This is a genomic window from Thermocladium modestius (genome assembly GCF_055398215.1).
Genome location: NZ_AP043731.1, coordinates 1,749,851 through 1,807,521, shown reverse-complemented (window position 1 = coordinate 1,807,521; position 57,671 = coordinate 1,749,851). Strand labels below are relative to the sequence as shown.

Genomic DNA, 57,671 nt, shown 5'->3' with positions numbered 1-57,671 from the left:
AAGCAAAATGCGTTACCAAAAATTGGACACGCAATTAATCCCATCGCTCCCAAGGGATACGCCGTCTAAGTATCAAGAAAATCTGAATGTAAGGTGCTCCTCAGGGAAATGATTTGAATCCGCCGATCATGAGCAATGCCGACAATAGTACTGCCATTATTATTGATTCCAAAAGTAACGCGATGCCGATTCTCCTCACTCTATCTCGCAATCCGCGGCGATCCACCTTCCCCTCCCTGAGGGAGTAGATGGCCCTAATAGTTGGCTCCACGAGAGCCAGGTAAAGACCGGTGCCCAGGGATGCGTAGGCCAGCGGCGGAAGCACTGATAACCACCATATGGACGCGGCCCACGGCTTGATGGTTCTAAAGGGAAGCTTTCCCTCCACGTATATCGCCGAGAACACGTGGTATGCCAGCCATATGGATGCGGCATTTATGACGGCCAGGGAAGGCTTTCCCCCCATCATGGCTAGCCAAGGCAGGTAAGCCGATGCGAGCAGCGCGGTCCCGGCAACGTTGGCCACGGCCCCCCTCCCTCTTCCATGAAATGCCTCCCATAAAAACACGGCCAGGGGAATCACGGATAGGGCCAGCCATGGCTGGGGCGCGACGTATAGGACGTAGAGGTACGGCGCGACGTTGATTAGGAATAATGCGTAATCGGACTTCCTCGGCCTAGACACCAATCTAAGGTGAACCCTCACCAGGCTGGCCACATTGGCGGCGACCAAGAGGGTCACCAGGACGACCCTAACTGGGTTCAAGCCGCCCAACTCAACGGCGGTGGACAACGCCAACGCGTAGGTTATCATGATTGCGGAGAACGCCCCGCTGTCCACGTGAGGTGAGCGGGACTTCGATTGAATCGGTTGCTTTGACTGCATGATTCTGCTCACGGCCTGGCCTAAATCGGCGTTTCCCTAGGTACTGTGCACGTGAGGAAATTCAATCTAGGTAACTTGAGCTATAGCTTACCCATTAGCCTGAGCAGCCTTACCTCGTCGTCGGTGCGCTGTGTTTCCTCCACGAATAGTTGAAGCAAGCGGCCCAGCCGTTTCTTCTCTGATGGGGGGACGGTTCTCCAAGCGGGGCATGCCTTATCCACCACGGCCCCCTCCTCGTCATCGTAGTTGAGGGGATAGAGCCTGCAGCCAATTGGCCTGCTCTCATATATCCTGCAACGCTTGGAGTCGGGATCGTAGAAGACGCAGTGCCCATCCACGTTCCTCAGCCTCCACACGCCATCCGACCCCCTTGCCGCGAATTGATCCAATCCATACCCAAGCCCAACGATTCTCTCCATGTCATCCGTCAACAGCTCCATGCTGGTTCCCAAGCAGCACTCCCCGCACATGGTGCACTCGAACTTGACCTCCGCCTCGGCTGGGTTCCTCACTACCCGTATCATTGCCTTCCCTGGCCGTACCTCTTCAGGATGTAGTTATAGGCCGAGTAGGCGGCCAACGCGCCTTGACCGGCCGCCACCGTTATTTGCCTGAAGTCCAGCGGGGTTATGTTAACGGCATCGCCGGCGGCGTAAATGCCGGGCTCGCTTGTCTCCATCAAGTTATTCACAACGACGTACCCGCGCTCATCGGTCTTCAACCCGATTCCCCTGAACAACTCCACGGGGGGCTCGGCCCCTATCTCCACGAATATGCCGTCTATGGAGAGGCCGTACTCCTGCCCCGTATCTGTTCTTTGCAGGACGGCGGAGCGCAGGAGCTTGTCTCCCCTCAATTCCTTCACCACCGTGTTCCACAGTATCTCTATCTTGGGGTTTCGCCTCAGCATGTCCTGGTAAGTGGGCTCGGCCCTCAGCTTATCGCGTCTATGTATTATGTAGACCTTCTTGGCGTACTCCGTCAATAGGAGCGATGCGCTGGCGGCGGCGTCCCCGCCCCCCACCACGGCCACCACCTTGTCCTTGAAGAGCGGGGCATCGCACGGTGCGCAGTAGGACACGCCCTTCCCATCGAACTCCTTCTCCCCCTTCACATTCAGCTTCCTTCTCCTCTCCCCCACCGCCAGTATCACGGTCCTGCTCCTTAAGTCATCGCCGGATGACGTTGTAACAACGAAGGAATCCCCATCCCTCCTCACCGCCACCACGGAGTCCAGGAGAAACGGCACTCCGTAGCTCTTCACGTGTTGCTCGAACTTGCTGACCAGGTCGGGCCCCATTATCCTCTCATAGCCTAGGTAGTTCTCAACCCACCCGGCCTTCCCCACCTGGCCCCCCACGTCCTCGCTTATCACGGCGGTAGAGAGCTTATAGCGGGCAGCGTATAAAGCGGCATTTAGGCCTGCTGGTCCCCCGCCTACTATTATTACGTCCAGCAGCTTGGATTTAAGCTCATCAACCACATCTCCCGCAAGCTCTAGACTGCCGAGGGATAATGACATGGCCTTAACGAGAAAAAAACTCTATATAAACCTTTTTGGGGCGATTAATTCATTGACGAAGGGAGAGGCAAGCCTCCCTCCAGTAAGTCGGATCTGGGCAGGGGAGGGGGGTGATCTATGATCTCATAGATGAATTTTTATATAAATTAGTATTTATTAGGGCCGTGATCATTAATACGTATGGCCGAGAAGGTAGTCAGGGTAGACACGATTTACACTCCCTATCAATCAATTCATGATGTATCCATCATCATCCATCGTGGAGTAATAGCGGAGGTGCGCGATGCCGGAGGGATGCCCAGCGACGTGGATTTGAGGGGTTTATCCATTGCGCCTGGATACATTGATACCCACATACATGGCTGTTGCGGGTTCGATGTGACTAGGTCCGCGAGCGTGAAGGAGTTGAATGAGATATCAGTCAACTTGGCTAGGTTCGGGGTGACCTCATTCGTGCCCACCCTAGTCTCCGCGCGGCATGAGAACATACTTAGAGTTCTTGGCCTGATAATCAGTGGCCGAAGGGAGCTGCGGGGCGCCAAGGCTGTGGGAATTGGATTGGAGGGCCCGTACATAAACCCGGAGCGGCGAGGTGCCCAGAATCCAGAGGTCATACGCGTTCCCAACTTGGACGAGCTCAAGCAGTACTTGGCCTTGGCGGGCGACATGCCTCTTCTCGTGCATGTTGCTCCTGAGTTGAAAGGTGCGATGGAGTTGATACAGTACGCTGTCTCGCAGGGCGTCGTCGTCAGCGTGGGCCACACCAACGCGGATTATGAAACCACGACTAGGGCCGTAGCCCTTGGAGCAAGCCGGGCCACTCATCTTTTCGACGCCATGAAGGGGATACATCACAGGGACCCGGGCACTGTCATGGCGTTGATGGATAACGAGAACGTGTACCTGGAGCTAATAGTGGACTTAATCCACTTGAGGCCAGAGGCAGTGCTATTCGCTGTGAGGTACGCTGGTTCTCATAGGATTGTCTTGGTCACAGATGCGATAGCCGCCGCTGGACTCGGCGATGGGGAGTACGAATTGGGAGGGTTGAGGGTGACGGTTGCCAATGGCAGGGCCACCTTACCGGATGGAACGCTTGCCGGCAGCACGTTAACGCTGGATAGGGCTGTGCGGAACATGATCTCTTTGGGAATCAAGCCCACCACGGCGATTAGCATGGCAACCGCGGTACCAGCCCTCTCGCTTGGGCTTCGGGAAGTGGGATGCTTGAGACCGGGCTGTGCGGCTGATTTCGTGGCGCTGGATGATAAGTACAGGGTGGTCCGCTCATTCATAAATGGGGAGAACGTGTATTCCGCCACGTAGTTAATTTATTGATTATTGCCTTTTCTTTAAAAGGGCAGGTAAAATCTCCTCCTTGTCGTTTACATCATCCTCACCGTTATCTAGATCCCCATATCGAGGAGTTCCCCTTAATTTTCATCTTCCTCGGTTTGAACAAGTCATCTAACTGTGCCTTTAGTTTGGATGGAATAACATATTAATGTAAAATAGAGCTAAGGGGATATTAATGAACATATTTATTGAAATGAAAATTGATCAATGCTAATCTCTCCTGGCGATGGAATCCATTAATGTGTCCACGCTGGAAAGAACGGCCATTAATGCGTTCACCACTTGCTCTATGTCATCAATGCATGCCACGGATCTAGGTGAGTGAATGTACCTGGCGGGGGTCGATATGACAAGGGTCGGCACTCCGGTTCCATGAATGTGAACTGCCCCAGCATCGGTCCCGCCGTAGGGGTTTACCTGCACTTGATACTTGACCCTGCGTGCCTCCAACGCCTCCAGCGACTTGGATAGGAGCACTGGGTTCGTTATCATTGATCTATCCATTGCCCTCACGGCTGCTCCCCCGCACAGCGCAGTTATCCATTGCTCCTCGGGATTGCCCGGCACGTCGGCAGCCGTAGTCGTCTCCACCACTATCGCCAAGTCGGGATTCACCCTATTCACCACGGCCTGTATTCCCCTCAACCCCACCTCCTCCTGCGTGTTCCAAGCGAAGAAGAGGGATGCGTTTGAGTCGCGTGTCCGCCTCATGGCCTCGATCAACGCGTAGGCCCCCACCCTATCGTCAAGCGCCTTCCCCATTACTGCGTTTCCGAGCGCAACGAGTGATGCGGAGAAGGTTCCCGGCGTTCCCGGCATTACTCCAGCCCTGGCAGCATCCTCCCTGGAGGAGAAGCCAGCATCCACGTACAACTCCTCGAACTTGCTGGGCGGCCTGTCCCTCCTGAGGTGGGGAGGATCTACTCCCACCACTCCCCTCACCAACTCTCCCTCCTTATTCCTAAGCATTACTTCCTGGCCCAGCATAGTCCAAGCATCGAGCCCGCCAAGCGGGGCTATGCGCAGGAAGCCCCTTTGATCCACGTGCGTCACCATGAATCCCACCTCATCCATGTGGGCACTGATCAAGACCCGGGGCCCCGATTCACCGACTTGCCCGATTAAGTTACCCATGGCATCGATGATGCTTCCATTTATGTTGGCCGATATTATTTTTCTAACTCGATCCTCGAAGCCGGAGGGACCGAACTCGTCCGATAATGCTTTGAGTAGGCCTAGATCCATGCCTAGGGCCTAACTATGCAGTTTAAAACAGTCCCCGGCATTAAAAGGCAGGATACAGCGTTAAGGAAATTCGACCGCTCGTTCTTCATGGGTCCAATAATGCATTGCCGTTTCATGCAGGGATGAATTTTAATCAATTGCGCGAAATGCATCCAGTGCAATTCACGTTGGTAGGTAGAGCAAGTGATCCCTTGATGGAGATGCATAGATTAGAAGTGATTTTAGGCATGTAGAGATTACCTATATTACCTGGGCTTCGCTATGCATGGAGCAGGGATGCCAGCAGATCCATATTGGGAGTCTTCCTTTCTATGTAAAACCTCTCGTAATCCGCATTGAAGAATCGATCGATATAGCTCTCGTTAAGATATCTCAGCTGTGATTCGTGTTTCTCCATGCATTTGAATTTTATATCCTTGAAATCAGTCACCCTTACATAAATTGCTTTTTTGCGGAGCGTCTTCCATTTTATGTACTTCAACATGATGCCGACATCAATGGATGGTCTGGGCTCCCAATTCAGGTAGGATAACTGGCCCGGATTTAGCCTTGATTTGCCGATGGCAGCGACAATTATCTTTCCAGCAGCCCAGTGATCCGGGTGGATATCCAGCGTTGAGGGATAAAAAACTATATCCGGGGAGATCCGCTTTAGAACTGGCATTATGGTTTTCACTCCATCATAGATGAACTTGCTGAGCGCGCCGTCTGGGTAATTGAAGAAATATGCATTGCTTTGATCGATGCCGAGAACCGTTAACCCTTTCAAGGCTTCATCCTTCCTAATGTGCGCCAGTTCATCGCCCCTCTCCGCCGGGTTTGGGGATCCAAGCCGTCCATCGGTTAGGTAAAAAACATATATATCGTTATGCCTTGATAACATGGTCAACGTGCCGCCGGCGTTATCGCATTCATCATCCGGATGCGGAGAAACGTACAGTATCTTCATGTTCTTTCGCTGGCGTATTTATACGTGAAGCTCCATAATGCAGCGCTTCCTATGTAGTGATCCAGGAACGGCTTATCCGGTTGTCCATCGTCTCCATGTATTATGGAAGGATGGTTCCACGCCAGACCAAGCCTCACCAAGTTATCCCATTCCTTCTTCGCTATGTTGAGCCACTCCGTCTTTCCCATAGAATATGCCAATGCAGATAGACTGAAGACCAGCCTTGGCCATGATGACGTCAGCTGACTATCTATGTCGACTGGCCCTCCATCCTCCCTAGCCATGTTGGGTGTGCAGTACGTTGAGGAATTACCATTTACTTCCCGTATCGTATCCAGGGCAAGGCTTATCTTGCTTCGTTCTACTATATCCTCCATTCCTAATATAAACGCCCACCACTCCCCGAATATCTGGGCGGCAAATGATGCATTATGATGTTGAGGCTTTCCAGTCCAAGCGATGAATTTTCTCCCATCGAATAGGCGACGAAATGAATCCCTTGCCCTAACCAGTAACGCCGATAACTCCTCCGTAGTTTTATCATCGTTTAGTATCTTCGATACGTCGATCAGGGCTAGAGCTGCCGCAATGAAAAGAGACGAAGTATAGCTTGAATTGCCTTCCATGGGGACACAATCATATCCTGTATCGCATGATCCATCTAATTCAGGCAATCCATCTCCATCCCTATCTTGGCTTGAGATCCACTGCATTGCCTTCAACATATATGGGTACATTTCCTTCAAGAAATCCAAGTCCTTGGTTCTAAGGTAATATCTATATATTAATAAAATGAATGTTGTGTTTGTATCCTTCCACTCCGGGGGCGCAGTTGTTCCATCCGAGGGCGCATCCAGCGAGAACGTTCCAAGATCATGCGGTATATACCCGTTCTCCCTCATGTTGGCGGCCAGCATTTTAAGAAATGATTTCTCCAGCTCCGGGAACATCAATACTACCGGCAATGAACCGGCCTCGTAGGTGACCCCACCTATAGTGCCTAGCATGGGCCCCACCTCCGGCGCTTCATAGAGGGAGAATCTTCCTTTTTCATCCAACCATGTGCTAGAGGAGAGAATATACGTGCTATTTATCACTGCATCCCTTAACCACTCCGGAAGGCTTGGATCTATGAGGTTTTCCTGCCAGTTCAAGGTCTTTCTTCTAAATTCGTCGAAGTTATCCATGAAGTAATCCGCCACCTCCATGGAGCTCGAAAAGTAATTCGAGTAGTAATGCCTATACGGATAATAAACCCAAGGTCTGTTGAAGAACCACGAGAAGACGAATTTAACGTCATCCCCTCCCTCATACCTGCTCAACACCATGCCCGCCGGGGAATAATAGGATCCCCTGGATTCACCTGAATCCGCCCTTAATTCCCTTCCCTCAATTATCGCCATCCACGGCCTTTCATCCTCTATAACCCTATGCAGGTTTAACGCCTTTTCAAGCTTTCTATCCACTTGGAAGTTATACTGGGCCACTATGTTGCTGGGCGATTCTGCTATCAGGGTTATCTCTCCATTGTAGGGATCGTATTCGTTACTCTTGGCGTTCTTGGCTCTTATCCCATTTCTTACCTGCTCGTTGTATCTGCCTATCTTGCTTATGCCGCATATGTTAGAAAAGGAAATGCCAACTATCCCGCCTCGGCTTCCGCTAACCCGTATGGAAATACCAATCGCGGGCAGCGACGAATTAACTACGTCGGAGGGTATTATTGGAGAAAAAGCCTCCATCATAGCATTAACGGTGCCCCCTCTAATTCTCACAAACGGATATCTGCCCTCGAATATCAACTTGGTGGAAAATTTATTCAAATTAATGAAATTCAATTCATCCTGCAAGAAAAACGGATCCGCATCGTCTGGCTTTATGAATATGTGGAAACCCTGCATCTCCTTTATTGGAAATGACCAATTATTTGCTATGGTTATATTCACCATCTTTCCCTTATTGTTTATCTCCACCTTTCCCGCCCCTATTCCGCCCAGGGGAACCCCATTTGCAATCGGGTCATCGGATTTGTAAGTTACCATTTAAAATCAATAATATCTCCGCTTTATTTAGATTAAGCTATTTTCCCTTTGGAGGATTATACCTTTATATATATTGAAAAATGCTTTAAATCGACTCAGATTAATGCGTTCAATGAATATACATATATACGAAGATGGAAATACCTATAGAGTATTGGCTGGGGAACCCATCATTCCAGTTACCTTTGAGTTCGACGGCCGCGAATCCAGCAAGAAAATCAATGACTTGGGGCTGGGCATCTCGAGCAGTGATGGCAAGGTAGTAATAGAGAAGGGGCTGGGGCTCAGAGAGCACGTGCTCGGCCTGGGGGAGAAAGCGGTGGAATTAGATAGGAAGAGGAAGAGGTACGTGATGTGGAACCTCGACTGCGGGGTCTACCAGCGCTTCCAGGACCCGCTTTACGTTAACATACCATTCCTTATAACAGTCGAGGCGGGAAGGGCTAGGGGATACTTCATCAATTCCGCGTCGAAGTTGGTAATAGACGTTGGTTTTGAGGATTATGGAAAGATAAAGATATACGTGCCCGATAATGGAGTGGAGCTATTCGTGTTCGATGGACCAACGATAGAGAACGTAATGGAGCAGTACTCCAAATTGACGGGATTGCCGTTCCTGCCGCCGGAATGGGCGTTCGGTTATATGATATCCAGGTACACCTATTATCCGCAGGACAAAATAATAGAATTATTAGACCTATTAGCTAGCGATGGATTTAGGGTCACAGCCGTATTCCTCGACATAGACTTCATGGACTCATTCAAGATATTCACGTGGCATAAGGAGCGGTTCAGCGATCCAGCCAAGTTAATAAACGAGCTTCACTCCCGCGGCGTTAAGTTAATAACCATAGTTGATCACAGCGTTAAGGCGGACCAGAACTATAGCGTGTTCATCGATGGATTGGGAAAATACTGCGAAACCAAGGATGGAGGACTATTCGTGGGCAGGATGTGGCCCGGCAGCTCTGTGTACCCTGACTTCTTCGATGAGAATGCCAGGAGGTGGTGGAGCGATTTGATAGGGAAATGGGTTTCGCAGGGAGTGGATGGAATATGGCTGGACATGAATGAACCCACGGACTTCACCAAGGTAAGCGAGGTCAGGAATACATTGGGCGAGTCTCCGTTTGAGTTGAAGGACGATCGTTATTGGACGGCCTTCCCCGATGATGTGATGCATAGAGTCGGAAATCAACGGATCAGCCACTCCTTGGTTAGGAATGCATACCCCTTTTATCAAGCAATGGCCACGTTTGAGGGCTTGAGGAAAGCGAACGTGGAGCCATTCATATTAAGTAGATCCGGATACGCTGGGATACAGCGGTACGCCTTCGTGTGGACCGCTGACGGTACGCCTTCATGGGATCAATTAAGGCTTCAGTTGCAATTGGTGTTGGGGTTATCGATTTCAGGGGTTCCACTAGTCGGCATTGATATAGGCGGGTTCCAGGGGAGGGGTAGGCCCTTCATCGATAACTCCATGGAGCTATTGATGAGGTATTACCAGGCAGCGCTTTTCTTTCCGCTCTATAGGACCCACAAGGCGACTGACGGCATAGATACGGAGCCAATATACCTGCCTAGGTACTACAAGGACAAGGTGAGGGAAGCCATTAATTTGAGGTATAAATTCATGCCTTACCTATACGATACTGCGGTTGAGGCACATGAATTGGGCCACCCGATTATTAGGCCGCTCTTCTATGAATTTCCGAGCGATGAGGATACATATAGGATAGAGGATGAATATATGGTTGGAAAACACGTGCTCTTCGCGCCGATAGTTTATCCGCAGGAAAATAGGAGATTGGTGTTTCTGCCTGGGAATGAGAAGTGGGTGGATTACTGGACAAATAAGGTCGTGTCGGGAACAGTGGAATCGAGCAATGACTTGCCCATATACATAAGGTCCAACTCCATAGTGCCCCTCTCCGGCGGCGACTTCATAATTAATGGAAGCGGGGAGGTGAGGCACAAGGATGCCATAATAAAAAGTGATCCCAATGGGTTGTTTTTCTCCAAGCCATACAAAGTAGGGAAAATAACTTTCATTGGTTCTGCGGAACGCGTGTATGTAGATGGGAAGGAAACGGGCTTCGCCAGTAGCGGGGATGCTATAATAATAGATATAAACGGCGTGGTTAATGAGGTGAGGATGGAGTGATATTTCCGAAGAATCAAGGGGTGCCAATAGGCTCTTTGGGTTCAGGTAAGATAGATTTCTTCTCGGACCTAACTATAGATAACATAACAATAATGAATAATTGGTCCAATCCATTAAGGCATATAAGGGGTTTTCACTTAGTGGACCTGGCAACGAATACGTTTCTACAAGGTAACCCTGCCAGGGATTATAAGATAAAGACTAGGAATAAAACCCCCGGCTCGATAATGGCAGATGCATTGTTCCCGGAAGCCCGCTATAAGATCACCAGTCCTAATTTCGAGGTTAGGATTTATTCTCCATTCGTGCCAAGGGACTTGAAGAATTCATCGTTGCCGGCCATAATATTTGATATAAGGGGTAGGGGTGTGATCGCTTTATCGTTTCCCAATATAGTTGGGACCAGGAGGTGGGGACGCACTAATTATAGAGTGGAGGGGCGGGTTAATGGGGTTTTAATGACTAACCTACGGGCCTCTCAATCCGATCCCAGATATGGAGAGATCTTCATTGGTTGCAGCGGTTGCAAAAGTAAAATAGACTATGAATATTGGGTCCCAGATAGAGCGGAGGAAAGCATGGTAGAGGATGCATCGGTATTTGATGGATCCAGCATAGAGGATGGGGGGGAATACGAGTATCACATAAAGCAGTTCGCTAGGGAGGAGTTGGGGGGAATCGTTTGGAAAGAGATAGATGGGGAAGAATCGTTCTATTTAACATGGTTCTTCAACGGAAGGCCGCATCATTATCCATATGGCCACTACTACGAGAATTGGTTCAGCGATGCAATAGATGTCGCCGAATACGTTGACTCGGAGAAACCGCACGTGGAGTTACCCGATAATGGGAATTGGTTGAACGATGCGTATAGGAACAGCCTCTACGTATTGACGAGTAGTTGGCTCACCAAGGATGGCAGGCTCGCCATATATGAGGACCCCGAGATATCGTTGTTGATGAATACCATCGGCTCAATGACTTGGGACTCCATTTCATTCCCATTGCTGGAGTACTTCCCTGAATTAACCAAGAAAATGGACGAATACTTCTCATTATTTCTTAACAAAGGAGAGATTCCCCACGATATAGGGGAGGAAAGCATTGAGGACCCCATTTATGGCGCATCATACCCATACTCATGGAATGATCTAGGACCTACATGGATTCTCATGATTTACAGGGACTATAGGTATACCGATGATGTGGACCTGCTTAGGCGGAATTACCAAAAGATGAAAATGGTAATAGATTGGTTGTTGAGCAAGGATGAGGATGGAGACGGCATACCGGACTCGCGGGGCGGGTTCGATAACTCATATGACGGTACATATATGTATGGCGCATCATCATATATAGGATCGCTCTTTGCATGCGCATTGAGAGCATTCATCGATTCATCGCGCAGGCTTGGCATTGATGCAAGCATGTATGAGAGGCGCTTGGAGAAGACCAGGTCAACCCTTGAGTCATTATGGAATGGTCGGTACTTCATCTCATGGAAGAGCGACAAGGAACGACGGGATACTTGCTTGACATCCCAACTAATAGGGGAGCTTTGGTGCGATTTACTGGGGCTCGATAATGTTGTGGATAAATCAAGGATAAGGATGGCATTGAGAAGCATCTACGAACTAAACGGCAATGCATCTAAGTATTGTCTAGTCAACTCCGTTAACCCTGATGGAACCATTGATATGACCACGGATCAAATGAAATCATGCTGGCCACGGGTATCCTTTGCAGTGGCGGCCCACATGATATTGGAGGGCTTGGTTGATGAGGGCTTGAGCGTGGCCAAGAAGGAGTGGCAGACGATATCCGAGAGGTATCCATGGAATCAACCATCCAAGATAGATGCATTTAACGGTTCTCATTTCGGCCTGCCCTACTATATAGGAAGCGCGTCGATTTATTTAGTGATGCATGCCTTGAACTTAGTTAATAAAACGAAATGATCATATAATCGCTTTATCTTTTATACAAAGAATACATGATAGTTCTTATCTATGGTGAGGGCAATTCATTAAAATTCATCAATCAGCCAGAGACCCCACTAGGGCGGGATATTTTACTGGGCAAATATTAATTAGCTATTCTACTTAGTCCGTCTTATGGGAATTAATGGCAAGCAAATCGTGATAACCGGTGGAGCTAATGGAATAGGAGCGGAGACCGCCAAGTTATTCTCATCAATGGGCGCAAAGGTCTTAATATTGGACAAGGATGATGCGGCTGCAATAGGTCTCACCCGGAGATACGGCATTGATTTCATGCACGTCGATCTAGCCGATTCAAACCAGGTACAAAAAATATCAACCGATATAGAGAAAATGGATGTCGATGTATTGATAAATAACGCGTCCAGGAATTCCAGGTTCAGCGTGATAGATACGGAACTAGACGAGTGGAATTACATGATAGCCCTGAACCTCACGGCGCCATTCTTGTTATCAAAGGCAGCGGCCAAGAGCATGATAAGGAGGGGGACTAGGGGCAAAATAATAAACATAAGCGCGATCCAGGCAATAATGCCCCTAGAGTCCTCCTTTCCCTATGCAACAGTTAAAGGTGGATTAATATCAATGACTAAGAGCATGGCGGTGGACTTGGGCAGATACGGCATTCAAGTCATCACAGTGTTGCCGGGCCCCATATATACTGAGGGCGAGCCGCCCCAGGACTTAGATAGACGAGCGGCCACGGCGTTGGGCAGAATGGGTAGAGCAATAGAGGTAGCCAAATTACTGGCATTTCTATCGTCAGATGATAATACATTCATGACCGGCAATATCATAGTAATCGACGGCGGTCGCCTCATAATGAGGAGACAAGATCCAACCGAGATCTCGCAAGGAATTATATGAATGCATAAAAAGCCAAATAAAAATAGTATTGTTATTCGCTTGATCAATTCAATTAATCAATTCAAATACGACCGGCGGCAGGTCCTCTCTATTGAGTGATGCAAAGGTGCCCCTGGTCCTCTCAGCTATTCTATCCACAATTTCCATGTCCTCCTCCACCACCTCGCCTATTACGTTGAACCGCTGATCAGGCGGGGCATCATCTTTGAATACCCATACTTGTATGTAATCCGGGTTTTTGTTTATCACGGTAACCGATCCCCTTACACGCCTTACAATGTTCCTGGGCGTGATGTTGTTTGAGCCTCCGGCCGTTAACCCGACCGTAGTCTCCTTGACTCTAACATCATGGAAATCCCTATTAAATACCTTCGCCTCCTCCTCGGTTAATCCAGGATAAGCCTTTACCCTTATCTTGGTGTGCTTCTTGGCCTCGGCCACTTTCTTCATATCATCCAGCGGAGGCAATGGGTCCCCGATCAAAACCCTATCTATTACCCGCGTATTGAAAATTATGTTCGCTGATACCCCTATATCCAAGTATCTTAGATGTTCCACCGTGGTCCTCTCGCCGTTCTTGACGGATACGAAAATAGCAACGGGCATGCCTCTATCATGAAATGCCTTGGATTTCTTAATCGCATCGTCGAGGGCTATCCCAGTGTGCTGCCATGGATAAAAATCATGGCTTGCCAATAGATTTTCTGTGTTTTTGATCATCTTAAGCAAGTCATCCAAGTCATCTATTGGAAAAACGCTTGCGTTCAGCTCAACCTTCAACCCCAAGTCGTTATTAGCCATGGCTGCCAATTGCTCCAGGTTGAAGCCATAATCTGCCCGCACGCCTTGTACCCCGATTTTCTTGAAGATAGATAGATCAGTCGGGCTTGCGTCCAGGTTTCTCAGGACTACCGGGTTTATGTCCACGAAATAGTAATATCCAAGCTCATTGGCGGTGGCCGCCAATGCCTTAACCTCATTCACGGAGTCCTTATCTATTCCGGACCAAAGCTCAGTGAAGCCCAACTCGCTTGCCTCCTTTAATATGTGCTTGAACTCATCTATTTTATCTTTGCGCCATGGTTGAGCTATAAGGCCTACTTGTTTTTTCATTAATTGACCCTTTTTATCCAAGTATTAAAAACATTTATATAAATAGATCTCGATGCAGCAATAGTCATTCACGTGCCATTAAGGATCATTTTTAATTACATGTCTAAAAAGTAAATAGATTATTACATCAAGTATTTTGCGCAAGTATTTTAAGAAGAAAGAGGAGAATAGGCCAATGGGCGGGATCTTTGGCCTCATTTCGAGCACTAGGCCTGTTGCACCGATAATAAGGGCTGGACTGGAGAGGTTGGTTCATAGGGGAATTGATGGAACTGGGATAGTTACGCTGGATAATAATGAATTCATAGTTAGGAAAGACGCAGTTCGCGTCGATCAATTAATGGATAAGTCAAGCATAGATGATATGCCAGGCTACATAGGTCTGGGTCACGTTAGGTCGGCCACACATGGAAGGCCCGTTTACGAGAACACCCATCCCTTCATAGATTGCACGGGTAATTTGGCATTGGTGATGGATGGCGTAATCTCCAATTATTACGAGCTTAGAAAAGAGCTTGAGGATACCCACAGCTTTTCATCGAGGACGGACGCGGAGTTGATTGTTCACTTAATAGAGAACGAATTGAACGCTGGTAAGGACATGATAGGCGCATTACAGTCATTACAATCAATATCGGGTTATTACACTATTTCGTTAATAAATAGAACTGAAAAGAAAATATACGCATTAAGCATGGGAAACCCACTCATAATAGCCATCAACGACACTGAGAAATTCATTTCATCAGAGGAACAAGCGCTACCAATGGATCAATTGCAACTGTATTCCCTATCCACTGGCCAAATAGCGGTGCTAGGCATGGATGAACTGCAATTCGTGAATGCCTCCAATTTAAGCAAGGTCGAACTAAAGCCGCATAAGGCAATCATCACTAACACGGAGCTCAATAAAGGATCATTCAGGCACTTCATGTTGAAGGAGATATACGATATACCGGAGTCGCTGGCCAGGGCAGTGAATGCATTGCAGGAGGAGTATTTGAACGATGCTTGGTTATTGATCAGCAAGGCCCACAATATAATGCTGTTGGGGTCAGGCACGTCCTATCACTCAGCCCTCATAGGTAAGTATTACTTAAGTACATTGGCTAGGCTTCATTCGGAGAGCGTCCCCGCGGGCGAGTTCCTCTACGAGGAAATAAACGACGTGGAACCAGGGACCTTGATAATAGCCATAAGTCAGTCCGGGGAATCCGCGGACATAATACGATCCATCAGGGCAGCCAAGAGAAGGGGCGCGGTGATACTTGGCATAGTTAATAGGCTGGGATCGACATTGATGAGGGAATCAAACGTATACCTTCCAATAGGCGCTGGCCCAGAGATAGCCGTGCCGGCCACCAAGTCATTCACTGCATCATTGGCTGTGCTTCTTCAGATGGCAGCAATGTCGAGGGAGGAATTGGATTGGGCCAGATCAGAATTGAAGAAAGCCAGCGAGATCATCTCAACTCAGCTAAATGATAATGTAGATAAGATAAAGAATATAGCGAAGGATGTGGCCGGTTTCTCCGACATGTACGTAATATCAGGAGGACCAATAGGATTGCCGCTTGCCATGGAGGCTGCGCTAAAATTCAAGGAAGCAGCTCAAATACACTCTGAATCCATGAGCTTCAGGGAGTTCAAGCATGGACCTATGACTCTGATATCGGGCAAGTTCCCCGTTCTTGCCATAATGCCGGGGGGCGAGGTGGATGAGGATATGGGCCCCGTGCTCAGCGAGGTGTGGCATCGCGGTGGGTACGTGATAACTATTTCCCAGTCAAACAAGGTTAGAGGGACGAGCGATCATTTAATATTGGTAAAGCAAAACGTGAATAAGCTATTGATACCCATAATTTACTCGCCCGTAATACAACTAATAGCGTATAGATTGGGCGTTGCACGGGACATCGACGTGGATAATCCAAGGAACTTAGCCAAAGTAGTGACGGCGTGAGCCTGGAATCAACCATACTTTTCCATGTATTTATTGATTAATTTGGAAAGCCTTGGACTTGGCGATCGAATTGCGGCGGCGGCTCCTATAATTCCCGCGTCATCGCCATACTTAGCAAAATCTATGCGATATTCATGCACTGTAACAAATGAATTGATGTATTTGTTTATGCCCCTAATGAATGCGTCCCTATTATTCAGAGCAACGGAGCCCCCCAGCACGATCAATTGAGGATCGAATAGATTTATTATGGATGCCAGTCCCGCTGTATTAATCTTCATTATATAATCTATGAAATCACTGGCAATTGCGTCGCCATTGGCGGCCAAACCGAATATATCCTCGGCACTTATCTTGGATTCATCCATTGAGATGAGCAATCGATTGGCTGATTGATCAGCTTTCCGAGACGATACGTACTCCCTGAATATCTTGGGCATATTGGTTCCCGATGCAAATGCTTCCCAATGACCCAATCCGCCGCAGCTACACCTTGCCTTTGAATTAAAGTCTACTATAATGCATCCCGCCTCATGTGCATTACCATTCCGTCCCATCAATATGTCGCCGTCTATTATTATTCCAGCGCCTATTCCTGTGCCTATGCTTATATAGGCAAGGTCTTGCACGTCATCCTTCCTAGCTAGATATTCGCCGTATGCGGCTGCCGATGCATCGTTTAATACAACAACCGGTAGATGAAGGCTCCTTATCAAGGGCTCTGCCAGCTTTATTCTATGAATGGGCATGTTCGATGAGAACGAAACATCGCCGCTCTCTAGGTCCAACAAGCCAGCCGCTCCTATGCCTACTCCCCCCAAATTGCCGGCGTCTATTTTATTAATTGAGTCCAGAATTATATTTGCAACATCGTATTCATTTCGTATTTGTGGCTTGAAGAGCTTTTGCTTGGCGATCAGTTCTTGATTCTCATCAATGATGCCTATTCTGATGTTGGTGGCCCCTATATCTATTCCAATGTAATTCATCGCTTGCAATCCATTGGCCTGCCGGAAATACTTTGCTCCGTATATTCGGCGTAATATTATATATCAACTATATTGATCAATATATAAACCGCAGCTTATATATGATAGCTTTATTAATCTCATGTAGCGGCGATCCTAGATGGATCTGAGAATAGCGAAGGCAAGGGTGTTTTTTGACGATGGGTCAATCTGCTCCGCCGACGTATCAAGCGATGGGTCAATTAATTCATGCATTCAAGGCAGAATAATTAGAAGGGAATTAGGAGAAGCATATGCCTTTGAGATTAATGCATCCACAGTTGGAAATGTAATGCTGAGCTCAACGCCATTATTGTTGGAAATAAGCGGCGTGGAAATGGATGATGCCTTATCCCTAACATCGTCTGGGCAAGTAACTAGTCTGCTTGGAAAGCCCTACGGCTATTATAATAATTTATATATAGATAGAAAACCAACAACCCCGCAACCCCCAAGCGAGCCTGAATACCCAGCCCCTAAATCCACCGATTCGGGCAGCATTGATTGCTGGAGTTACCCAGTTATATTGAGGTCGCCAATGGATATATATCCATACACTCTGTTCCTATTGGTGAGAAAGAACGGCAAATACTCATCGTTGCTTGCGTTATCAAATGGCAATATAGCCAGCTCTATATTCGGGGGTCCCGCTGTGCAGCTCTACACGGGGAGGAAAGGTAATCATGTTAACGGAGTTTTTCTCTTGTCATCAATGGATCAGAGCGATCCATACGATGCAATAAATAAGGTAGTTGATTCATTATTTGAAGTGACTCCATCGAAGCATAGAAAAAAGAAGGCAGTTCCTTCCTTCATGGAAGGGCTTGGATGGTGTTCATGGAATGCATTGCTGGGAGTGGATCTAAGCCATGAAAGGGTAACCACAATTGTGGGCGACTTGATAAGACGAGGGGTTCCCATCTCATGGGTGCTAATAGATGATGGGTGGCAATTCTTAGTTAATGGCGAAATGGACAAGATTGACCCGCATCCAGATAAATTTCCACACGGCTTTGGTCAGTTGATCAGTGAGTTGAAATCAATCGGTGTGAAGCGTGTGGGCCTATGGTTCACGATAAATATGTATTGGAGGGGCCTCACGGATGGTTTCCTGAAGGAATTAGGCGCTCCTGCGGTGAAGTCAAGCGATGGGCACTGGGTTCCAAGTCCAAAGCTGGAGGAATCGCTGGAGTTATTTCAAAAATTCATAGGCCGTATTAAGGCGAGTGGGTTTGAGTTCATTAAGGTAGACAATCAATGCAGTCTGCGCAACACGTATAGGGATATATCCAGCATTGGAGATGCCGCTAGAAATGTAGAGCTGGGGCTTCAAGTGGCGTCTGCCATGCATGGAATGGACATACTTAACTGCATGTCTATGTTGCCTGAGAATTATAGCAATTATTTGGTCAGCAATTCCCTCAGGGTGTCTCAGGATTATGTTCCAATGTGGATTGGTGATGCTAGGTTACATATAATCTGGAGCTTTTACAATTCAATTGTATATAGCAAGGTGGGTTACCCCGATTTCGATATGTGGGTGACGTATGATCCATGGGCAAAGATAAGCGCGGTGGCCAGGGTATTCAGCGGCGGCCCAATATATATAACGGATAGGGATCCAAATAGATCGAGTATTGAATTGTTGAGCATGATGGTTATGCCGAGCGGAGAGGTGGTCAGAGTGGATGAGCCGGCCCTTCCAACAAGGGATGTTCTATTCAAGGATCCATATAATGAGGAGGTGCTGCTTAAGGTCTCATCTACTGTTAATGGTGTTCCCGTGATGGCGGTGATGAATTTGAATAAAAATGGAATTGAAATAGAGGACGAGATAGATCTATCCAGCATGGGCATGCCCAGCAATGGCGGAATTATTTACTATACAGTGTTCGGCGGGAAGTACGGGGTTGCAGATAACGGTAAATTTAACATTAAGTTGAAAAACCTGGATGCTGAGATAATAGTGCTCCCCAAGATGAGAAATGGAGCTGCCGTAGTGGGAATTGACGGCTATCTATTGCCCCCCTATCCGTTGACTGTACATGACTGTGGCAATTATTGCCTGACCTCGAAGGCAAGCGGTTCACTATTGGTAATAGATAGCCACCTCAAACTTAGGAGGCATTATGTGAAGAGCGGAGAACCCATCCGCGTCGAGGACTTGGTTAACAGTTCAATTCAATAATAGAGTGATTATTTCATGAGGTCCATAATCGAACACTACCTTATCGCCTGATATATCGATGGGTTTCCCGACATCATTCATTTCCAATATATCAACGGCCCTAGCGGAGCGGGGATTGAACCACAGCTTCACCCACCCCCTTCCCCTGCTATTCCTCACATTATATAGCCTGACCACGACATTGCCCCCCTCCTCTGATGCCTTAATGGACTCCACTATTAATTCGCTATTGCTCACTTCCACGAACGACCTCCTCCCAGCTCTTCCCTTGATTATTTTGAGGGGGGAATTCAATTCGTATGCCGCCCTGAATACTCCCGAGCTAAACCAATCGCCTGGGTGGGGGTAGATGGAGTACGTGAAGGTATTATACTCCATGTCAGTCAATGGGTCTGGGTACAGGGGTGACTTCGCCAGCGATAAACCTACCTTGGACTCCCTGACCGTCGCGCCGTACTTACTATCATTTAGCACGGCAACTCCATAATCGTCCTGAGAAACATCCAGCCACTTCTGCATGGGCACCTCAAACATGGCCCTATTCCACGTGGTGTTAGTCGTGGTTTCCCTCCGCAACACACCATACGGTATCTCGAACGTCGCGGCATCCGTGTTTAGGTTGAAGTCGAACCACGACTTAAGCAATAGCTCCCTGTCCACCAGCCTAAGCGTTGTCTTAAAGTCAATCCTTCGCTTGCCGGCGTACATGCAGATTGATTGCTTCATTACGGAGTTTCCAAAATTCATATCAAAATCAACGCAAGCCCTAAGCGGGCCATCCTCGCTTATCCCTCCATTGCTTCCATGTATTTCCATGTAGGTCTCCTCAAATGATGGCTCTATGTTCCAAGCATCGGCCCATCCAGGTATGTTCTCGTATGCAATTATTCTATTACTGGCGTTCCGAAGCGACTCCACGCCGTTCTCCTTATCGAACAACGACTCAAGCATGCCTTTATCATTTATCACTGCCCTCAGATACCTGTTTTCCAGCACAAAGCGATCCCCCATCCTATGCGCAGCGACTCCCCCGCCTGGATCGAGGGGCACGCACTCGGCATATCCCATGGACGGCGCCCTCAACCTAACCAGGTAACCCTCCATCACCTTCTGCGAGCCGGGCAGCTCCTCCTCGACCACGGCATAGTCCTCCCTATCCCATGAAAGCGAATTAAATGCAATGCAGCCGGCCCCATCGCCCGCTATTTTCATAATGGCGCTCCTAGCCATGGCCTCCGCGTCCTTTATCACCTTCTCGATCTCCGGATACACCTCCCTATATACATCGTTTATGGCGGAGCCCGGCAGCACATCGTGGAACTCGTTCTTCATGATTGTCATCCACAGACTCTTTATCGTTTCCCCATCATAGGACTCGGCCAACGTCGACCAAATCTCCGCATCCCTCAAGGAAAACTCGGCCCTGCGGTGTAGGTACTTCATCTTGGAGTGGGACGTATAGACCCCCCTGTGATTCTCCAAGTACAGCTCTCCTCTCCACCTATTGACTGGGCTTGCATGCTTAATGGCTTCAGTGATCCCGCCCAGGCTGACCCGCGGCAGGAGCGGGGCTTCGTCGACTGCCTTGGCCCTGATAAGCATCTCATCAGTCGGTCCTCCCCCTCCATCCCCGTACCCGAAGGCGTAGAGCATTGGTTTATCCTTGTCCCTCCACTCCCTCCATTGCTGCAGCAATTCATTGACGTTGAACGTGGAGCCGTATCCTCCCCCTCCATTTCCGAACGCTATGGATGGTATCGACGATCCATCTATGCCGACCCACTCAAACAGGGAGTACGGGAACTTATTCGTGTCGTTCCAAAACACCTTATGGGTCGCGAATAATTTAATTCCGGCAAGCCTCATCAATTGAGGCAATTGAGCCGAGAAACCGAACGTGTCGGGCAACCACAGCACTTCGGCGATTTTTCCGAATGTTTCCAGGAAGTACCGCTGGGAGTACAATAGCTGGCGGACAATTGACTCCCCAGAGGTTATGTTAGCATCGAACTCGATCCATCCAGCTCCTAATTCCCACCTGCCCTCCTCCACCAGTCTCTTCACCTCATTGAAGAGAGCTGGATAATAGTCGTGTAACCACTTATAATACATGGCGGAGCTCTGTATGAAGTGAAAGTCGTGCTCCTTCATCAACTTCACTACGGTGGAGAACGTCCTAGCTATTTTCCGCTTCGTCTCGTCGAAGCTCCAAAGCCATGCAGCATCTATGTGGGCATGCCCCACGCCCACAACCTGTCCCCGCTTGCCTATTTCCTCTCGCAGCGACTTGAGTCCATTCCTCAAGTAATTTAGCGCCTCCTCGAACCTTCCTTCATCTATCTTGGTCTGTAGGTCGTACCCATCTATGAAGCTGGTTAAGTGCTGGGGGAATTTCTTGTTGAGGCCCGCTGCCACCAATAATTGATCCCGAGTAATGCCTTGGAATCTACTTATGCTGAGGGCATTGCCCAGTAAGTTTAGGATTCTCTCCTTTATATACGCATCATCCACGCCGTTGGCCAGCTCCAGTAGTACGTTTCCGTAGCTCCACAGCTCACGGGCCGTCCTATTAACATGAATCAACACTGGGGTTCCTGGGTCTATTTTCACGCGCTCGCCGAATGCTTGATATGGTTGAAACTCGGCCGTTATCTCGTTGTTGCCCGGCGGCAATGGTATTTCATTATGGTATCCATCCAGTGCAAAGTACGGCCGTCCATTTAGCCTTACCAATGCAGATCCCGAATACCCAATGACGGCCAGTTCATCTTGATCGCCGGATGTGATTGATATAGTGTATGTATTAGCCTGGCTTGATTCATTCCATTTAAGGTATTTAATGCTTGACAAGGAATTGGCGAATATGAATGCCAGCCTACTGCTTAATTCATTTACGTCACGCATGAAGGCCCTACGTATATTTGGTTTTTAAATGATATTATAAATTTCCCATGTCGTAGAATAAATATCTGCAATTATATTTTTAGCATGCCCTATGAAGTAGCTAAACGGCTTGATATCGTCAATGGACCTCATCTTCTTAGAGCTGGAAATGGGTCTAAATTGTGGAATAGTTATCTTAAGGATGCACAAGTCAGGAGTATTTGGGAAGAAATCCTGCCCATTGGCTTTTTAGATCAATATTCATTGTTAGTAATGTAATTTGGAGTTCAATTTTAGCATTATATAAATAGGACAAGATTTTTATATTTCAATGAAATTAAATATTACATGAAGGTTCCATATTTGGCCAGAAGAATAGGAATAGCAATATCAACAATACTCTTTGCATTGGTGATAAGTTACTTGCTTTTCGAATTATCCCCCCTATCTCCCGTCAATTACATAATGCAATCGTTTGGATTGATGCCGACATCTGGGGTTGGAATAGGTGGAAGCAGGGCTGCGTCCACGGTGATACCGTCGTCCCTATCCACGCAGGAGTATAAGGAGTTACTAATGTATGTTAACTCGATAATGCCTCATGGCAATCCATTGATAGAGGTATTCATGTATATTGATAATATGTTCCACGGAAACATGGGGATATCGATTCTCTATTCCGAGCCAGTCACCAAGCTGATAGCGGAGAGACTCCCGTGGACCCTCTTCATCGTGGTTACGGCAAACATATTGAGCTTTTTGATAGGTATATATCTAGGACAACTCATGGCGTATAATAGGGGTAAGCCCATTGATCAAATAGTGACTCAATTCATCACGGTCAAACGATCAATACCGATATATGTGTATGCTGCCATTTTCTTGCTGTTCTTGGGCTTTTACCTGCATTGGTTCCCAGTGGCCGGAGCTTACTCCGCCGGCGTTGTGATCGGGTTTAACCTGCCATTCATAGCGAGCGTGTTATATCATGCATTCCTGCCCATTTTCACGTTAACGTTTGCGACATTTGGGCATTGGGCATTATCTATGCGGGGAAACACCATATCTCAATTGGGCGAGGACTATGTCTCATATGCAGAAATGAGGGGATTGCCCAGCGGTTGGATAGCGCATAATTATGTTGGACGCAATTCGCTCCTGCCATTATATACATCCATTATTATAGCGCTCGGTTTTTCTTTTGGAGGCACCGTGTTTGTAGAGACCACGTTCTCGTATCCAGGCATTGGGGAGCTTTACACCACGGCTTTGTCGAATAATGATTGGCCATTGGCAATGGGCATACTAATAATAATAGTATTTGCGATAGTTATTGGGATGATAATTGCTGACTTAACGTATTCACTGCTTGATCCCAGGGTGAGGCATTGAATGGAGGTGCGACTTGGGACTAGGAATAGAATTAAATCGTTGATAGATGCATATAAGTCCTTCACCAAGAATAAATCCGCCGCGTTTGGATTATGGGTTACCATTTTTTACATACTGCTCGCTACAGTGATTCAGTTTGTGCTTCCGTTGATAACGCTTAGGGAGTCTCCCATCAACGTGCTCAGGCCTCCCAGGCTTTGGCCTCCGGCTTACTGGTTTGGAACCGATTACGTGGGGCAAAGCACGTTGGCCGATATAATAGGGGGCGCTCCATTTATATTGGAGACCAGCTTCTTGGCGGGCATCTACACCACGGTGATAGGATTGATAGTTGGATTGGTATCAGGTTATATTGGGGGAATAGCTGATAACATAATAATGTGGATAAACGATACTTTGCTAACGCTTCCCAGTCTCTTGTTGGTGATAATGATAGCCACAATGATAAAGACTACAAATCCACTCGTCCTGGCGGGGGTCCTCAGCATAACGGGTTGGACTGGATTGGCTAGGGCGGTCAGATCCCAAGTCCTCTCAATAAAGCAATTGCCGTACATAGAGGTGTCTAAGGTCCTTGGCTTGGGTTGGAGCTACATAATGTTCAAGGAAGTGATGCCCCAGCTGATACCGTTTGTATGGATCAATCTAATATTAAATGTGGAGGGTGCGATATATGCCACGGTTGGATTATTCTATCTTGGATTAATGCCATATACATCCAATAATTGGGGATTCATGATAAGCAATGCGCTATCCCTTGGTGCGGCGTATGGGACCAATGCGATATGGTACTTCATATTTCCGACGCTATTCGTTACGTTATTTATGGTAGGACTGATAGAGTTAGCATATGGAATAGATGAGGTGGTTAATCCAAGGCTGAGAAAGGTGTGATCCACGTTGCTTCGCGTCAGGATAAGTCCATCAATATCTAGGGTTGCCTATACTTTATCGGTCATTTTCTTAGTGCTAGCGTTATTGGTCCTTCCATTTGACATAGGAAATAGTTCTTCCCTCTATATGGATCTATTGGTCATAGCTATGTTATCTGTATTTATAATATATATAATAATGGATGCACGTAGATCATAGTTCGTTAGTTATATTGAGTAAGGCTTATTAATACAAATCATTGCTTATAGGAGCTAAGATTATGTCAATTATGGATGTGAAAGATCTAGAAGTGGAGTATGTAATGCCCAATAATATAAAGGTCAAAGCATTAAAGGGAGTAACGCTCAGCGTGAGCAAGGGAGATGTAATCGGAATAGTGGGGGAAAGCGGGTCGGGCAAAACCACGCTTGCAATGGCCATGATGAGGATGATAAAGCCCCCATCCATTGTTAAGGGATCCATAATAATGGACGACGATATAATGAAAATGCCCCTCTCGGAATTCAACAAGAGGTATAGGTGGGTGAAGCTATCCATGGTACCACAGGCCAGCCAGAACGTATTGAATCCCACGATGAGGATAGCGGATCACTTCATAGATACCGCTAAGGCCCACGGCATAGCAGATAAGGGCGAGGTTATCAAGAAGGCGGAGGAATTATTATCGCTCATGCGGTTGGATCCGCATAGAACGTTAAGGCTCTACCCCCATCAACTGAGTGGGGGAATGAAGCAAAGGATAATGATAGCGTTGGCGATCTTGTTGGACCCGGAGATAGTGATTATGGACGAGCCAACCTCCGCATTGGATGTGGTCACTCAGTCCAGCATATTGGATACTATAAAGGAGCTCAATAGGAAGCTAGGATTGACTGTGTTATTTATAACCCATGACATAACGGTGGTGCCAAGAGTAGCAAATAAAATAGCAGTTATGTATGATGGAAATATAGTTGAATATGGGCCGATGACCGATGTGATTCATGAACCAAAACATCCATATACGATGTCGTTGATATCGTCGACGCCAACCATGAATACGAAGCTCAGCGATATAGTGGAATTACATGAAATAGCTCAGATAGGGGAGAACATAACTGGGTGTAGTTTCTGGCCTCGCTGTCCTCATCGCATGGACAGGTGCAAATACGAGGTTCCAAACTACGTGATGGTAAATAATACCTCGGTGAGGTGTCACTTGTATGAGCGAACTAATTAAGCTGGAAAACGTTGGCGTTTATTTCTCCGAACGAAAGGGATTATTCGGGAGCAGGATAATAAAGGCGCTGGATTCCGTTAACCTGGAAATACGGCAGGGGGAGGCCGTAGCAATAGTTGGGGAGAGCGGCGCCGGGAAGACAACGCTTGGAAGGGTTATATTAGGGCTTCAGAGACCGACCACCGGCAGGGTTTTATTCAAGGGAACAGATGTGTATAGAATAAAGCATAGGTATTGGGAGTTCAGGAGAAGCGTTCAATGGGTTCCACAGGATCCGTATTCCTCGCTGGATCCATCGCTTACCATAAAGGATCAATTGATGTCGCCCATACGAAGGTGGTTCAACGATGCCAAGATAGAAAAGGCGAATCAATTGCTCAACATGGTTGGACTGACTCCACCCAGTGAATACTTGAACAAATACCCCCATCAGCTGAGCGGGGGTCAGCGCCAGAGAGTTTCCATAGCGAGGGCATTAGCCCCCGACCCACTTCTAATAGTTGCAGATGAACCGGCTACCATGATTGACTCCACGTTGAGATTAATGATAATAAATGTTTTGACGAGGTTAGTAAGGCAACTAAATGTTAGCGTTGCATTCATTACCCACGATATGGCGCTTGCCCGTCTATTTCTGCTCAAGGTAGGCTCAGGGCGAGTCGTAGTTATGTATAGAGGAAACATAGTGGAGGATGGGCCTATAGACGACGTTATACAGCATCCCAGATCGGAGTACACGGTGAAGTTGATAAACGCAGCACCAAAGATATTATGACCATCCATTAGTGAATAAACCTATATATTATCTTCTTATGGAATATTTATATAAAAACTTAAATAGCCCTTCTGTAATCTATTCCGATGCGCATCCACAAAAGTATTCACATAAATGGCAATGAAATGCGTGCCTCTATAATCGCCGCGGCAATAATAGCTATGGGGTTGATGCTTCTGGCTCAATTAGCGATGGCTCAAGCAAATGGATTGCCTCCAATGTCTCCATCCAATACATTATACACAGCTATAATAACCACAGTTCCATTGACTGGGAATTCCTCATTTAATCCAAACGTATTTGCCAATACGTGGTCCCATCAGTATGGCTTGAATTATGCATATCTAACTTTATATAATGCGAGCAGTGGAACATGGATACCTGACCTGGCCCAGAATTGGACCATGCAATACATAACAAACGGCTCATTGGCTGGATGGGCTAAAATAACCATAAATCTAAGGAAGAGCGGCTGGAGTAATGGCCAGCCCTTTACTTGTTATGACATATATGCTCAAAATATAATTCAAGCTCTCTTCTACGATGCATTGGGAAATGTGACCATAGTCAATAATTACACGTGCATTCTATGGATTCCGCCGGACGCAACCGTCCTAAATAATGCCACGTCATTGAACTATAACGTCATGACCTACTACTACCCAAGCGATGGAGGATTGGGAATGTTCATCAATTATCAATTATGGAAGCCACTAGTAGATAACTTGACTAAGTACTGGAACATACTCTATGCGGCTAACTTCGGATACGGCACCAGCCAGGAGCAGAGCAATGGCAGCTCATTCATAAAGGTCGAGTTCGCCAAGTTCAAGAGCTACATACCTCAATTCACGTTCCCGCCTCCACAGAACGGCCCGTTTTACGTGTTTGACATAACTCCATCCGAGATAATACTTGCTAAGAATCCATACTACTGGGACGCAAATAATATACACGTGGATTACGTAGTGATATATCAATACTCATCTACCTCACAACTATACCCGGCGCTCGAGACTGGACAGTTATCCTTCTATTCCGGCAACCTGCCACCAAGCATAGCATCCAAGGTGGAGCAGAATCCAAACATGCACTTCGCATTAACCGCGGGCGCGCCGGGCGATACTCTATACTTCAACTTCTTATGGCCATACATAAACGATACCGCGGTGAGGCAGGCATTGATATATGCAATAAACTTCACCGAGGCAGTAGACATAGCGGGTCCACCATATGGCCCGCCCACTCCATATAATGCAATAGTGTACCCAACGGTTAATCCCCACTCCTATCAGAGAATGATAGAGTATTGGCAGGCACAGGGGTATCCATTGATTTACTACACGTACAACACGACGAAGGCTGCACAATTGCTTGAATCCGCGGGCTTCACTGAGAAGAGCGGGCAGTGGTACACGCCATCAGGTACTCCGTTTACGTTGACTATATTGATAAACAGCGGTGCCGCCTCCAATCCTCAATTAATGGCCATGCTTACGAACATAGAGTCTCAATTGAATTCGTTCGGGATATCCACCTCCATAAACATATTGCCGTCCAGCGAATTCCCAACCGCATGGCACACCGAGGAACATGATTATGCATTGGGCTACAATTACGGCCCACCCGGCTTCTCCATAATAATACCGGACCTCTTCCCCGTCAACGGTTACTTCGAGGGAGATCCAATAAACGTCACTCACTGGAACGGGGCGGTCACCCTGCCTAACGGAACCGTTAGGTTCCTATTCAGTCAACCCGGCATATGCCCTCCATCTGCGGTCACTGTTCCCCAGATACTGGACTGTGTCTATACGTGGGGCTGGGAGGCCAATCACGATCCATGGTTCATAAGCTTAGACACGCCGTATGACCAGATATGGTACAACACGAAGTACTTCAGCTTCCCGCCCAGCAATAGCTGGGTCTGGACAGAGTCACCTGGGATAGAGATAAGCGGCCCAACATATTGGTCCCTGTTGACCAGCGTCCAGCCCGTTACTGTAACTACTACCACTACGCCTCCTCCAACCACCACAACATCACCGGCAACGGTTACCGTCACTGCAACTACTACAGCTACTACAACTGCAACCACCACTGCAACTACAACCGTGCCGACCACAACTACGGTGCCGCCTCCAACCACCACCAGCACTACTACGATAGCCGTCATAATAATAGTTGTAATAGTGATAATAGCGGCAGTGGTCGCATTGTTGATGCGTCGTAGGTGAGTGAAATAGGCTAATTTATCGCTTAAAAATCAGCTTTTTTATTTCCATTCTAGCTTTATCATCATTGTTAAATATATATGTTAGGTTCGGGTTTTTGCTGCCGCACGTGATCACATCATTACCTACTATGGATAGCTGTACCCACTTTAGGGGAGGAACATGACTAGGCATCATGCGTAGCACTTCCTCTTGTATTTTCTTCATTATGGTAAGTCTCGTTACCGCGGATAATTGACCGCCTATTCTGGCCATGTATCGTCCAGGATTGTATAACGGTATGTACATGTGCTCCAGCGAAGTAAGCCGTGTCTCGTTTTTCTCGTTTCTTATCAATTCATCCAGTTTCACCTCGGCGAACAATCGTTTCACCTCATCGTAGGGCAATACAGCCTCGCGCGGCTCATCAACTAGACAATCCTCTTGAAAAGGCATCACTAGCCAGATCCTGTTTATGGGGTTCACTAAGCCCATTAAGTGGGCCTCTATCCACAGCTTCTTTCCCACCCTGTAAAGCGGAAGCATATGCGTTCATTAAGTTGTGGGTTAAATTACTTTGGAATATATCAATAGGTATCAACTTACATGAAATAAATAGTATAATTCTTAAATAGCAATAGGGGTTTTCCCAGTATGAGAATATCCAGCGCTAAATCCTCCTCCGGGGTAGTGTTGGGAGGATTGGGCACGGGCTCCATAGAGTTGTGGCCCGATGGAACTTTTAGGGAATGGCTTATATTCAATAACAAGCGGTGGACAATGCATGGACAGAACGAGTTCTACGTGTCGGATGCGGATCTGGCCTTTGCATTAAGGGTCGGCGGCGACGATATAGAGGACCCCCCAGTGCGGCTTCTTAGAACTGGCTTCTGGATAGAGAATGACCAGGATTTAACATATGGAGGATGCGGGCCTCATGCCATACTGGATCCATATCACATGCCTTGGCTTAGGCCTGTTAACTCCATAGATTACGATGGAAGGCCCCCCATGGCGATTCTTCGATTTAACGATTCGTCATTCGATAGATATGGCCTGGAGGTGTCGATGGAGGCATTCAGTCCATTCGTGGTGGGCGATGTTGTCAGGTCATCTATTCCAAGCATTATATTGAGGTTCAGGTTCAGGAATAAAGGCAGCAAGGAGTTATCACTGTCTTTAATGGGCATTATGCGCAATCCCCATAATATAAATGATCAAACAATGACCAGGAATAGGGCGATATCCAGCCCACGTTACTCTGGAGTAGCCATGAATGGGGTCAATTTGCCGACCAGCCATGGAATGCATGGAGGAGAATTGGGGCTGGTCTACGTGGATGGCGTGGACTCCGGCGCCTCTTTCGAACTAGATAGAAAAGATAGGGAAAGCCTGGTGTTGAGCCTAAGATCCATATTCGTGGATTTCAGGGGAGATGGATTGATAAATGGCTCGATTGATGCCGAGGCGACGGGCTATGATTTATATTCAATGCTTACAAGGCTAATTAGGTTAAAGCCCGGCGAGGAGAAAACGCTGGTGGCAATAATTGCCTGGTTCTATCCTAATCACATAGATCACGGGCAACGCGTTGGCCACTACTATGAGAACATGTTCAGTAACTTATCGGATGTTTTGGATTACGTCGCTGCAAACCATGATTCGCTATATGCGGATGTGCGGAAATTCGTCGATAATATATACAATATAAACTATGATGAATGGATAATAGATCTTGCGATGTCCCAGCTAACCACGTTTGCAAAATCATCTTGGTTCACAAAGAACGGCTTTTTCGGAATATGGGAGGGAGGACCCGGTTGCTGCGGCATCTCTACCTTGGACGTGGCGCTGTGGGGTTCGGTTGGGGTCAATTTATTGTTTCCCGACTTGGCTAAGCGAATCGTGATTGAATTCTCAAGACACATATTGACTCCCGAGGAATCTCCCCAATATGAGCTGTTCACGTTGGCGTTCCCAAGCAACATGAATATGTACAGGGAGGCCCTGCGCAGCGATCCATCTATACAGCATGATCGGGACAAGTTAATGAGTGTGATTAGATCAATAGCTGAAAAGGGAGTAGATCCAAGCGGTAGGGTTCCTCACGCATTTAGGGGCTCGAGCGAGATTGACTCCTATGATAGAAACGATTTGATGCCGGAATACATATTGTTGTCATTGCTCAGCTATCGTTGGACCGGGGATCGCGATTACCTGAGGAGCATATGGCCCAGCATAGGCATAGTAATGAATGCAATGCTTAGGCAGCATGATGATGCCAAAACGGGGCTTCCCTATCATACATTGCCCTCGGGATATGAGGGTTACTCTCAAGTGGCTGGAATGATTGGACGCAATCAACGGGAGGCGGACTTGTTGAGGCAATTGATGAGCGGGCCCATGTACTTCCCCACCACCGTGAATACATTCGACGCGATGAGCCTCTTCGGAATTGCATTGTTTACGTCGGATCTTTGGCTGGCAGCATTGCGGGCCATCAGGGAAATTGGGACCGAGGCTGGAGATGAATCGCTGAGCAAAACGGTAGATGAAATATACGATAGGGCAGTTTCGAACATGGTCAAGCTGCTTTGGAATGGCAAGTACTTCGATCTATGGCGTGACCCCGTCACTGGGTTACGGGATGAGGCATGCATGACTGCAGGATTGACCGGCGAGTGGTACCTGAATCAATTGCTTGGGATCGGCTACAGCATAGATAGGGATAAGGTGATATCCATGCTCCGTGCAATTTATGAGTATAATTACAAGGAGAATGAAGGATTATTGAATGCGACCTATCCTGGGAAGCCCAGGCCGTCGTTGAGCGGCGATATGAAGTACTTCAACGGACTTGGAATACCATACAGGATAAGCAGCCAAATGGATACTCCATGGACCGGCGTGGAAATACAGGTTGCGGAGCACATGATGTGGGAGGGCATGATTAAGGAGGGCCTGGAAATATTGAGGAACGTCCATGAAAGATATCTTCACTACGGCATTTATTGGAACCACATAGAGTGTGATGGTCATTACTTCAGGCCATTAGTATCGATGGATATACCAAATGCATTGGCTGGATTCAGGTATGTGGGTTCGCTTGGATTGGTGCTAATCAAGCCGCGGCTCCAGGACCTGAAAGGACCAGTATTAGCGCCTGGCTTCGTGGGATCATTAATATCAAGTGGGAGATCCATATCCATTAGCGGCGTGTTAGGGTCGTTGAGAATAAATGCCGTGAATGTCTTTAATGCGAAGGTAACCTCCATTTCAATCAACGGAAAGCCGGTTAAGTTTAGTTATGGCAAAGATGAAGCCATATTGCTCGATGAACCCATCACGTTGGGAAGCGGCGACTCCATTACCATGGAGTTGTAATGATAAATATTTATTTATATTTTGAGCCTAGATAGAGCTATTTGAAGCATATTATTTGTTTCAACGAATATAGATAAAGCTTATTAATGGGTTTAACCAACTGATTCAAAGATATGGGAAATGAATAATAGGTTCTTGCTGGCATCGTGGTTGTTTGGCTTTGGGAATAGCATTTCCTCCCCCTTGATAGCGTTGTTCATCTACGTTTCATCTACTATCTACTATTCATTGATATTCTTGGTTCTGAATTCATTTTTCATATTGGTAGGCTATTTAATGGTGGGCTTCATTTCCAGCAGAATAAAGGAGTCCATGATTTATTACAGGATAGGCATCTCCCTATATGTACTATTCTACCTTCTCCTGGCCATATTGAACAAGTCGGCATTCGAGTTCGTGTACGAATTGGCGGCGGTTTACGGAATCGCGCAGGGATTCTACTGGGCTGGTTGGGACATAATATTCTTCAACACGGATAACAAGCTTAAATTCTTCAACAGATCGGCGTATTTGGGAGTTATATCTTCAATAGCCTCGCCAGCGATTTATGGAGCGATCCTCTCGCTGCTTCGCGGATATGGATATGTGGTCCTCTTCATGGCATCTACTGCAATATTGACATCAATTCTCTTCGTGGTTAAGAACGTGCCTTTCACCAGCGAGAAATTCGACATGAATAAGGCAATAAAAATGCACGTGGTGGATAAATCGTACGGTTTATCGACCATCGCCTTATCCCTTATAGCTGGGGCTAATTATATACTGGGAAATATAAATTCAATAATATTGTATAAGTACGCCCAGGGCGATTACACCACGTTCAGCATAATCAATTATTCATTATCCATAGTCTCCATGCTATCGGTGTATATAGTAAGGGATAAATTGGTGAAGAAGCTGAATCCCGTGAGGCTACCAATGCTGGCGGCTCTGGCCTTGGCCATCTCGATTCCATTTATGTGGGTCTCGCCGTTGATATACCTATATTCATTCTCGCTGACCTCGCCATTGATCTATCCAATAATAGATGTATTCACGTGGAATTACATGAAGCGGGACAAGATGATTTATTACCTAGTCAATAGGCAGATATTCCTAAACACAACTAGGATATTATCATCCTTGACGGAACTCTACTTGATGAGCATAATGGTTGGTTCCACCGTGGTTCTGCCAATACTTCCGTTGATATTGATGGGGGTTTTCCTATTCATAAGGCTTAAGCCCAGGAAGGAGAAGATAACTGAATAATCAACCAAAAGGAGAATGATATATCTAGCGCTGGATCTCGATTCAACAATGGGTCGCTGAAATAGTTTCCGACGTATGGCATTGATTATCGTAAAAATTGTGTATCGGAAGGGATACAAATCGATATAAATTGCCGCCGATCTAATAACGCATGACGAGTGAAATACCTGTTTACAACCCGGCTACAGAGGAAATAATAGCTAGGGTTCCCATGATGAGCCGCGAGACCATTAGGGAGATAATAGGTAGAACGTATGACGCGAGCAGCGAAGTGATGGCCATTCCTGCATATAAGAGATCCAAGCTTCTCAAGGAAGTGGCCAGGGCATTGAGGGATCAATCTGATGAGCTGGCTAGATTGCTCACGGCCGAGATCGGTCGACCCATACGAAGCACCAAGTTAATAATAGAGAGGACGGCCAGCATCTATGAATTAGCCGCCCAAGAGATAAGCCACGTCTTCAGCGGCGAGTTCGTGCCGCTCGATCTATACGATTACCCCCCGGGCAATGAGAATAGGATCGCATTCGTGGTCAGGGAGCCAGTCGGCCTAGTGGGAGCGATCACGCCGTTTAACTTCCCACCGGACAGCATGGCGCACAAGGTGGCTCCAGCCCTCGCCGCTGGGAACTCAGTAGTAATAAAGCCGAGCTCGTATGCCCCGCTTACCATAACTAGGATAGTTAACATAATAAAGCAAACAGGATTTCCGCAGGATGCCATAAACGTGGTGACGGGCGATGCGAAGGAAATAGGAGATGAATTCGTGGATAACCCCAAGGTATCCCTAATAACCTTCACGGGATCCAGCTCCGTCGGCTTAAGCCTAGCTGGGCGGGCGGTTGCTCAAGGAAAGAAGGTAATAATGGAGTTGGGAGGCAGCGATGCAATGATAGTCCTCGAAGATGCGGATCTAAGCAGGGCCGCTCAAGCAGCAATAATAGGTAGGTTCGACTATGCTGGTCAATTCTGCAACGCAACTAAGAGGTTACTTGTAAGGGATGAGGTGTTTGATAAGTTCGTTGGCATGCTAGCCGATATGGCGTTTAACTTACGCGTTGGGGATCCATTAAGGGAAGACGTTGATCTCGGCCCCCTCATATCCAGGGATGCAGTGAAATTGATGGATTTATTCGTGAAGGATGCATTGGATAAGGGAGGCAAGGTACTATTTAGGTACAAGGAAGTGCCCAGCAAGGGTTTCTATTATCCTCCCACCATAATTGAGGCCACGCGTGATGCAAGGGTGCTTCGCGAGGAAGTATTTGGCCCCGTCCTCCCCGTGGTTAGGATAAAGGACGACGAGGACGCGGTTAGGGTAGCGAACTCGGTGGAGTATGGGCTTGATGCGTCCATATTCACCAGGGATTTTGCACGGGCCTATAGGTTGGCCTCTAAGATAAAGGCCGGGTCCGTGTTCATAAACGACACCACCAGGCTTAGGTTCGATAACCTGCCCTTCGGTGGATATAAGAAGTCAGGTATTGGAAGGGAGAGCGTCAGGGATACTATGAGGGAGATGACTGAGACTAAGGTTATAATTCAATCATTGATCAATCATTAATTTTGCCAGTGACGTTGATGATCATGGAATACATGGAATTCGTCATGCATTAATTGGAGTTGGCACCTAATTGTGCGTATTCGGAAAAGTATAAATAATTTTATAACTTTTCCAGGCGAATATGAAGATAACCAAAATAGATACCTTCTTGGTATCTGCGGTGTGGCGTAACTTTGTAATAGTCAGGCTTGAGACCGACGAGGGCGTGGTGGGGTATGGTGAGGGAACCATGGGTGACTTCGAGAAGACGATTGCTGCCGCCGTCAATGATTTCGCTCCATTTCTTATAGGCAGGGAAATCGAGATAAACAAAATAACCAACTTCCTTAACAGGAACTTCTTCTGGCGTCACGGCCCAATACTATCCACCGCAATAAGCGCAATAGAGCAGGCAATGTGGGACGCCGTTGGTAAGTCCCTTAAGAAGCCCGTCTACGAATTGCTGGGCGGGCGATCCATTGACAGGCTGAGGGTGTATGCGAATGGCTTCATATCCGGCGCCCAGGAGCCCGAGAAATTCGCCGAGGCGGCCGTTGATGTGGTCAAGCAGGGCTTCACAGCATTGAAGTTCGACCCATTCGGAGCAGCCGGTCCTACCATATCATCGGAGGATTTCAAAGCAGCCATTAAGAGAATAGAGGCGGTGAGGAATGCGGTTGGCGATAACGTCGATATAATGATAGAAGCCCACGGCCGGTTCAACGTTAGGACTGCCATAAATATAGCACACGCAATAGAGGAATTCAACCCATTCTGGCTTGAGGAGCCTGTGCCCGAGGAGAACATAATATCCATGAGGGAAGTAAAGCAAGCGTCAAGGGTGCCCATAGCCACTGGGGAGAGGCTTACCTCGGTTGGTCGCTTCTGGGACCTGCTCTCCAGCAATGCCGCTGATATAATTCAACCAGATGTTTGCCACGTGGGTGGGATAAGGGCGTTCAGCCACGTGGCTGCAATGGCAGATGTGAATAACGTGGCGGTGGCCCCCCATAATCCAAATGGACCCATAGCCACGGCTGCCTCCATCAATGCCTTATCAACAGTGCCGAATGCCCTAATATTGGAGTATTGGTTGGACGCGCAAACGGTTAGGCGTAGCCTAGTCAAGGAATACTTCGATATCAGCGATGGGTATCTCCACCCAAGCAGTAAGCCCGGCCTCGGCATAGAGGTTAACGAGGAGGCGTTGACCAAGTATCAATATAAGAAGATGCACTTGGAGTACTTCAGCAGCGATTACAAGTACTACGGTGATACCGCGTGAAGATAGTGAGGTTGCTGCCGGGAGCCGGCATTAGGAGCAGCATAGGTACTATGGGGGCGGCAGCGGTTACCTTGATCCAGGATGATATAAACGTATTGGTCGATACGGGCCACTTCGGCAGCAGGGATAAATTGATGGCTAGGTTGAGCGGTAATGGATTAACGACCAGGGACATAGATGCTGTGGTTCTAACTCATCTGAATTGGGATCATTGCCTAAACGTGGATCTATTTCACGACTCAAAGATAATTATCAGCCCAGCCGAGCTGGAGAAGGGCTCGCTCTCTGGCTCCATGGATGGCTTGACTCCTAAGTTCAAGGATTTACTGAAAGGCATGGATTTACTGCTGGTCAGCGATAATCAACGCATATCGGCCAACGCCAGCATAATTTACACGCCTGGCCACACGCCTGGCCACATTTCAGTGGTGGTGGGGGTGGATCGAGTAGTAATAGCTGGCGACGCTGTCCCGAATCTCCGCGCGTACAGGAGGGGAATGCCTGATTTGATCTTCTTCGACGCGGCCACGGCTAAGTCCAGCATTGAGCGGATAAAGTCATTGAAGCCCAGCTACATAATACCGGGCCACGATAGCCCATTCAACGATAATGGATATGTGGAGCGGGATGATATAGATATAATACTTAGAAAGGAAAACGAGGAGAACTTGGTCGTAATAATTAGAAATACGGAGGCGGATAAACCGCTCGTTCTAGGAAGTGAGCCTGGAACGCCCAAATAAACCTTCTATATATCTATATAGCCTATTTCTCGGATCCCCGCCATTGTGCGCGCCCGACCGGGCTCACACATTACAGGGAACGAGCGGGACAAGGGGGATCGCTCTCCCGGGCCACTGTATTGCGTTACGCCCAGCGCTCTATCCTTGCAGTTGATCCTAAGAGAGCAAGTGATCGCCCCCTCCCTCATTCCCGACGCGATTAGAAGCAGGCATTGCAAGCTATGCGTCCCTACTGTTCTCCTAATCCCGATGCTGCCGGGCTGGGATTAATGAGGGGGGCGTCCTCAAATGACGAGCATGCCCAGGCCACGGGCATAGGATTTGACGGCCCTAGTCATTCTTATCCCGGCCAGCACGCCAATCACCTTCTTACCCTTAAACTCCTTCTCCGCCAAACCCAGTTTGCTGAGCAAGTAATCCACGTCCTGCCTCCTGTGCCGTACCTTCACCTCCACCGCATACACAGTCCTTGACCCTATTATTAATAGGTCGAATTCCTTGTCGTCAATAGCGGCGTTGTACCTGATATCCACCACGGACTCCCCGGCGGAGCTCATGATGGATTCTAACCTCCTCAAAGCCTTATCCTGGAAAACGGCCTCGGTGAGCGACCCAAGAAGGGATCGAGTCTCCGATCCCTGCCTCTTCAGGAACGACACATCTGCCTTAAGCGACTTTATCTCTTCCGTGTTAGCCCTCATGGTCTCCCTCAGCTCGCCCACGGCCGCGCGTAGCCCATTGATCTCTTCTCGCATCTTGATCATTTGTTCTTGCATTGCCTTTATTTCCTCTTGCATCTTGATCATTTGTTCTTGCATTGCCTTTATTTCCTCTTGCATTTTAGCCATTTGTTCTTGCATCTTAATCATTATGCCGGAGTGCGTGTCCAGTCTCTTAAGAATTTCATGTACGCCTATCATGCCCATCACCGCGAATCTGAAATCATCATCGGTCTCCAACAATTCCAGGAACTTCTTCTTTAAATCATCCATCTATGTTGATATTGCATTCCTTGTTTAAATAGCTTTGCATTAATGGGAGGATGAAGCTGATAAAAAAGAGGACAAACCTCGCCTCTTTGAGGCGGGAAGAAAGTTTTTAAGCTTCGTCGGCACATCTTTCTTTATGACGTCCTCCCCTGGTCAATCTTCAGAGGATGGGGAGCGGGGGCCGATTACCCCCGCAATACCGGGGAAGGGCGTCCACGAAGTCAAACCTTGAGACCTCGGGGAACCCTCGCCCTTTAGGGCGGGGAGGAGGTCAGTTTATCGAGTTGACAGGGAAGCTCAAGGACGGGCCAGGGATTACATCTAGCCATCCCAGCTTCGAGACTTGCCCATTCCCATCATATTATTCAACTCAATAGTAGCCTTCCATATCTAGGTAGAGCTTGACAACCGCCGCGCTTCCACAAAAGGATTTCAAGCTTTATCGATATTTAATAAAAACGGCTGTAAGCATATTACCCAGCATGGCTGATGCATCTCCCTCGCCTTGCCCACCGCATCTGCAAACACTGTGGTGGCCACGCCGTGATTCAATGCGCCTCTCCGTAATTAACGGGGAAGGCAGTCTCGGGAAACAGTCGCTCCCGAAAGGATGGGTGATTCAACAGTATATACGATTTACTTTCTAATGGGAAATTAAATAATTATAATTGAGCTGCGTGTCCAATTTTTGGTAACGCATATATAAATATTGCGTTGAGCCACCGATGCAGAAGCGCCTTTAAAATAGGACAAATCGCCACGTGAATCGTATTAGTCGCTCACTGCTGCCTTGCGCGCTGCGTAACTACTCGGAGGGCGGCCTCTGGGTGTTGGTCTGGCCTCACGCTGAAGCCCTTGACCACGCCGGCTACCTTGCCCTCCGGGTCTATTACGAAGGTCACCCTATCGGCCATCCCCAGCATGCCGAGGACCCCGTACGCCTTCGCCACGCTCCCGTCCTGGTCGCTGATGAACTTGAAGCCGGCCCCCTCGGCCTCGGCGAACCTGGCAAGCGTGGCCGGATCGTCCCTGCTGACCCCCATGACCTCCACCCCCATCTTCCTGAACTCGCCCCACTCAGCGGAGAACGATCGCGCCTCCCTCGTGCATCCCGGCGTGAAGGCCTTCGGGAAGAAGTAAAGCACTACCCACTTCCCCCGCAAATCGCTCAACCGTACCCTGGATCCATCATGCGCGACCGCCTCGAAGTCCGGAGCAAGCTCCCCCTCCCTAACCATAGCGTCTCTTCCCGCTTGTGAATAAAAGGCTATGAAGCTAAGTTCAGGTAACAGGAACACCCTGCCTCCCACGGTCTCGTTTGTGCATTGTTAGCCCAGCATTAGCAATAGTAGCCTGGCTAGGTTGGCCTTGAACTTGACGGTCGTGGAGTAGGCCCCAACGCCCAGCTGAATCAGCGTTCCCCTGGAGTCCCGCACCTCCACGGCGGCCCCCATCTTGTACAGCGCCTCGGATGCCTTGCCCAGCAGGTTAATGACTCTAATGCTTAATCCAAACCGCCTTACCGCGGCCCTAAGCTGCTCGTCATCTATCGAGATCGTTAATTGATTGCCGCTCGCCGATATGATAGCCGCTGACCTGCCGTTCACGGATATGGCGGCCCTGCCCGATTCAATTGTTACTATCCTCGCTCCGTCGCCTTTCATTTCTGTTGCGACTGAAGGGGAACCGCCGTGAAGCTTATCCTGCCGTTTATGATTATCGATGTATTCGTTCCCTGAATTTTTATGGTTAGGTTATCGAAGACTATCTCGGCGGTGCTTTTGGTCCCCTCTATCGCCTTTATGAAGCCGGCCACGATGGATTCCTCGCTCATTCGATTCCAGCGCGGCGGATCTATTTAAGCCTATCCCTAATTGAGGCTGGAGCCGCGGTCACTGAACTATTGCGGTGAATGGGTACTGCCCGCTGTTTGGACCCACGTTAGCAATCAAGTAACCGGCTATGGCAGTGCCGGGAGCCGCAGATTGGACGCCGATGCAGGACGCGCCATCCCCATTGGGCACCGAGGCATTGCTGGACCCATATATGGCGGCCACGCCCGTCAAGTTACCGCCATTAGCCGTCATCTGCAGCGATAATTGGGCACTGGATCCATTATATACGACTATTGGGGCGTTGAACGAGCACATCATCCCGCCCAAGTCAAATCCGTTTATCATCACGTAGTACTGGGTGGGGTTGTCTATGGTTAGATCAAATGAGGGCGACGCCGTTCCCGTGCCCGTCACAATTGCCTGTGACACTATCGTGGGCATCGTAGTGGACTGCGGCATTGATTGCTTAAATAACTGGGTCCCGTTCACTGCAATGGATAGCAAGTGGTCAAGGGATTGACTGTCGAAGGTGGGGCTCATGCCGGTCAGGTTGATGGAGAACCCTACTCTTAATCCCCCCTGCCCCGGCTGTGCCTCCATCATGGCCAAGCTGCCCTCCATCTCGGTCGGCACTCCATCGCCCAGCAAGCATAGCCTAGTGATGTCTATGTATATGCTCTCGTTCAAGGCGAGGGATGGCGTTGATACATTGCCGGCGGCGGAGAGGTAGGGGGCCATTGACGACGTGAATGGCTTCAGCGTTGCGAAGCAGTAAGTGGTCTCCCCCCTCCAATTGCCCGTGCCCACATAGGTTAGATCCAGCTCGAACGGCGTCAGGTTGCCCAGCTCCCTCGCGTTGGTGGAGTTGCTCCTCCCGCAGAACTTCACCGCCGACGCGTTTATCGGCGTGCTGCTGAGCAGCGGGGACCCAATGGCTAGGCAACCGCTCGATCTATTCGACACTATCCCGAGCTGTGCTGGGATGGTGATGCTCATCTGAATCCCGTTGCTGGGCGCCGTAATGGATATGGTTGAATTTATGTACAGCTCTATGCCGGACGCGGTCCTGTAGTAGGAGAACTCGACGCTGGGCAGACTTATCTTGGCCGTCGAGTTGCCGGTAGCGTTGGTCGCAATTATCAAGGCGTACCCCGTGTAGAAGAGAGTCGCTTGCTGAATGGTGGAGTTGGCGAAGTTGTGGAGAGCCTCCTCATATGATTGAGAGGCTGGGGCTGAGGTGGTGGTAGTGGTGACCGTGGTGGTCGTGGTAGTTATAGTAGTTGAGGTAGGGGGCGGCGACGTCACGGCGGTCGTAGTGGTCACGGGCTGGGTTGATTGTGTCGTCGTGGTTGATTGGACCTGCTGCGAGGTAGTAGTTGCTGGCGAGGTAGTGGGAAGCGTCGTGGTAGTCGTGGGGGAAGTGAGGGATGGCCGAGTGGTCGTGGTGGTTGGCGACGTGCGCGTCGCGTAGTATACCCCGATCACCACAGCTACTACGACCACAACTATGACAGCTATGGGCAAAATCTTCATAATTAGCCTATGATATATATATTAATATACTTTTTTATTCATGCACAAATGTATGAATTAGAGGGATGAAGCGCATCGAGGGCAGTAGGCCCATTCACGGGGCTGTACTCCCGAAATTGGGCCGCTTCATCATGAGCCCCTATATTTGAAGCAGCTCACGTCACGTGCCTCCTCAACAGTTTCTCCAACGTCTTCCTGGAATCTCTCCAGACCTGTCCCGGGTCCTCCGATAGTCCCGGGTCTAACCTGACCATGTAGATCCTCTTCTCGTTGCTCAGAACTATCTCGGAGTATCCCTTGTTTTTTATCTTCATCCAAAGCCTTGCCGTCGCTTCATCCTCTTCATCGTATTTACGCGACTCATTGAGTCCCGGGAACATCACCATGCCTAGATCCGCGTTATACTCATACATGTACGCCATGACCTTGAATCTACCGGCCGTGATGTAAGCAGGGTATCTCGAGAACTTACCATCGATTACGATCAACTTACCTCCATTGGGGTTATCATCTTGTATGGATACATCGGGCCTGCCCCGTATTGAGGCAGCGATCGTTTCATCTCCATCCACTGACTTTATTATTGATGAGTCAAGTTGTCCATTGAATAATAACCGAATTGTTTTGCCGCGTCTGGTTAACTCAACGTAATTATCATTTAATTTCGCCGAGTACCCTAACTCGGCGAATATATCAAGCACCAACAGCATTATGAATAATTCGTATAATCTCCACCCCAAGAGCACGAAGTCCTTGCCTTCAAATCTACGGCTCATGCCGGCCTTATAATTGGGGTTCCCACTTACTCTGCGCGCAATGCTATATGCCTTGTACGCTCCGTGGAACCACGATGGTAGGTAAGGTCCCCGGGTTCTCACATATGAAGACAACTCGCCGACGCTTGTTGTTCTAGGCAATTCATTGATCTTTCTGGAAAGAGTCACACAATTGCTGCGCATTCTTCCAATTATTTCCCTTAATATTATGTTTAGGGGATTTTCCTGGAGAGCTTGATCGCCGACCAAGGCGATCGTTGAGGGCAGAGATTTACAAGCGACTCTTTTCACGAATACAGCCATTTTCCTCAGCATGGCGTACTCCGGTATGGCATTGCTTGGTACGTACGTTAAGTATGAGTATAGGCTGGGATAGGTAGCCACGGTCCTGGGGACGTCAAGGGCCCCCCAGATCTCCTGCCCCCTCTCCAACCTGAACTCCCTGCCGACCACGTAATCATTGATGGCTCTTTTAATCGCCTCAATCGTGCGCTTTACTGTCAAATCTAGGCTAAGCATGGATAGGTAATGCCTCGCGGTCTCGTTCACCTGAACCGCCGGCTCCCCGGCATTGCCGAGCATTCCCTCAATTATCCTGAATGTGTGGGGATTCGCTAGGTAGTACTTGGCAACTATGTCGGATAGATTCCTCAACCCAATGCTATACAGCCTCTTCATCTACCGCCCCTGCTTTCATTAATTAGATTCTTTTTGGCACTCTCCAATGCAATGCTCAATTTATTCGTCCTACTACTAATATAATCTATGCCCCCCATTGAGAGCTTCATGTAATTGATGAATTCATCTAGCAATTTCTCGCCGTGGAGCCCCCCACCTGAGATCGATGCCTTCAATAACTTAATTGCCATCTTAACTACGCCGGGCGATACGCATAGGCTGCCTTTCTTGTCCTTATTATTAAGCTCGCCGCGCAGTCCAGCCACGAATTGCTCCAATAACTTCTTGTCTTTATCGTCAAGGCCGCTTAACTCCCTCAATAACATTGATAAATCCCCAGCGTCCGTGGGGCACTCTAGCCTTATGACGATGAATCTCCTGAGCAGCGCTTCTCCTACCATGAATAGGTTCCTCATGTCGACCACATTCATTGTCCCAGCTATTCGCAGCAGCTTTAACGGGGCATCGCCGTACTTCTTGTAATATTGAATGAACTTCCTGGCCTCGTCGTCAACCGAGTTGCCGTAAGATTCTGCCTCCTCCAGTATGCCTGGATCCATCCTCCAATCATCGGGATCAGGCGATCTGAAGATGGTGAAGAACTCCCCAAATGCCTTGTCCACATCGGCTCTATTCAACTCGTCTATTATAACGAAGAATGGAGTTGCCTTGCCATTGATGAACCCCTCAACCACTTTGTTGTATGCTCGTATGAGGAAGCCGGCGCACCACTTAATTGAACCGCCCTCCAGCGTCTCTCCGCCCACCACGTCCCTCCTGAACCAGAGGGAGTTGGCAGTCCTAATCATGTAGTTACCCCGCCCTCCAATGTGCTCAGCCACCTCCATAGCTAGCGTTGTCTTGCCGGTGCCGGGCGGGCCCACCAACAGGAAGTTACCGAAAGAGGCGGCGTTGATGGTTTTTAATATATCGTCGTAATTTATGAATAGTTTGCTCTGAATATTCCTTACCACATCGCTCAGATTTATGTTAATGACAGCGTGAACAGGTTCGCTATTATTAAATGAAGCTTCTTGGCCCTTCTCGTTTCCATAAATCCTCTCCATATCATTCTTATCGCTCTTCAATATCTCCTTTATTCCGTTCCATGTATTGCTAATAAGTTCGGGATTTTCCATGCATGTATTGCCTTGAACATTAAAGTGGCCTTTGTCTAATATTTCACCTAATTTGCGTCCATTATTTGAAAGATTATTTATGGAATTCATCTGCTCCACGAAGTTGGTCTCCTTCAATATCTTTCTGATCTCGCCATCCAACCATAAAATCCTCATTCTCCATCTAATTATCCAATGCTTGCCATTATCCTCTCGCCAATATTTGAAATTATGTATTGCATCGAGCGTGACATCGGTGACCAAGCCCATGCCAACAGGACCTAGGCCGGTGATACGAAAAATGCCTATTAATGGTTTTACCTCGTTTATACTATTTAATATAAACTGGATTTTATTACCCTCATTTCTCGCGATTAGTAATGATTTTATATATTTATCCACCAAGCTTTTAAACGGAAAACCAACGTAATTGTTCACTCCCTTCACGCTTATGGGTCCACTTACTGCGTCCCCCCAAATCGCATAGCCATAATCGCCCTCCAAGGAGTACCTTATGGACCAAGCCCAATGTAATTTATTTCCGGGGAAATTACATATATACGGTGGCTTGCTAATATTAATGATCCAATCAATCAGCGGGGAATAGTTGGCTAATGTCTTATACTCATTACGGTATACGAACCAGTCCTGCACGCGCTTTGCTTCAGTGCTTCTTTTTAACTTTAGGCTTCAAAAACTAATCCCTGAAAGCTGGGACTGTAGAGCGAGTACTATTGTTTTTCGCGTCACTCTATTATTCGCTCGCCGCTGACCTTGGTGACGTACAGCTCCCTGCCCAGGGCTTGCGCGAACTTCAGGCTGCTGAGGGGCTCCGTGTGCACCAGTATTACCTTAGTGGTGGAGGAGAAGTAGTCTATGAACTTCACCAACTCCCTGAGGCCGCTGTGCGCGCTGAAGTCGAACCAGTAGACCTTCGCGTTGACCCTTATCTCCTCATTCCCAATCCTCACGGCCCCCCTGGACAGGAGCTCGAAGCCGGGCGTGTCAGGCGCCTGGAAGCTGGGCAGAATCACCGCGTTGCGCTTATCCCTCGCCAACCGCTTGAAGTAGTAAAGCGACGCGCCTCCCTTCAGCATGCCGGCGGGCGCTATTATCACGGCTTGATCCCTCATCACCTGCCTCCTGTAGTAATTCCCAAGCACCTCCACGCTCGCCTTCATGGCCTTCCCGTACAGATCCGGGTCCCTCAGGAACTGGGGGTGCTTCGCTATTATTTGATTAGCCATCCTCGCCAATCCATCCACCACTATCGGCACGTCCACCACGTTGTTCCTCACCAGCGTCATCAGGATCTCCTGGGCCCTGCCTATGGTGAAGCTGGGGATGAGGACGGAGCCCCCCTCCTCCAGCGAGGTCTTGACTGCCTCTATGAATGACTTATCCAGCTCCTCCTTCGGCGGGTGGTTTCCAGACGTGTAGGTGGCCTCCATCACCACGTAATCCAGGTCCCTGGGGAGGCGGGTCACGTCGGCCCCGTTGAGGAGGTTGGACTCGCTGAGGTTGAAGTCGCCCGTGAACACCAACCCCCTCCCATCCACCTCCAGGTAAGTCATCATGCTGCCCGGCACGTGGCCCGCGTTGATGAAGGTAGCCCTATCCCCGCCGAACTCCACAGTGTCGCCGTACCCCACGGGCACGACCCTCCTCAACGCGTTCCTCACCTCGTCGTCCTCGTACGGCAGGTAGTACCCGCTCAGCTTTATTGCGTCCTTGAACATCAACTCCGCCAGCTCCGTGGTGAGCTTAGTGGCGTAGAGGGGAGGGGGGCTGCTCACGTAGAGGCTCGGCAGGGCGCCGCAGTGATCCAGGTGGGAGTGGCTAAGCATCACCGCCGTCAAGTCCCTCGGCCTCACGTGGAGCGGGAAGACGGGGTGCCCCTCATCGTCGAAGTTAACCCCGTAATCCATGAGAAAGGCGTGGCTGGACCCCTTCACGAGCACGGCCATCCTGCCCACCTCCCCGCCTCCCCCGAGTATCTGTATCTCCATTGGTGAATAGGTGGACCAAGGATTTTAAACACTGCTGCCACGGCCAGTTCCGTGAAGTTCTACGTCGAGACCCTGGGCTGCTGGCTCAACAAGGCGGACAGCGAGTTAATCGCGCAGAGGCTGGAGGCGGCGGGGCACGAGAGGGTGGGGGACCCCAGCCAGGCGGACCTAGTGGTGCTCAACACGTGCGCAGTGAGGCAGGAGGCAGAGGAGAGCGCGGTGAGGTTCCTGAGGAGGGTTGGGGGCGGTGGTGATGGTAGGGGGCGTAGGATAGTGGCCTCCGGGTGCCTTGTGAGGGTGAGGCCGGACAGGTTGAGGAAGGCCGCGCCTGGCGTTGAGTTGGTGGATCTCCGCTCAGTGGAGGAGTTCGAGCGGGCAATAGCCGGGAACCCCCCCGCCGGGGAGAGGCCCATGAAGGCCCTCCCGGAGTTCCTCGGGGCGAGGGGGCACGTGCACGTGGTTCCAATACAGGTCGGGTGCATGGGCAACTGCGCCTTCTGCGCCACGAAGCTGGCTAGGGGAGGCGGGGGCTGGGTGAGGAGTTATGAGTTGAGGGACGTGGTGGAGAACGTGAGGAGGGCCGTGCAGAGGGGCGCCAGGGAGATATACTTGACGGGGCAGGAGACGAGCGCGTATGGGAGGGATAAGGGTTATGACCTGGTGGACCTGCTGGAGGCGATCCTCAAGATAGAGGGGCGATTCTTCGTGAGGATGGGCATGATGGAGCCCCTCGAGTTGAGCGGCCTCCTGGATAGGCTGATAGACGTCGCGAGGAGTGACTGGAGGGTGTACCGCTTCTTCCACGTCCCCGTCCAGAGCGGCAGCGATAGGGTGTTGAGGATAATGAAGCGGAAGTACGACGCCTCCCTCTTCAGGGAGGAGGTCCTCAAGATAAGGAACGCGTTCCCCGACTCCACCGTGGCCACCGACATAATAGTGGGGCATCCAGGGGAGGGGGAGGAGGACTTCCAGGAATCCCTAAAGCTGATAGGGGAGCTGGGCATAGATAAGGTCCACGTGGCCAGGTTCAGCCCGCGGCCAGGCACGGAGGCGGCTGCAATGAAGCAGGTCCCGGACCCCGTGAAGAAGGCCAGGAGCAAGTTGATGTCCGAGGAAGCATTGAAAGTCTCGCTGGCCCGCAACCTCAAGTTCGTGGGGGGGACCTTCAATGGAGTCGTGAGCCAGCCGGGCTATAGGGGGAGGGGATTCATGGTTAGGATAGGCAATTATAGGCCAGTGATAGTGGAGAAGGCAACCCCATCCGCCTTCGTCACGGTCAGCGTTGATGGCGCGACGCCGATACACTTGACCGGCCGCGTGGTCGAGTGATGCATTAATGTCTGCCCCTCACCATCCTAGGGGGCGGTGGTTTTACGGGGTCTCAAGCATTGCCCCTCCTTGACGGGAACCACTTCATCATTGGCCTACCATGTTTGATGGATAAAACAAAAAATACCGAATGAAAGCAATGAATCATAAAAGAAATTATAATCGCCTAAGAACAAGATTTCTCAACTTGAAGTTGCATGTCAGTTATGGTTCTAAAATAGTACTAATGATGAAAAGCATTATCAAGAATTTAAAGAGAATTGCTGAGGGGAAGGGAGTATCGGTGCCTAAAGTTATAGTAAATATAATAGTCGAAAATTTGGGCGATGAGGGGCAAGGCGTGCTTGCTGAAAGGGTAAAAGAACTGGAAGCAAAATATAAGCAATTATTTATTGAGGTAGGCAGAATGGAGAGAGACTTAGCGTTATTGCGAAAGAGGGTTTGAGAGGCACCAGTAAATATAGAATAGAATAGAGTATTCTCGTAGACTTTGAGCGATATGGTATACCTAGAGAACAATCCTTAATCCCCAATAATTTAAAATTGTACATTATGGGAACCCTTAACCTTGTTGATTATGTACCTGGCGATATAGATGAAGAATATTGAAGCTATGATTAGGGCCGTGAATGGGTCTACGCTGAGAAATTTGAGGGATGCCATAACGTAGTATAAGGCTATTGACGCAGCGGCGGCCGAGCTCAGTATGATTAGAAGGGAGAGCGAGAGAGAGTTCAATTCCGCGTTTACCTCCTCCTCATCAAAGCCCTTGATGCTTAACTCCCTGGCATACCTGCTATAGGACCTATAAAGGTAAGATAATGCTAGGGAGTACTGGGGGAAGAGTATAGATCCATCAAACACGGCGGTGTTCTGGACCCTGGCTAGGACCACATGGAAAAAGTAGGGAATATAGCCTTGGGAGAGCAGGGATATAAATGCGATCGAGATCAAAGATGCCCAGGATGCGTAGTTAAGACTTTCCCCTCTCCTAATCGCGCTGAAGGCCTCCACGAGGCTCACCAAGACGATCCCAGCTAAACCGATCGCCTCGCTGCCCTGGGCGAGTAACACTATGAAAGGCAGCAGCGGGAATATAACCGATATCGAGATGAGCACAGCCTTCATCATGAACCCCACATCATCATGCGGCTATTTATCTTAGCGACCACGGAGCCCACCCCCTCGCATGCGGGGTCCCAGCTGATCACCTTCACCGAGGCAGGCAGTCTCCTGTACACGCCCTCAACCCTGTCCCTGATGAACCATTCACTACATGGGGAATCGCCGACGATGTTCTTCATCAGTATGGTATCGGGGATTATATCTACTATTATTGCCCTGGAACGCAGTTCACTGCTTATCTTGCTGATCTCCTCCACGTTGCCCGTCGTTATGTTGGTCACGATCAATGTTACTGCCTTCAAACCCGCAATGCGCCGCACCATCGCTTCATCCAAAGCTGAGATCCCCGCGAACCCCTTGAGCTCGACGAGGGTTTTTAATAACCTGTAGTATTGATCGCTGTCAGAGCTGGGCGGAACCTTAGCTCCCTTCGGGAAAATCCATAGGCCAACGCTGTATCCATACCGTAGGAAAACCCTGCTTAGGGACAATATGAGGGATATCCCGTATTCCATGGGATTCTCAATGTCGGATCCATATCTCATCCACAAGCTCCCATCCATCAATAGAGCAATGGTCCTGGCCCCCTCCCTCTCGTATTCATTGACCATTAATTTATTCCCAGCGTTCCTGGCAGTCGCCTTCCAATTTATGAACCTGTAAGGGTAGCCAGCAACGTACTCCCTCACTGACCAAAACTCCGTGGAGTATGAACCTAACCTTGACGGTGAAAATCTCGGCGCCTTCTCCCTCGGCCTCACGCTTGCTGGAAGCCTCGATATCAGCTTCACCCTGGGCAGTACCTGGATTCCTTCACTTATTTTGACATTCTCTTTAATGCTCTCTATCATGCCGAAAGGATGGTAGTAAATGTAGCTCACCCCCTCCACGGGGTAGGACCCCCTCTTTACCGCCTTAAGGATGTACTCGTACTCCTTATGGACCCGCCTAAATCCCTTGAATATCACGTGAACATTGGTGCCCCTGACCAACTCGAAGCCTTCCGCCATGTCGGTCCCTGGAATCGGCGGTCCTCTAATCATGATCAAACCATAGCCCCTAGATATGGTGACCTCAACCTTAACCCCAACCTCCTCGCCTATATGGGCGATTCTCTTATCCAGCTTCAGTGAGAATGAGGCGTCGGGCTTCTCGCCGGTGCTTAATGCCGCGAAAATCACCAGGAGGGAGAATATTAGGGGCATGACGTAGAGCTTTGAGGTCGTCACTGTGGCTAGGATGACCATGAACACCGGGATTATTGCCAGAATTATTATTGCCCTTGCGCCCTCCCTCATCCTTTTTCACTTCGGTACAGGTATCTTGTTCAAGTACTCAATTATTATGTCCTCGCCCCTCACCCCCTCCAGCGCCATTTCGGGCTTCAGGAAGATTCTGTGGGACAATACTTCCACGGCCACCATCTTCACGTCGTCCGGGATGACGTAATCCCTGCCCCGCATCAACGCGACAGCCCTGGCCATGCTCATCAAGGCCAGTAACGCCCTAGGGCTGGGCCCGGCTGAAACCCTCTGGTCCTTCCTTATCGCGTTGAAGCTAACGATGTACTTCATGACGTCCTCGCTCACCGCGACGTCGTCCACGGAATCCCTGATCTTTAGGAGCTCGACGTCCGACAGCATCGCCTCAACTTTGGGGGATGGGTCGTTCGTCCTCCACGAGATCCTCCTCTTAAGCAGCTCAACTTCATCCCTGGGGTATCCCAGCCTTACCCTGATCAGGAACCTATCCAACTGCGCCTCGGGCAGCGGGTAGGTCCCCTCCAGTTCTATTGGGTTTTGCGTGGCGATGACTATGAAGGGGTTGGGCAATTGCATTGTCTCGCCTTCTATCGTGACCTGGCCCTCCTGCATTGCCTCCAGGAGCGCGGACTGAACCTTAGGGGAGGCCCTATTGATCTCGTCCGCCAACACGAAGTTGGAGAAGATGGGGCCTAGAACCGTTTCGAAGGCGCCCCTATCTTGCCTCCATACCTTGGTGCCCAGGATGTCGCTGGGCAGAAGGTCGGGGGTAAACTGTATCCTGCTGTACCTTAGCCCTAGAACTTTAGCCAGGATTTTGGATAGGAAGGTCTTGCCCATTCCTGGAACATCCTCCATCAGAACGTGCCCGCCGGCCAATATGGCGGCCAGGATCTTGACTAAGACCTCTCGATCCCCGATGAAGAGCTCGGATATCTTATCGATGACTAAGTTAATCCTATCACTTATATTGCCCGCCCCGCTCATCCCGATTAGAATCCTCGACTAGATTATTAAGCGTTTTACGGGACATTGCCTTCCTTAAAGTGCTCGATATTATGGCCATCCTATTGTTAATTTCCCGCTCAATAACTTTTTTACTGGCCCTACCAGGTACTTGGGGATTATATTGAATGATGTCCCCCAAGTAGGTGAGGATCTCGCCGTAGCTCAAGCCGTCCTTCGTCAGCTCCCGCGTTAAGTAAATTATCAATAACTCCTTCCTCGAATTCACGACGAACTCCCTTATGGCTGCCTCAAGTTTGGCGAACTCGGGGGAGGACGACACCTCTATCTCGCGTTTATGCTTCTCATAGAATTCCTCCATTACCCTCTCCACAGTGGTCACACCACCAGCATACAACCTGTATCCAACAAGTGATATGGAAATGGACGCCGCGAGCAGGAAGGCTATCAGGATATAGCCATTATAGATGGGGGGTTTAGGTATCGTCAGCAACACGTAAAACAGACCTAAGCCGAAGCCCACGACGCTCATCGCAGCGACGTTGGCCTTAACGCTGGAGTAGTCGAAGCCAAGCCTCCTGGACAAGACGGAAACGGGGGAAGCAATGAGGTAAACCAGCGAGGCGATCAAGAATGGGTAAAGGATGGGGCCATAGATCGACCTGAAGAGGAAACCCAGCGATGAGAGGAGGAAGAAGCGGGAGGCGTTGGTCAATGATTCATGGAGAAGGGGCTCTGCCTCCCTAGATGCCCTGTGAAGAAACAAGCCAATCAACCCCAAGGCGATGGATTCCATGAAATTGCTCACGTAGAAAGAATAATTGCCAAAATGGCTCGTGATGCTTGCGAGGATGAGGGATAGCGAGTTAAAAAGTAGGTAGATGAAAATGGACGGCGCCGCCACGTTCCTAAGGAGCCTGTACGCCTCCGTTACCCGGCGTATTGAGCCGGCGTTGCTTGCGAGGAGCACTGTGTTTACGGCGAGCAGTGGGATGGTAATTAAATCAATAATGTAGGAAGCCAGGGGGTAACGCGATATGAAGAGGAGCCACGTTAAGGCTAAGAGCGTGAGGTAGATCGCGGCGTATTTCCAGTAGCTAAGAACCTTCACACATTATCACCTTCGCCTCTTTAAAGGTTTTACCTAAAGCGATTAGGAACTCCTCATATGCCTCCCTGCTCAAACTCTTATTGCCGTACCTTACATCCTCAAACACCTTAACGACGAGGGAGGGATCGCTCGTTAATACCCCGTCGCCCTTAAGCTTCTCAATCGCCTCCCTTAAGGTGCGGGAGTCCTCAATTTCGTAGTTTTCCACGTTAATCCTGACGAAGTTGATGACGTCTTCCTCATAGGCGGTTGCCCTAATGAGGAAAGTCCTCTCCGATCGATCGCCCCTCACCACCAAGGCGTAGCAACCCCTATCCGGCATGTAAAGGCTTCCCCCATCCACGCGCCCTCTCCCCATCAATTCAACTGAGTGATTCATCTTCACGGAGAAGGGCAGGGGATGCCTGTGATCCCAAATTAGAGGCAAGTCCTTATTGATCGGTAGGTTCAAGACATCGCTGCCTCCCCATCCCTCCAATCTCTTGATGACCTCCCCAGGCAAAAGCTTAACTTGACCAACCCCCCTCACTTCTCCAACCTCCCCATTACTCACACCCCCTCTAGGTAAACCCAATTGGTTAGGTTGAGCATTAACCGTAGATCCGGAGTCAGGCCTGTAAGGAATTCCCCTCCGTAATATCGTTATTGATGCAAGTAAGGCAGTGATAATGAGCAAGAGAATTAAGAGGGTGAGGGGCATAATGAAATGGATCGCATTCGTGGCTGCATGCGGAGAGCCCATGGCGTGAGGGGAACCGCCGACTTTAGCTGATCCCGGGCCTTGACCACCGTTATTGCCCTGCCCAATGCCGTTGCTGCCCTGACCACCCATGGGCGCGATATTCAAGCTGAGGTTAAAATCAAAGACGCGCAAAATGGTTTTAAGCAGGTTAAGCAAAAGAGTGGAATTAATGGAATGGGGAAAAACTAGGTGAATTGAAATTAGCCTTTGAGAGAAGTTTCCAAGGGTTAGATTTCCATGCAATGACATATTGATCGGGAACGATACATTGATTACGGGAAATAAGGGCCCGCCGCCCCCGACTCCCCCATTACTGACCCCCCTCGCCTCGCCTCTTGTTACCAACGCGTTTATAGATGACGCTAATAGCTCCGCTATTATCAATCCTACGATCAATACCACTAACGCCAACTTATTCATCTACATGCCTTGATTAGTTACGTTATTACGATATATAAACGCTTGTCTCTTCATGCCTTGTGGATAGGTCATGTTTAGTATTTCCACGATAATCATCGTTAAAATAAACCTAACGCAGTCCCATGATGAAGATCAATCGCCCCCAAAACCACTGATTCGACTAGCGCCGCCATGGCATAATGACGCCCTCCCCTCCCTGAGGAGCGAGGCCTTCAGCGTTTGGTGACCGCATTGCTCGTGGGGATGGGTTTCTTTGGCCGGCGTGAATTGCGTGTCCAATTTTTGGTAACGCAGTCACCACAGCCATAATTCCACTAGGCCAAAACAAGCGATGGGAAAAGAGCCACCTCATCCCCCTCCCTAAGAACGGTGCGGAGCCCCTCCAGGAAATCAATGCTCCTCCCGTTCACGACCACCACGAGCCCCATCCTAACGGAGTCCCCATTTACGACCAGATCCACGACCCTCGGCTTCACCCTGCGGAGATCCTCCAATAAATCCCCCACCGTCGCGCCGTCCTCCACGTCTAGATCCACGACCAGCGCCCCCGCCGCCTGGAACAGGGTGGCCAGGAACTTAACCCGAACCCTCACGCATGGCACCGCAGCTAGGGCAATAAATGGATTGCCGTCCCCAGCAGCGCAATGATGATAGAATAGGGGCTCACTGGAAGGAGATGGCCACGGCGAGGAGGACGATTATTGCGGCCGCGTACTCCCTGAGAGTCGGTCTCTCCCTCCCCATGGCCCTGGAGAAGAGCTGGGCCGCCAGGGGCGCGGCGCCTGTGGCTATCACCGTGGGGGCCAGCCCCACCGCCACGCTGGAGTAGGCGAATAGCGCGGAGCCGACGCCGAGGTCCAGGACCGCGATGAGAGGGAGAGGCGTCCTCCACGTCGCCTTAACGGCGCCCCCCACCCCGCCCCCGCTCGCCAACGCCAGCACGGGAAGCGCTGCGGCCACGCGGGTGAACGCCGTCGAGACTGGGTTCAGGCCATGCATCCCGGCCACCCTGATAGCGGCGTACCCCATGGACCAAGCAACCGCGGCGGCGAGCGAGTAGGCCACGCCGACAGCCTTGCCGCTCCCCCCACCGCTCCCTCCCCGGCCCGCAAGGAGGTAGACGCCGATCAGCACGAGGCCGGCGGCGGCGAGGAAGGCGGGCTTGAGGGGCTCCCCGAGGGGCACCGCGACGAACTGCTCCATGACTATGTAGCTGTACGCCGCGGGGAGGGCGGTGGAGACGCCGGCCGCCTTTATCCCCCTCAAGTAGAGGGAGTCCCCCAGCGCGAGGGAGAGGACGCCGCTGACAGCGCCGTAGGCCGCGGCCGGGGTAATGCCGAGGACCAGGGAGGGGACTAGGAGGGCCAGGGACGCGTAGATCATTCGAAGCACGTTCAACCGAATAACGCCAAGGCCAACCATGAAGTCCCTGTACGCTATGGACGCGTAGGCCCAAATCACTGCCGCCGCCAGCGCCGGCGCCAAGTCCTCCACGGATCCACGGCTGGCTTCTCCTTTTAAGCATGTCCAGCGCCACTCAAGCCCGCCCCAGCCCCTCCAGCTGAGGAAGGCCCTCCACGCGGGAGGCTGGGCTTATGGGGGGTTGGTTCACCGCGTGGTGGATATCTTTGCTATGCTGGCCCTCAGGTTTCTTAGGTTGGGGTCGTCGGTGTTCGTTATCATGGCCTTCATAACCCTGTGGGGCTTGGCAGAGCCGATGCTGTTAATCATCTCCCGCCCCACCGCCGCGCATAGGGAGTTCCCGCCCAAGTTGAGAGGCGTCCAGTCCCCGGATACTCTCCTCAACTTGTCCTCGTTATCCTTCAAGGCGAAGCCAAGCGGCGCCACCAGCGCTATGGAGAGGGAGTAGACCGCGTTCTTCACGAGGCACTCCTGGACGGCCGCCATGACCTCCCTGGACTGGATCATTTGGGCCATGGACCGTATCGCGCCCACGCCGTCCCCACCCATGACGCTCATCAAGGCATTGCCATCCCCCCTCAACGCGTCGGCAAGGCTATTCATGGTTGCCCTGGCGGTGTTGAACAATTCCCTCTTATTCCTGTAATCCTCGGCGCATGACTTGCCCATCGACGCCTTTAGGTCCCTCAAGTTATCAGCCAGCGCCTGGTGACCGCTGCGCGCAGCGGTTATCTGCTTCTCCACCTTCCCCTTCACCTCGTCCAGCATCTGCTGGTAGTTCCTGCTCATGGTGCTGTCCAACTCCTTCATGACGTTCTCAACAACGTTGCTGCCGCTGAACGCGCTCCTCAATAGGTTGCCTATGACGACGGGGAGGCACTTCAGCGACTCATCTATGGCCAGGGATGGGTCGAGCAGCTTAGTCAAGCAATCCATTGATGCATCGAATGAATCCCCGCCCCCCGCGCCTGAGAGGCGCAAGCCGTCCCAGCGACGCGCTCGGCGTATTGCTGAAGCATTAACAACCCGTGGCTGTACGCCTTATTATTAAGGAGGAGCTCCGCGCTCCTTAAGTCCTGCTCCGCCAGCTCCAACTCGCCGGAGGCGGCCTTAATGGCGTCCCGCCCCAAGCCCAGGACGCAGCTCCTCAAGTCATCCTCCACTCGCATTGAATTATCTATTTTCCTGGAATAAAAGGGTTTCCACGGCTCCCAGGGGGATCAAGCATTAATCACGTCCTCAGCATCACGGCCGTTCCGCCAGTCAACTGCCCCGCCGCCTTAAACGCGACGCCCGTCACGCTAATCACGCTGATGATCATGATAAGCCCCAGGCCGGGCCTCACTATGCTCATTATGTTCAACGCGATCGTTGACGCGAGGCCAATGATGTAGCCTATCACCAATAGCACGGCGGCCACCGTGGCCAGGGCCCCGCGTATCCTCGTTAATAGGAAGGCGGATGCGAGCAGCCAACCGGCGAGAAACATTATTGGTGCCAGAATGAAGTAAGCAGGCAGCGATGGTATTCTCCCCACGTGCAGCGCGACGCGGCTATACTCAACGGCGTAGGCGCTGACGTTTATGATGCCTCCCAACAGCATCGCCAGCGAGGCCCCCAACAACAGCGGCTCCACTCCGCCCACCGCGGAGCCCACCATCAACAAGATTATCGGTATCAACACTATGGAGGCGAGCGCCAAGGTCATCGCCAGCAGGGCGGTTATGCTGTGCAGCATAGCGGCGACCAGGCTTGGAAGGATTGCCTGCAGCACCTCCACCGCGGCGTATAGAAACATGGAGGAACCCACCACAACCCTATTCATGCATGAATGATGTGGCTGGAAATTATTAAGCATTACGGGGGTGACCGCTTCATCATTAATGAGGGGAGGGAAAATGGATGCATTTCCTCGCAAGGTCCATTGATGGGCCTCCCGGTTAATGCGTGTAGGGAGAATCATGGCGAACAATGAACAGTCACACCTCAATGCATATGGAAGCGGCCGGCGAGCCGCGCATTGGATTGGGGGAGAGATGCGGTAGAGAGCGGCGGGGCTTCATGGGGAGCCCGGTGTGGCCAATCGTTGATTTAGGCGAGTCGCTGGAATTGTTATATGGTCTCGATTGCAGCAATATTTATAATTATGTTACTAAAAATTGGACACGCACTATCATTCGATGGGGAAATACAAGCTCTATCATTGTTGGGTCATCCCCAATTCGGTCTTCCGGAGGAACCTCTGCCATCGCCGTAACGGGTGGCATGCCCTTTGTGGGTTTGTCGAACCGCCGATTTCCTCCACGACGGGTAGTCATGTATTGCCGCTCCTGGCCTAGGGTTCGCGGGGCTTCGTTAATCCCTTAATAGGTTAATCACGTTATCTAGCCCCTTATCTAGTTCGGGGATCAGCTCTGAGCTGATCGAGCCGAGGCAGTGGTAAAAGCTGGATATGTCGGTCCAGTACTTGGCGTTGCCGATGCCGAGCTTCTCCCTAAACTTCCACGCCAAGTACATAGCTAGGTATGCCTTCTTCTTGCTGTCCTTATTGCTTCTCTCCGCGTTTAGGAGATTAACCGTAAACTCATCATCGCAATGCCCATGGAGCATGGTCTCAACTAGATCGAACACAAGTTCATCTAGGTTCAAGTGATTTAAGTGATGCATATCGGCGTCGCCGCATTTAAGGTTCGCTGCATCGCCGTCGAGCACGACGTGGATGTCCATCGACCCGCCCTCCTCCAGTAACTCCTCGGCCATTTTACATGCTTGATCCTTTCCATTGCCATTGCAGACATATGTGCCGCCGTCCACGGCGTAGCATTCATATTTAAATTCATTGACCTTCCTTTTCTTAGTTTCCTTCACTCCCATCAAGCCCAGCAAGAACATGACGTCGCTCTTCCCCTCCATTATGAACATCCTCTTCCTCCCGCCGTTTACCATACACAGTTGCCCCTCAAATCCTCGTTTAGCTCTTCGATCCTCCTCCTCGCCTCCTCGCCGTCGTAGGTTCTCAGCAACCTATTTCTACTGCTCTCGATAACCAACACATCATCAAGATCCGCGGCCTCAAGGATTGAGCTGAGCATTTCGCCGCTCTGCGTGGTTATTATCCACTGGACATCCCCCGTGCCCCCGATCAGCTTTGCTGCCTTCTCCATGAGCCAGGGATGCATGTGCAGCTCCACGTTGTCGTAGATGACTATTCCATTCGAGGCGGCCAGCGCCATAAGGGCCAGGCTTAGGTAGCCGCTGCCCAGGTACTGTATGGGCCTCTCGCCGTCCCTCGTGACGAACACAACATCGTGTCTGCCGAACTCATCCGGCTTAAGCCCCATGAAGCTGGCCTCCAGCCCCTCGAACGCCGCATTGAATAGCCTAATCGCCCTTGCGTAGTCCACGAGCTTCATGAGCGAGTCCGTGAATTGCTGAGTCAATGGATTGGGCGTCGATAAAGCTATGAAGT

At 49.6% G+C, this 57,671-nt stretch carries 49 protein-coding genes (1 of these 49 cut by a window edge); 19 read left to right on the top strand and 30 right to left on the bottom strand.

What is annotated here, in order from left to right; all coding sequences use genetic code 11:
* Positions 1-100 precede the first annotated feature (100 nt).
* The 3 genes from ACZ5ZS_RS09350 to ACZ5ZS_RS09340 all read right to left on the bottom strand — a co-directional run bounded on the left by ACZ5ZS_RS09350 (position 101) and on the right by ACZ5ZS_RS09340 (position 2,408).
* On the bottom strand, positions 101-886 hold the full coding sequence (locus ACZ5ZS_RS09350) for a hypothetical protein (RefSeq protein WP_229657624.1): 786 nt from the start codon (positions 884-886) through the stop codon (positions 101-103).
* 80 nt (positions 887-966) lie between these two features.
* A complete protein-coding gene (locus ACZ5ZS_RS09345; RefSeq protein WP_188595783.1) occupies positions 967-1,410 on the bottom strand; it encodes a YkgJ family cysteine cluster protein in 444 nt (147 codons plus the stop codon).
* A complete protein-coding gene (locus ACZ5ZS_RS09340; RefSeq protein WP_188595782.1) occupies positions 1,407-2,408 on the bottom strand; it encodes an NAD(P)/FAD-dependent oxidoreductase in 1,002 nt (333 codons plus the stop codon). Before ACZ5ZS_RS09340 ends, ACZ5ZS_RS09345 begins: the two co-directional genes overlap by 4 nt.
* Before the next feature lie 180 nt (positions 2,409-2,588).
* Between ACZ5ZS_RS09340 and nagA the strand changes: the two genes are divergently transcribed.
* Entirely contained in the window at positions 2,589-3,734 is a 1,146-nt protein-coding gene (gene nagA / locus ACZ5ZS_RS09335) for an N-acetylglucosamine-6-phosphate deacetylase (protein ID WP_188595781.1), read from the top strand.
* A 240-nt stretch (positions 3,735-3,974) separates the two neighbouring features.
* Here the strand turns inward: nagA and ACZ5ZS_RS09330 are convergent, their stop codons facing one another.
* From ACZ5ZS_RS09330 to ACZ5ZS_RS09320, 3 genes are all read right to left on the bottom strand, one after another.
* On the bottom strand, positions 3,975-5,009 hold the full coding sequence (locus tag ACZ5ZS_RS09330) for a M42 family metallopeptidase (protein ID WP_188595780.1): 1,035 nt from the start codon (positions 5,007-5,009) through the stop codon (positions 3,975-3,977).
* A gap of 259 nt (positions 5,010-5,268) precedes the next feature.
* A complete protein-coding gene (locus ACZ5ZS_RS09325) occupies positions 5,269-5,958 on the bottom strand; it encodes a PIG-L deacetylase family protein (RefSeq protein ID WP_464858317.1) in 690 nt (229 codons plus the stop codon).
* Positions 5,955-8,000, bottom strand: a complete 2,046-nt coding sequence (locus tag ACZ5ZS_RS09320) for a GH116 family glycosyl hydrolase (protein ID WP_188595778.1) — start codon at positions 7,998-8,000, stop codon at positions 5,955-5,957. The genes ACZ5ZS_RS09325 and ACZ5ZS_RS09320 overlap by 4 nt, the downstream gene beginning before the upstream one ends.
* A gap of 112 nt (positions 8,001-8,112) precedes the next feature.
* Here ACZ5ZS_RS09320 and malA point away from each other — a divergent pair, with 112 nt between their 5' ends.
* From malA to ACZ5ZS_RS09305, 3 genes are all read left to right on the top strand, one after another.
* Complete coding sequence (malA, locus tag ACZ5ZS_RS09315; RefSeq protein ID WP_188595777.1) at positions 8,113-10,167, top strand: alpha-glucosidase MalA; 2,055 nt, start codon at positions 8,113-8,115, stop codon at positions 10,165-10,167.
* Positions 10,164-12,125: a GH116 family glycosyl hydrolase gene (locus ACZ5ZS_RS09310; protein WP_188595776.1), complete on the top strand. Its 1,962-nt coding sequence runs from the start codon at positions 10,164-10,166 to the stop codon at positions 12,123-12,125. Before malA ends, ACZ5ZS_RS09310 begins: the two co-directional genes overlap by 4 nt.
* A 156-nt stretch (positions 12,126-12,281) precedes the next feature.
* Positions 12,282-13,034: an SDR family NAD(P)-dependent oxidoreductase gene (locus ACZ5ZS_RS09305; RefSeq protein ID WP_188595775.1), complete on the top strand. Its 753-nt coding sequence runs from the start codon at positions 12,282-12,284 to the stop codon at positions 13,032-13,034.
* Between the two features lie 48 nt (positions 13,035-13,082).
* Here ACZ5ZS_RS09305 and ACZ5ZS_RS09300 read toward each other — a convergent pair whose 3' ends face one another.
* Positions 13,083-14,147, bottom strand: coding sequence for a MupG family TIM beta-alpha barrel fold protein (locus tag ACZ5ZS_RS09300; RefSeq protein WP_188595774.1), 1,065 nt, complete (start codon positions 14,145-14,147; stop codon positions 13,083-13,085).
* A 175-nt stretch (positions 14,148-14,322) separates the two neighbouring features.
* On the opposite strand from ACZ5ZS_RS09300, the gene glmS reads away from it, so the two are divergent.
* On the top strand, positions 14,323-16,110 hold the full coding sequence (gene glmS / locus ACZ5ZS_RS09295) for a glutamine--fructose-6-phosphate transaminase (isomerizing) (RefSeq protein WP_188595773.1): 1,788 nt from the start codon (positions 14,323-14,325) through the stop codon (positions 16,108-16,110).
* A gap of 8 nt (positions 16,111-16,118) precedes the next feature.
* Here the strand turns inward: glmS and ACZ5ZS_RS09290 are convergent, their stop codons facing one another.
* Positions 16,119-17,099: an ROK family protein gene (locus tag ACZ5ZS_RS09290; RefSeq protein ID WP_188595772.1), complete on the bottom strand. Its 981-nt coding sequence runs from the start codon at positions 17,097-17,099 to the stop codon at positions 16,119-16,121.
* A gap of 139 nt (positions 17,100-17,238) precedes the next feature.
* Between ACZ5ZS_RS09290 and ACZ5ZS_RS09285 the strand changes: the two genes are divergently transcribed.
* Positions 17,239-19,305: a Sip1-related alpha-galactosidase gene (locus ACZ5ZS_RS09285; RefSeq protein ID WP_188595771.1), complete on the top strand. Its 2,067-nt coding sequence runs from the start codon at positions 17,239-17,241 to the stop codon at positions 19,303-19,305.
* Here ACZ5ZS_RS09285 and ACZ5ZS_RS09280 read toward each other — a convergent pair.
* Positions 19,294-22,209: an alpha-mannosidase gene (locus tag ACZ5ZS_RS09280; protein ID WP_188595770.1), complete on the bottom strand. Its 2,916-nt coding sequence runs from the start codon at positions 22,207-22,209 to the stop codon at positions 19,294-19,296. The genes ACZ5ZS_RS09285 and ACZ5ZS_RS09280 overlap by 12 nt on opposite strands.
* Positions 22,210-22,536: 327 nt before the next feature.
* Here ACZ5ZS_RS09280 and ACZ5ZS_RS09275 point away from each other — a divergent pair, with 327 nt between their 5' ends.
* From ACZ5ZS_RS09275 to ACZ5ZS_RS09250, 6 genes are all read left to right on the top strand, one after another.
* A complete protein-coding gene (locus tag ACZ5ZS_RS09275) occupies positions 22,537-23,580 on the top strand; it encodes an ABC transporter permease (protein ID WP_188595769.1) in 1,044 nt (347 codons plus the stop codon).
* The gene (locus ACZ5ZS_RS09270; protein WP_188595768.1) at positions 23,581-24,474 is read left to right on the top strand and encodes an ABC transporter permease; all 894 of its coding nucleotides are present in this window, start codon (positions 23,581-23,583) and stop codon (positions 24,472-24,474) included.
* A 6-nt stretch (positions 24,475-24,480) separates the two neighbouring features.
* A complete protein-coding gene (locus tag ACZ5ZS_RS09265) occupies positions 24,481-24,672 on the top strand; it encodes a hypothetical protein (protein ID WP_075059186.1) in 192 nt (63 codons plus the stop codon).
* Positions 24,673-24,742: 70 nt separating this feature from the next.
* Positions 24,743-25,693 carry an ABC transporter ATP-binding protein gene (locus ACZ5ZS_RS09260; protein ID WP_229657623.1) on the top strand — a complete coding sequence of 317 codons (951 nt, stop codon included), beginning with the start codon at positions 24,743-24,745 and terminating at the stop codon, positions 25,691-25,693.
* A complete protein-coding gene (locus ACZ5ZS_RS09255; RefSeq protein ID WP_188595766.1) occupies positions 25,677-26,468 on the top strand; it encodes an ABC transporter ATP-binding protein in 792 nt (263 codons plus the stop codon). Before ACZ5ZS_RS09260 ends, ACZ5ZS_RS09255 begins: the two co-directional genes overlap by 17 nt.
* Before the next feature lie 86 nt (positions 26,469-26,554).
* A complete protein-coding gene (locus ACZ5ZS_RS09250) occupies positions 26,555-28,705 on the top strand; it encodes an ABC transporter substrate-binding protein (RefSeq protein ID WP_188595765.1) in 2,151 nt (716 codons plus the stop codon).
* A gap of 15 nt (positions 28,706-28,720) precedes the next feature.
* Here ACZ5ZS_RS09250 and ACZ5ZS_RS09245 read toward each other — a convergent pair whose 3' ends face one another.
* The gene (locus ACZ5ZS_RS09245) at positions 28,721-29,227 is read right to left on the bottom strand and encodes a hypothetical protein (protein WP_188595764.1); all 507 of its coding nucleotides are present in this window, start codon (positions 29,225-29,227) and stop codon (positions 28,721-28,723) included.
* A gap of 108 nt (positions 29,228-29,335) precedes the next feature.
* Between ACZ5ZS_RS09245 and ACZ5ZS_RS09240 the strand changes: the two genes are divergently transcribed.
* The 5 genes from ACZ5ZS_RS09240 to ACZ5ZS_RS09220 all read left to right on the top strand — a co-directional run bounded on the left by ACZ5ZS_RS09240 (position 29,336) and on the right by ACZ5ZS_RS09220 (position 36,887).
* A complete protein-coding gene (locus ACZ5ZS_RS09240) occupies positions 29,336-32,065 on the top strand; it encodes a GH116 family glycosyl hydrolase (protein ID WP_188595763.1) in 2,730 nt (909 codons plus the stop codon).
* Between the two features lie 120 nt (positions 32,066-32,185).
* Complete coding sequence (locus ACZ5ZS_RS09235) at positions 32,186-33,316, top strand: hypothetical protein (RefSeq protein ID WP_188595762.1); 1,131 nt, start codon at positions 32,186-32,188, stop codon at positions 33,314-33,316.
* 151 nt (positions 33,317-33,467) lie between these two features.
* Complete coding sequence (locus ACZ5ZS_RS09230) at positions 33,468-34,880, top strand: aldehyde dehydrogenase family protein (RefSeq protein ID WP_188595761.1); 1,413 nt, start codon at positions 33,468-33,470, stop codon at positions 34,878-34,880.
* A gap of 121 nt (positions 34,881-35,001) precedes the next feature.
* Positions 35,002-36,144, top strand: a complete 1,143-nt coding sequence (locus tag ACZ5ZS_RS09225) for a mandelate racemase/muconate lactonizing enzyme family protein (protein WP_188595760.1) — start codon at positions 35,002-35,004, stop codon at positions 36,142-36,144.
* On the top strand, positions 36,141-36,887 hold the full coding sequence (locus tag ACZ5ZS_RS09220) for an MBL fold metallo-hydrolase (protein ID WP_188595759.1): 747 nt from the start codon (positions 36,141-36,143) through the stop codon (positions 36,885-36,887). The genes ACZ5ZS_RS09225 and ACZ5ZS_RS09220 overlap by 4 nt, the downstream gene beginning before the upstream one ends.
* Before the next feature lie 284 nt (positions 36,888-37,171).
* Here ACZ5ZS_RS09220 and ACZ5ZS_RS09215 read toward each other — a convergent pair whose 3' ends face one another.
* The 8 genes from ACZ5ZS_RS09215 to ACZ5ZS_RS09180 all read right to left on the bottom strand — a co-directional run bounded on the left by ACZ5ZS_RS09215 (position 37,172) and on the right by ACZ5ZS_RS09180 (position 45,825).
* On the bottom strand, positions 37,172-37,879 hold the full coding sequence (locus tag ACZ5ZS_RS09215; protein ID WP_188595758.1) for a hypothetical protein: 708 nt from the start codon (positions 37,877-37,879) through the stop codon (positions 37,172-37,174).
* 776 nt (positions 37,880-38,655) lie between these two features.
* The gene (locus ACZ5ZS_RS09210; RefSeq protein ID WP_188595757.1) at positions 38,656-39,114 is read right to left on the bottom strand and encodes a peroxiredoxin; all 459 of its coding nucleotides are present in this window, start codon (positions 39,112-39,114) and stop codon (positions 38,656-38,658) included.
* Between the two features lie 90 nt (positions 39,115-39,204).
* Positions 39,205-39,540 carry a hypothetical protein gene (locus ACZ5ZS_RS09205; RefSeq protein WP_188595756.1) on the bottom strand — a complete coding sequence of 112 codons (336 nt, stop codon included), beginning with the start codon at positions 39,538-39,540 and terminating at the stop codon, positions 39,205-39,207.
* Positions 39,537-39,710, bottom strand: a complete 174-nt coding sequence (locus ACZ5ZS_RS09200; RefSeq protein WP_188595755.1) for a hypothetical protein — start codon at positions 39,708-39,710, stop codon at positions 39,537-39,539. Before ACZ5ZS_RS09200 ends, ACZ5ZS_RS09205 begins: the two co-directional genes overlap by 4 nt.
* A gap of 58 nt (positions 39,711-39,768) precedes the next feature.
* Positions 39,769-41,244 (bottom strand): hypothetical protein, encoded by a 1,476-nt coding sequence (locus ACZ5ZS_RS09195; RefSeq protein ID WP_188595754.1) that lies wholly within the window; start codon positions 41,242-41,244, stop codon positions 39,769-39,771.
* 155 nt (positions 41,245-41,399) lie between these two features.
* A complete protein-coding gene (locus tag ACZ5ZS_RS09190; RefSeq protein WP_188595753.1) occupies positions 41,400-42,698 on the bottom strand; it encodes a hypothetical protein in 1,299 nt (432 codons plus the stop codon).
* The gene (locus ACZ5ZS_RS09185) at positions 42,695-44,086 is read right to left on the bottom strand and encodes an AAA family ATPase (protein ID WP_464858307.1); all 1,392 of its coding nucleotides are present in this window, start codon (positions 44,084-44,086) and stop codon (positions 42,695-42,697) included. Before ACZ5ZS_RS09185 ends, ACZ5ZS_RS09190 begins: the two co-directional genes overlap by 4 nt.
* Positions 44,087-44,562: 476 nt before the next feature.
* Positions 44,563-45,825, bottom strand: a complete 1,263-nt coding sequence (locus ACZ5ZS_RS09180) for an MBL fold metallo-hydrolase (RefSeq protein WP_188595751.1) — start codon at positions 45,823-45,825, stop codon at positions 44,563-44,565.
* Positions 45,826-45,876: 51 nt separating this feature from the next.
* Between ACZ5ZS_RS09180 and ACZ5ZS_RS09175 the strand changes: the two genes are divergently transcribed.
* A complete protein-coding gene (locus ACZ5ZS_RS09175; RefSeq protein WP_188595750.1) occupies positions 45,877-47,154 on the top strand; it encodes a tRNA (N(6)-L-threonylcarbamoyladenosine(37)-C(2))-methylthiotransferase in 1,278 nt (425 codons plus the stop codon).
* 187 nt (positions 47,155-47,341) lie between these two features.
* On the top strand, positions 47,342-47,599 hold the full coding sequence (locus ACZ5ZS_RS09170) for a hypothetical protein (protein WP_188595749.1): 258 nt from the start codon (positions 47,342-47,344) through the stop codon (positions 47,597-47,599).
* Positions 47,600-47,691: 92 nt separating this feature from the next.
* On the opposite strand, the gene ACZ5ZS_RS09165 is transcribed toward ACZ5ZS_RS09170, so the two are convergent.
* The 12 genes from ACZ5ZS_RS09165 to ACZ5ZS_RS09110 all read right to left on the bottom strand — a co-directional run.
* Positions 47,692-48,285, bottom strand: coding sequence for a hypothetical protein (locus tag ACZ5ZS_RS09165; protein ID WP_188595748.1), 594 nt, complete (start codon positions 48,283-48,285; stop codon positions 47,692-47,694).
* Positions 48,282-49,577 carry a DUF58 domain-containing protein gene (locus tag ACZ5ZS_RS09160; protein WP_188595747.1) on the bottom strand — a complete coding sequence of 432 codons (1,296 nt, stop codon included), beginning with the start codon at positions 49,575-49,577 and terminating at the stop codon, positions 48,282-48,284. The genes ACZ5ZS_RS09165 and ACZ5ZS_RS09160 overlap by 4 nt, the downstream gene beginning before the upstream one ends.
* A gap of 6 nt (positions 49,578-49,583) precedes the next feature.
* On the bottom strand, positions 49,584-50,528 hold the full coding sequence (locus tag ACZ5ZS_RS09155; RefSeq protein WP_188595746.1) for an AAA family ATPase: 945 nt from the start codon (positions 50,526-50,528) through the stop codon (positions 49,584-49,586).
* Entirely contained in the window at positions 50,503-51,618 is a 1,116-nt protein-coding gene (locus tag ACZ5ZS_RS09150; protein WP_188595745.1) for a hypothetical protein, read from the bottom strand. The genes ACZ5ZS_RS09155 and ACZ5ZS_RS09150 overlap by 26 nt, the downstream gene beginning before the upstream one ends.
* Positions 51,605-52,780 (bottom strand): hypothetical protein, encoded by a 1,176-nt coding sequence (locus tag ACZ5ZS_RS09145; protein WP_188595744.1) that lies wholly within the window; start codon positions 52,778-52,780, stop codon positions 51,605-51,607. Before ACZ5ZS_RS09145 ends, ACZ5ZS_RS09150 begins: the two co-directional genes overlap by 14 nt.
* A gap of 314 nt (positions 52,781-53,094) precedes the next feature.
* Positions 53,095-53,373 carry a MoaD family protein gene (locus tag ACZ5ZS_RS09140; RefSeq protein WP_188595743.1) on the bottom strand — a complete coding sequence of 93 codons (279 nt, stop codon included), beginning with the start codon at positions 53,371-53,373 and terminating at the stop codon, positions 53,095-53,097.
* A 70-nt stretch (positions 53,374-53,443) separates the two neighbouring features.
* On the bottom strand, positions 53,444-54,274 hold the full coding sequence (locus ACZ5ZS_RS09135) for a DMT family transporter (RefSeq protein WP_188595742.1): 831 nt from the start codon (positions 54,272-54,274) through the stop codon (positions 53,444-53,446).
* A 114-nt stretch (positions 54,275-54,388) separates the two neighbouring features.
* Positions 54,389-55,183 (bottom strand): hypothetical protein, encoded by a 795-nt coding sequence (locus ACZ5ZS_RS09130; protein WP_464858302.1) that lies wholly within the window; start codon positions 55,181-55,183, stop codon positions 54,389-54,391.
* Positions 55,126-55,371, bottom strand: a complete 246-nt coding sequence (locus ACZ5ZS_RS09125; RefSeq protein WP_464858300.1) for a hypothetical protein — start codon at positions 55,369-55,371, stop codon at positions 55,126-55,128. Before ACZ5ZS_RS09125 ends, ACZ5ZS_RS09130 begins: the two co-directional genes overlap by 58 nt.
* A 62-nt stretch (positions 55,372-55,433) precedes the next feature.
* Entirely contained in the window at positions 55,434-56,027 is a 594-nt protein-coding gene (locus tag ACZ5ZS_RS09120) for a hypothetical protein (RefSeq protein WP_188595740.1), read from the bottom strand.
* Positions 56,028-56,557: 530 nt separating this feature from the next.
* Positions 56,558-57,148, bottom strand: a complete 591-nt coding sequence (locus tag ACZ5ZS_RS09115) for a hypothetical protein (protein ID WP_188595739.1) — start codon at positions 57,146-57,148, stop codon at positions 56,558-56,560.
* Positions 57,142-57,671, bottom strand: the 3' portion of a protein-coding gene (locus ACZ5ZS_RS09110; RefSeq protein WP_229657622.1) for an AAA family ATPase. The gene runs 412 nt beyond the window's last position; 530 of the gene's 942 nt are visible here — the last part of the coding sequence; the start codon falls outside the window, past its right edge; the stop codon is at positions 57,142-57,144. Before ACZ5ZS_RS09110 ends, ACZ5ZS_RS09115 begins: the two co-directional genes overlap by 7 nt.

Excerpts from the sequence above, each read along its gene's own strand:
- ACZ5ZS_RS09160 (WP_188595747.1), bottom strand. The coding sequence starts at position 49,577 with ATGAGGGAGGGCGCAAGGGCAATAATAATTCTGGCAATAATCCCGGTG.
- ACZ5ZS_RS09185 (WP_464858307.1), bottom strand. The coding sequence starts at position 44,086 with ATGGGCTTGGTCACCGATGTCACGCTCGATGCAATACATAATTTCAAA.
- ACZ5ZS_RS09125 (WP_464858300.1), bottom strand. The coding sequence starts at position 55,371 with ATGCGAGTGGAGGATGACTTGAGGAGCTGCGTCCTGGGCTTGGGGCGG.
- ACZ5ZS_RS09240 (WP_188595763.1), top strand. The coding sequence starts at position 29,336 with ATGAGAATATCCAGCGCTAAATCCTCCTCCGGGGTAGTGTTGGGAGGA.
- ACZ5ZS_RS09280 (WP_188595770.1), bottom strand. The coding sequence starts at position 22,209 with ATGCGTGACGTAAATGAATTAAGCAGTAGGCTGGCATTCATATTCGCC.
- ACZ5ZS_RS09325 (WP_464858317.1), bottom strand. The coding sequence starts at position 5,958 with ATGAAGATACTGTACGTTTCTCCGCATCCGGATGATGAATGCGATAAC.
- ACZ5ZS_RS09345 (WP_188595783.1), bottom strand. The coding sequence starts at position 1,410 with ATGATACGGGTAGTGAGGAACCCAGCCGAGGCGGAGGTCAAGTTCGAG.
- ACZ5ZS_RS09120 (WP_188595740.1), bottom strand. The coding sequence starts at position 56,027 with ATGAATAGGGTTGTGGTGGGTTCCTCCATGTTTCTATACGCCGCGGTG.
- ACZ5ZS_RS09235 (WP_188595762.1), top strand. The coding sequence starts at position 32,186 with ATGAATAATAGGTTCTTGCTGGCATCGTGGTTGTTTGGCTTTGGGAAT.
- ACZ5ZS_RS09320 (WP_188595778.1), bottom strand. The coding sequence starts at position 8,000 with ATGGTAACTTACAAATCCGATGACCCGATTGCAAATGGGGTTCCCCTG.
- ACZ5ZS_RS09200 (WP_188595755.1), bottom strand. The coding sequence starts at position 39,710 with ATGAGCGAGGAATCCATCGTGGCCGGCTTCATAAAGGCGATAGAGGGG.
- ACZ5ZS_RS09215 (WP_188595758.1), bottom strand. The coding sequence starts at position 37,879 with ATGGATGATTTAAAGAAGAAGTTCCTGGAATTGTTGGAGACCGATGAT.
- ACZ5ZS_RS09255 (WP_188595766.1), top strand. The coding sequence starts at position 25,677 with ATGAGCGAACTAATTAAGCTGGAAAACGTTGGCGTTTATTTCTCCGAA.
- nagA (WP_188595781.1), top strand. The coding sequence starts at position 2,589 with ATGGCCGAGAAGGTAGTCAGGGTAGACACGATTTACACTCCCTATCAA.
- ACZ5ZS_RS09210 (WP_188595757.1), bottom strand. The coding sequence starts at position 39,114 with ATGGTTAGGGAGGGGGAGCTTGCTCCGGACTTCGAGGCGGTCGCGCAT.
- ACZ5ZS_RS09305 (WP_188595775.1), top strand. The coding sequence starts at position 12,282 with ATGGGAATTAATGGCAAGCAAATCGTGATAACCGGTGGAGCTAATGGA.
- malA (WP_188595777.1), top strand. The coding sequence starts at position 8,113 with ATGAATATACATATATACGAAGATGGAAATACCTATAGAGTATTGGCT.
- glmS (WP_188595773.1), top strand. The coding sequence starts at position 14,323 with ATGGGCGGGATCTTTGGCCTCATTTCGAGCACTAGGCCTGTTGCACCG.
- ACZ5ZS_RS09205 (WP_188595756.1), bottom strand. The coding sequence starts at position 39,540 with ATGAAAGGCGACGGAGCGAGGATAGTAACAATTGAATCGGGCAGGGCC.
- ACZ5ZS_RS09190 (WP_188595753.1), bottom strand. The coding sequence starts at position 42,698 with ATGAAGAGGCTGTATAGCATTGGGTTGAGGAATCTATCCGACATAGTT.
- ACZ5ZS_RS09180 (WP_188595751.1), bottom strand. The coding sequence starts at position 45,825 with ATGGAGATACAGATACTCGGGGGAGGCGGGGAGGTGGGCAGGATGGCC.
- ACZ5ZS_RS09340 (WP_188595782.1), bottom strand. The coding sequence starts at position 2,408 with ATGTCATTATCCCTCGGCAGTCTAGAGCTTGCGGGAGATGTGGTTGAT.
- ACZ5ZS_RS09115 (WP_188595739.1), bottom strand. The coding sequence starts at position 57,148 with ATGGTAAACGGCGGGAGGAAGAGGATGTTCATAATGGAGGGGAAGAGC.
- ACZ5ZS_RS09230 (WP_188595761.1), top strand. The coding sequence starts at position 33,468 with ATGACGAGTGAAATACCTGTTTACAACCCGGCTACAGAGGAAATAATA.
- ACZ5ZS_RS09290 (WP_188595772.1), bottom strand. The coding sequence starts at position 17,099 with ATGAATTACATTGGAATAGATATAGGGGCCACCAACATCAGAATAGGC.
- ACZ5ZS_RS09165 (WP_188595748.1), bottom strand. The coding sequence starts at position 48,285 with ATGATGAAGGCTGTGCTCATCTCGATATCGGTTATATTCCCGCTGCTG.
- ACZ5ZS_RS09260 (WP_229657623.1), top strand. The coding sequence starts at position 24,743 with ATGGATGTGAAAGATCTAGAAGTGGAGTATGTAATGCCCAATAATATA.
- ACZ5ZS_RS09350 (WP_229657624.1), bottom strand. The coding sequence starts at position 886 with ATGCAGTCAAAGCAACCGATTCAATCGAAGTCCCGCTCACCTCACGTG.
- ACZ5ZS_RS09270 (WP_188595768.1), top strand. The coding sequence starts at position 23,581 with ATGGAGGTGCGACTTGGGACTAGGAATAGAATTAAATCGTTGATAGAT.
- ACZ5ZS_RS09195 (WP_188595754.1), bottom strand. The coding sequence starts at position 41,244 with ATGAAGATTTTGCCCATAGCTGTCATAGTTGTGGTCGTAGTAGCTGTG.
- ACZ5ZS_RS09155 (WP_188595746.1), bottom strand. The coding sequence starts at position 50,528 with ATGAGCGGGGCGGGCAATATAAGTGATAGGATTAACTTAGTCATCGAT.
- ACZ5ZS_RS09300 (WP_188595774.1), bottom strand. The coding sequence starts at position 14,147 with ATGAAAAAACAAGTAGGCCTTATAGCTCAACCATGGCGCAAAGATAAA.
- ACZ5ZS_RS09245 (WP_188595764.1), bottom strand. The coding sequence starts at position 29,227 with ATGCTTCCGCTTTACAGGGTGGGAAAGAAGCTGTGGATAGAGGCCCAC.
- ACZ5ZS_RS09225 (WP_188595760.1), top strand. The coding sequence starts at position 35,002 with ATGAAGATAACCAAAATAGATACCTTCTTGGTATCTGCGGTGTGGCGT.
- ACZ5ZS_RS09330 (WP_188595780.1), bottom strand. The coding sequence starts at position 5,009 with ATGGATCTAGGCCTACTCAAAGCATTATCGGACGAGTTCGGTCCCTCC.
- ACZ5ZS_RS09275 (WP_188595769.1), top strand. The coding sequence starts at position 22,537 with ATGAAGGTTCCATATTTGGCCAGAAGAATAGGAATAGCAATATCAACA.
- ACZ5ZS_RS09250 (WP_188595765.1), top strand. The coding sequence starts at position 26,555 with ATGCGCATCCACAAAAGTATTCACATAAATGGCAATGAAATGCGTGCC.
- ACZ5ZS_RS09145 (WP_188595744.1), bottom strand. The coding sequence starts at position 52,780 with ATGAATAAGTTGGCGTTAGTGGTATTGATCGTAGGATTGATAATAGCG.
- ACZ5ZS_RS09285 (WP_188595771.1), top strand. The coding sequence starts at position 17,239 with ATGGATCTGAGAATAGCGAAGGCAAGGGTGTTTTTTGACGATGGGTCA.